Source organism: Aquabacterium sp. T101, from assembly GCF_057219775.1.
This window is the reverse complement of the sequence record NZ_JBXVVZ010000003.1, coordinates 1-55,274: the sequence shown is the minus strand read 5'-3', so window position 1 is coordinate 55,274 and position 55,274 is coordinate 1. Positions and strand designations below refer to the sequence as shown.

47 protein-coding genes and 3 pseudogenes (1 of these 50 running past the window's edge) are annotated in these 55,274 nt (G+C 71.3%); 16 read left to right on the top strand and 34 right to left on the bottom strand.

Annotated features, from left to right (window positions below; genetic code table 11):
* Positions 1-1,451, top strand: the 3' portion of a protein-coding gene (locus AC2EAQ_RS10065; protein ID WP_484642926.1) for a TRAP transporter permease. 754 nt of this gene lie to the left of the window's left edge; the window shows 1,451 of its 2,205 coding nt (coding positions 755-2,205); its start codon lies off the left edge, out of view; the stop codon is at positions 1,449-1,451.
* Here the strand turns inward: AC2EAQ_RS10065 and AC2EAQ_RS10060 are convergent.
* Together AC2EAQ_RS10060 and proC are read right to left on the bottom strand one after the other, a co-directional pair.
* On the bottom strand, positions 1,435-2,925 hold the full coding sequence (locus AC2EAQ_RS10060) for a carbonic anhydrase (protein WP_484642920.1): 1,491 nt from the start codon (positions 2,923-2,925) through the stop codon (positions 1,435-1,437). The genes AC2EAQ_RS10065 and AC2EAQ_RS10060 overlap by 17 nt on opposite strands.
* 163 nt (positions 2,926-3,088) lie before the next feature.
* Positions 3,089-3,895: a pyrroline-5-carboxylate reductase gene (gene proC, locus AC2EAQ_RS10055; protein WP_484642917.1), complete on the bottom strand. Its 807-nt coding sequence runs from the start codon at positions 3,893-3,895 to the stop codon at positions 3,089-3,091.
* Positions 3,896-4,064: 169 nt separating this feature from the next.
* On the opposite strand from proC, the gene AC2EAQ_RS10050 reads away from it, so the two are divergent.
* Positions 4,065-5,336 carry a Glu/Leu/Phe/Val family dehydrogenase gene (locus AC2EAQ_RS10050; RefSeq protein WP_484642913.1) on the top strand — a complete coding sequence of 424 codons (1,272 nt, stop codon included), beginning with the start codon at positions 4,065-4,067 and terminating at the stop codon, positions 5,334-5,336.
* A gap of 3 nt (positions 5,337-5,339) precedes the next feature.
* Here the strand turns inward: AC2EAQ_RS10050 and AC2EAQ_RS10045 are convergent, their stop codons facing one another.
* Positions 5,340-5,759, bottom strand: coding sequence for a hypothetical protein (locus tag AC2EAQ_RS10045; protein ID WP_484642909.1), 420 nt, complete (start codon positions 5,757-5,759; stop codon positions 5,340-5,342).
* A 100-nt stretch (positions 5,760-5,859) separates the two neighbouring features.
* Here AC2EAQ_RS10045 and AC2EAQ_RS10040 point away from each other — a divergent pair, with 100 nt between their 5' ends.
* Positions 5,860-6,825, top strand: coding sequence for a Bug family tripartite tricarboxylate transporter substrate binding protein (locus AC2EAQ_RS10040; protein WP_484642905.1), 966 nt, complete (start codon positions 5,860-5,862; stop codon positions 6,823-6,825).
* On the opposite strand, the gene AC2EAQ_RS10035 is transcribed toward AC2EAQ_RS10040, so the two are convergent.
* From AC2EAQ_RS10035 to AC2EAQ_RS10025, 3 genes and pseudogenes are all read right to left on the bottom strand, one after another.
* Complete coding sequence (locus AC2EAQ_RS10035) at positions 6,812-7,603, bottom strand: PEP-CTERM sorting domain-containing protein (protein ID WP_484642902.1); 792 nt, start codon at positions 7,601-7,603, stop codon at positions 6,812-6,814. The genes AC2EAQ_RS10040 and AC2EAQ_RS10035 overlap by 14 nt on opposite strands.
* Before the next feature lie 167 nt (positions 7,604-7,770).
* Positions 7,771-8,277, bottom strand: a pseudogene (locus tag AC2EAQ_RS10030) (aldehyde dehydrogenase family protein); the annotation flags it as partial.
* A gap of 171 nt (positions 8,278-8,448) precedes the next feature.
* Positions 8,449-11,373 (bottom strand): annotated as a pseudogene (locus AC2EAQ_RS10025) (L-glutamate gamma-semialdehyde dehydrogenase); the annotation flags it as partial.
* Positions 11,374-11,467: 94 nt separating this feature from the next.
* Between AC2EAQ_RS10025 and AC2EAQ_RS10020 the strand changes: the two are divergent.
* Positions 11,468-11,947, top strand: coding sequence for an Lrp/AsnC ligand binding domain-containing protein (locus tag AC2EAQ_RS10020; RefSeq protein WP_484642900.1), 480 nt, complete (start codon positions 11,468-11,470; stop codon positions 11,945-11,947).
* 25 nt (positions 11,948-11,972) lie between these two features.
* Here the strand turns inward: AC2EAQ_RS10020 and AC2EAQ_RS10015 are convergent, their stop codons facing one another.
* Positions 11,973-12,659 carry a YggS family pyridoxal phosphate-dependent enzyme gene (locus AC2EAQ_RS10015; protein ID WP_484642898.1) on the bottom strand — a complete coding sequence of 229 codons (687 nt, stop codon included), beginning with the start codon at positions 12,657-12,659 and terminating at the stop codon, positions 11,973-11,975.
* 37 nt (positions 12,660-12,696) lie between these two features.
* Between AC2EAQ_RS10015 and AC2EAQ_RS10010 the strand changes: the two genes are divergently transcribed.
* Together AC2EAQ_RS10010 and AC2EAQ_RS10005 are read left to right on the top strand one after the other, a co-directional pair.
* Positions 12,697-13,740 carry a type IV pilus twitching motility protein PilT gene (locus tag AC2EAQ_RS10010; RefSeq protein ID WP_484642896.1) on the top strand — a complete coding sequence of 348 codons (1,044 nt, stop codon included), beginning with the start codon at positions 12,697-12,699 and terminating at the stop codon, positions 13,738-13,740.
* Positions 13,741-13,747: 7 nt separating this feature from the next.
* Positions 13,748-14,884, top strand: coding sequence for a PilT/PilU family type 4a pilus ATPase (locus tag AC2EAQ_RS10005; protein ID WP_484642894.1), 1,137 nt, complete (start codon positions 13,748-13,750; stop codon positions 14,882-14,884).
* Between the two features lie 196 nt (positions 14,885-15,080).
* Here the strand turns inward: AC2EAQ_RS10005 and AC2EAQ_RS10000 are convergent, their stop codons facing one another.
* Positions 15,081-17,222, bottom strand: a complete 2,142-nt coding sequence (locus tag AC2EAQ_RS10000; RefSeq protein ID WP_484642892.1) for a TonB-dependent receptor family protein — start codon at positions 17,220-17,222, stop codon at positions 15,081-15,083.
* A gap of 74 nt (positions 17,223-17,296) precedes the next feature.
* On the opposite strand from AC2EAQ_RS10000, the gene AC2EAQ_RS09995 reads away from it, so the two are divergent.
* Positions 17,297-18,193 carry an NAD(P)-dependent oxidoreductase gene (locus AC2EAQ_RS09995; RefSeq protein ID WP_484642890.1) on the top strand — a complete coding sequence of 299 codons (897 nt, stop codon included), beginning with the start codon at positions 17,297-17,299 and terminating at the stop codon, positions 18,191-18,193.
* Positions 18,194-18,224: 31 nt separating this feature from the next.
* Here AC2EAQ_RS09995 and AC2EAQ_RS09990 read toward each other — a convergent pair whose 3' ends face one another.
* The 3 genes from AC2EAQ_RS09990 to AC2EAQ_RS09980 are packed head-to-tail and all read right to left on the bottom strand — an operon-like array spanning position 18,225 to position 19,869.
* A complete protein-coding gene (locus tag AC2EAQ_RS09990; protein ID WP_484642888.1) occupies positions 18,225-18,839 on the bottom strand; it encodes a BON domain-containing protein in 615 nt (204 codons plus the stop codon).
* Positions 18,836-19,429 (bottom strand): SIS domain-containing protein, encoded by a 594-nt coding sequence (locus tag AC2EAQ_RS09985; protein ID WP_484643874.1) that lies wholly within the window; start codon positions 19,427-19,429, stop codon positions 18,836-18,838. The genes AC2EAQ_RS09990 and AC2EAQ_RS09985 overlap by 4 nt, the downstream gene beginning before the upstream one ends.
* Positions 19,430-19,479: 50 nt before the next feature.
* The gene (locus AC2EAQ_RS09980) at positions 19,480-19,869 is read right to left on the bottom strand and encodes a YraN family protein (protein ID WP_484642886.1); all 390 of its coding nucleotides are present in this window, start codon (positions 19,867-19,869) and stop codon (positions 19,480-19,482) included.
* On the opposite strand from AC2EAQ_RS09980, the gene rsmI reads away from it, so the two are divergent.
* Positions 19,847-20,803, top strand: a complete 957-nt coding sequence (gene rsmI, locus AC2EAQ_RS09975) for a 16S rRNA (cytidine(1402)-2'-O)-methyltransferase (RefSeq protein WP_484642884.1) — start codon at positions 19,847-19,849, stop codon at positions 20,801-20,803. The genes AC2EAQ_RS09980 and rsmI overlap by 23 nt on opposite strands.
* Positions 20,804-20,857: 54 nt before the next feature.
* Here rsmI and AC2EAQ_RS09970 read toward each other — a convergent pair whose 3' ends face one another.
* Positions 20,858-21,214 carry a hypothetical protein gene (locus tag AC2EAQ_RS09970; RefSeq protein WP_484642882.1) on the bottom strand — a complete coding sequence of 119 codons (357 nt, stop codon included), beginning with the start codon at positions 21,212-21,214 and terminating at the stop codon, positions 20,858-20,860.
* A gap of 146 nt (positions 21,215-21,360) precedes the next feature.
* Here AC2EAQ_RS09970 and tldD point away from each other — a divergent pair, with 146 nt between their 5' ends.
* Positions 21,361-22,824, top strand: a complete 1,464-nt coding sequence (gene tldD, locus AC2EAQ_RS09965; RefSeq protein WP_484642881.1) for a metalloprotease TldD — start codon at positions 21,361-21,363, stop codon at positions 22,822-22,824.
* A 156-nt stretch (positions 22,825-22,980) separates the two neighbouring features.
* Here the strand turns inward: tldD and AC2EAQ_RS09960 are convergent, their stop codons facing one another.
* A complete protein-coding gene (locus AC2EAQ_RS09960; RefSeq protein WP_484642879.1) occupies positions 22,981-24,501 on the bottom strand; it encodes a S41 family peptidase in 1,521 nt (506 codons plus the stop codon).
* 289 nt (positions 24,502-24,790) lie between these two features.
* On the opposite strand from AC2EAQ_RS09960, the gene AC2EAQ_RS09955 reads away from it, so the two are divergent.
* Positions 24,791-25,918, top strand: a complete 1,128-nt coding sequence (locus AC2EAQ_RS09955) for a 3-deoxy-7-phosphoheptulonate synthase (protein WP_484642877.1) — start codon at positions 24,791-24,793, stop codon at positions 25,916-25,918.
* 42 nt (positions 25,919-25,960) lie between these two features.
* Here AC2EAQ_RS09955 and AC2EAQ_RS09950 read toward each other — a convergent pair whose 3' ends face one another.
* On the bottom strand, positions 25,961-26,545 hold the full coding sequence (locus AC2EAQ_RS09950) for a cob(I)yrinic acid a,c-diamide adenosyltransferase (protein ID WP_484642875.1): 585 nt from the start codon (positions 26,543-26,545) through the stop codon (positions 25,961-25,963).
* A gap of 61 nt (positions 26,546-26,606) precedes the next feature.
* On the opposite strand from AC2EAQ_RS09950, the gene AC2EAQ_RS09945 reads away from it, so the two are divergent.
* Positions 26,607-28,022 (top strand): FAD-binding oxidoreductase, encoded by a 1,416-nt coding sequence (locus AC2EAQ_RS09945; RefSeq protein ID WP_484642873.1) that lies wholly within the window; start codon positions 26,607-26,609, stop codon positions 28,020-28,022.
* Between the two features lie 65 nt (positions 28,023-28,087).
* Complete coding sequence (locus tag AC2EAQ_RS09940) at positions 28,088-29,119, top strand: hypothetical protein (RefSeq protein WP_484642869.1); 1,032 nt, start codon at positions 28,088-28,090, stop codon at positions 29,117-29,119.
* Positions 29,120-29,156: 37 nt separating this feature from the next.
* On the opposite strand, the gene AC2EAQ_RS09935 is transcribed toward AC2EAQ_RS09940, so the two are convergent.
* The 9 genes from AC2EAQ_RS09935 to manD all read right to left on the bottom strand — a co-directional run bounded on the left by AC2EAQ_RS09935 (position 29,157) and on the right by manD (position 40,436).
* Complete coding sequence (locus AC2EAQ_RS09935; RefSeq protein ID WP_484642867.1) at positions 29,157-30,704, bottom strand: SpoVR family protein; 1,548 nt, start codon at positions 30,702-30,704, stop codon at positions 29,157-29,159.
* Between the two features lie 7 nt (positions 30,705-30,711).
* The gene (locus tag AC2EAQ_RS09930; RefSeq protein WP_484642864.1) at positions 30,712-32,007 is read right to left on the bottom strand and encodes a YeaH/YhbH family protein; all 1,296 of its coding nucleotides are present in this window, start codon (positions 32,005-32,007) and stop codon (positions 30,712-30,714) included.
* A 109-nt stretch (positions 32,008-32,116) separates the two neighbouring features.
* Positions 32,117-34,039 (bottom strand): PrkA family serine protein kinase, encoded by a 1,923-nt coding sequence (locus tag AC2EAQ_RS09925; RefSeq protein WP_484642862.1) that lies wholly within the window; start codon positions 34,037-34,039, stop codon positions 32,117-32,119.
* A 381-nt stretch (positions 34,040-34,420) separates the two neighbouring features.
* Positions 34,421-35,290 carry a fumarylacetoacetate hydrolase family protein gene (locus tag AC2EAQ_RS09920; protein ID WP_484642860.1) on the bottom strand — a complete coding sequence of 290 codons (870 nt, stop codon included), beginning with the start codon at positions 35,288-35,290 and terminating at the stop codon, positions 34,421-34,423.
* 25 nt (positions 35,291-35,315) lie between these two features.
* Complete coding sequence (locus AC2EAQ_RS09915) at positions 35,316-36,071, bottom strand: SDR family oxidoreductase (RefSeq protein ID WP_484642858.1); 756 nt, start codon at positions 36,069-36,071, stop codon at positions 35,316-35,318.
* Between the two features lie 12 nt (positions 36,072-36,083).
* Positions 36,084-37,184, bottom strand: a complete 1,101-nt coding sequence (locus tag AC2EAQ_RS09910) for an Ldh family oxidoreductase (protein ID WP_484642854.1) — start codon at positions 37,182-37,184, stop codon at positions 36,084-36,086.
* Positions 37,181-38,671, bottom strand: a complete 1,491-nt coding sequence (locus AC2EAQ_RS09905; protein WP_484642850.1) for a mannitol dehydrogenase family protein — start codon at positions 38,669-38,671, stop codon at positions 37,181-37,183. Before AC2EAQ_RS09905 ends, AC2EAQ_RS09910 begins: the two co-directional genes overlap by 4 nt.
* Positions 38,668-39,228: an SAM-dependent methyltransferase gene (locus AC2EAQ_RS09900; protein ID WP_484642847.1), complete on the bottom strand. Its 561-nt coding sequence runs from the start codon at positions 39,226-39,228 to the stop codon at positions 38,668-38,670. Before AC2EAQ_RS09900 ends, AC2EAQ_RS09905 begins: the two co-directional genes overlap by 4 nt.
* A complete protein-coding gene (gene manD / locus AC2EAQ_RS09895) occupies positions 39,225-40,436 on the bottom strand; it encodes a D-mannonate dehydratase ManD (protein ID WP_484642842.1) in 1,212 nt (403 codons plus the stop codon). The genes AC2EAQ_RS09900 and manD overlap by 4 nt, the downstream gene beginning before the upstream one ends.
* Positions 40,437-40,543: 107 nt before the next feature.
* Here manD and AC2EAQ_RS09890 point away from each other — a divergent pair, with 107 nt between their 5' ends.
* Complete coding sequence (locus AC2EAQ_RS09890) at positions 40,544-41,452, top strand: dienelactone hydrolase family protein (protein ID WP_484642840.1); 909 nt, start codon at positions 40,544-40,546, stop codon at positions 41,450-41,452.
* Between the two features lie 272 nt (positions 41,453-41,724).
* Here the strand turns inward: AC2EAQ_RS09890 and AC2EAQ_RS09885 are convergent, their stop codons facing one another.
* The 8 genes from AC2EAQ_RS09885 to AC2EAQ_RS09850 all read right to left on the bottom strand — a co-directional run bounded on the left by AC2EAQ_RS09885 (position 41,725) and on the right by AC2EAQ_RS09850 (position 50,222).
* Positions 41,725-43,251, bottom strand: a complete 1,527-nt coding sequence (locus AC2EAQ_RS09885) for a D-arabinonate dehydratase (protein WP_484642838.1) — start codon at positions 43,249-43,251, stop codon at positions 41,725-41,727.
* A 30-nt stretch (positions 43,252-43,281) separates the two neighbouring features.
* Complete coding sequence (locus AC2EAQ_RS09880) at positions 43,282-44,385, bottom strand: mandelate racemase/muconate lactonizing enzyme family protein (protein ID WP_484642837.1); 1,104 nt, start codon at positions 44,383-44,385, stop codon at positions 43,282-43,284.
* Positions 44,386-44,389: 4 nt separating this feature from the next.
* Positions 44,390-45,787, bottom strand: coding sequence for a TRAP transporter large permease (locus AC2EAQ_RS09875; protein WP_484642835.1), 1,398 nt, complete (start codon positions 45,785-45,787; stop codon positions 44,390-44,392).
* A 9-nt stretch (positions 45,788-45,796) separates the two neighbouring features.
* Positions 45,797-46,366 carry a TRAP transporter small permease gene (locus tag AC2EAQ_RS09870; protein WP_484642833.1) on the bottom strand — a complete coding sequence of 190 codons (570 nt, stop codon included), beginning with the start codon at positions 46,364-46,366 and terminating at the stop codon, positions 45,797-45,799.
* Positions 46,367-46,519: 153 nt separating this feature from the next.
* Positions 46,520-47,494 carry a sialic acid TRAP transporter substrate-binding protein SiaP gene (locus tag AC2EAQ_RS09865; protein WP_484642831.1) on the bottom strand — a complete coding sequence of 325 codons (975 nt, stop codon included), beginning with the start codon at positions 47,492-47,494 and terminating at the stop codon, positions 46,520-46,522.
* Positions 47,495-47,525: 31 nt separating this feature from the next.
* Positions 47,526-48,554 carry an L-idonate 5-dehydrogenase gene (locus AC2EAQ_RS09860; protein ID WP_484642829.1) on the bottom strand — a complete coding sequence of 343 codons (1,029 nt, stop codon included), beginning with the start codon at positions 48,552-48,554 and terminating at the stop codon, positions 47,526-47,528.
* Between the two features lies 1 nt (position 48,555).
* The gene (locus AC2EAQ_RS09855; protein ID WP_484642827.1) at positions 48,556-49,317 is read right to left on the bottom strand and encodes a FadR/GntR family transcriptional regulator; all 762 of its coding nucleotides are present in this window, start codon (positions 49,315-49,317) and stop codon (positions 48,556-48,558) included.
* A gap of 149 nt (positions 49,318-49,466) precedes the next feature.
* Positions 49,467-50,222, bottom strand: a complete 756-nt coding sequence (locus AC2EAQ_RS09850; RefSeq protein ID WP_484642825.1) for an SDR family oxidoreductase — start codon at positions 50,220-50,222, stop codon at positions 49,467-49,469.
* 107 nt (positions 50,223-50,329) lie between these two features.
* Between AC2EAQ_RS09850 and AC2EAQ_RS09845 the strand changes: the two genes are divergently transcribed.
* Genes AC2EAQ_RS09845 through AC2EAQ_RS09835 form a run of 3 tightly spaced genes read left to right on the top strand, consistent with a single transcriptional unit; the run spans position 50,330 to position 52,106 of the window.
* Positions 50,330-51,262, top strand: coding sequence for a 2-hydroxyacid dehydrogenase (locus AC2EAQ_RS09845; protein ID WP_484642822.1), 933 nt, complete (start codon positions 50,330-50,332; stop codon positions 51,260-51,262).
* Between the two features lie 32 nt (positions 51,263-51,294).
* Positions 51,295-51,690 (top strand): cupin domain-containing protein, encoded by a 396-nt coding sequence (locus AC2EAQ_RS09840; RefSeq protein WP_484642819.1) that lies wholly within the window; start codon positions 51,295-51,297, stop codon positions 51,688-51,690.
* 5 nt (positions 51,691-51,695) lie between these two features.
* Positions 51,696-52,106: an OsmC family protein gene (locus AC2EAQ_RS09835; RefSeq protein ID WP_484642816.1), complete on the top strand. Its 411-nt coding sequence runs from the start codon at positions 51,696-51,698 to the stop codon at positions 52,104-52,106.
* 269 nt (positions 52,107-52,375) lie between these two features.
* Here AC2EAQ_RS09835 and AC2EAQ_RS09830 read toward each other — a convergent pair whose 3' ends face one another.
* The 3 genes and pseudogenes from AC2EAQ_RS09830 to AC2EAQ_RS09820 all read right to left on the bottom strand — a co-directional run.
* Positions 52,376-54,379, bottom strand: coding sequence for a hypothetical protein (locus tag AC2EAQ_RS09830; RefSeq protein ID WP_484642811.1), 2,004 nt, complete (start codon positions 54,377-54,379; stop codon positions 52,376-52,378).
* Complete coding sequence (locus AC2EAQ_RS09825) at positions 54,376-54,936, bottom strand: hypothetical protein (RefSeq protein WP_484642809.1); 561 nt, start codon at positions 54,934-54,936, stop codon at positions 54,376-54,378. The genes AC2EAQ_RS09830 and AC2EAQ_RS09825 overlap by 4 nt, the downstream gene beginning before the upstream one ends.
* A gap of 139 nt (positions 54,937-55,075) precedes the next feature.
* Positions 55,076-55,274, bottom strand: a pseudogene (locus AC2EAQ_RS09820) (IS256 family transposase); the annotation flags it as partial.

Sequence of the window (55,274 nt, the reverse complement as noted above, 5' to 3'; positions counted from 1 at the left end):
GCTCGGCGATGTTCGGCACGCTGTCGGGCAGTTCGGTGGCCAACGCGGTCACCGTCGGCTCGCTGACCATCCCCGCGATGATCCGCGTCGGCTACAAGCGCGAGTTCGCCGGCGCGGTGGAGGCCGCGTCGTCCACCGGCGGGCAGATCACGCCGCCGGTGCTGGGCGCGGCGGCGTTCCTGATGATCGAGTTCCTGTCGGTGCCCTACCAGACGATCATCGCGGCCGCGGCCATCCCGGCCTTCATGCACTTCTTCGGCGTGTTCATGCAGGTGCACTTCGAGGCCAAGCGCTTCGGGCTGCGCGGCCTCACGCCCGACGAGATGCCGCGCCTGGGCGAGAGCTTCCGCGAGCGCTGGCCGACGCTGATCCCGCTGGTGCTGCTGATCGCGATCCTGGTGTCGGGCCGCACGCCCTACCTGGCCGCCTTCACCGGCATCACCTCGTGCGCCATCGTCGGCCTGACCACGCTGCCGCAGGGCAACACCGCGCGCCACTGGGCGCTGCTGGCCGGCCTGCATGCGGCGCTGCTGGTGCTGGTGTTCGGCGGCATCGAAAGCGAGTGGATCAAGCTCGGCCTGTTCGGCGCCACGCTGGTGGCGGCCGTGGTGCTGGCGCGCCTGCTCGGCGTGCAGGGCCGCATCGGCACCCAGGCCCTGGTGGAGGCGTTCTCCACCGGCGCCAAGTACGCGCTCGCGGTGGGCGCCGCCGCCGCCACGGTGGGCATCGTCATCGGTGTGGTCACCCTCACCGGCGTGGGCTTCAAGCTGTCCACCATCATCACCGGCGCGGCGCAGGCGGTGGCCGGCGGCGTGGGCACGCTGGTGCCGGCGTGGCTGGCCAGCCCGCAGAGCATGACGCTGTTCGTCGCGCTGTCGATGACCGGGCTGGTGTGCATCCTGCTGGGCTGCGGCATCCCGACCACGGCCAACTACATCATCATGGTGACGGTGGCCGCGCCCACGCTGGTGCAGCTCGGCGTGGAACCGCTGGTGGCGCACTTCTTCGTCTTCTACTACGGCGTGCTGGCCGACATCACGCCGCCGGTGGCGCTGGCGGCCTACGCGGCCGCGGGCATGGCCGGCAGCGACCCGTTCAAGACCGGCAACATGGCGTTCCGGCTCGGCCTGGCCAAGGCGCTGGTGCCCTTCGTGTTCGTGTTCTCGCCGTCGCTGCTGATCGTGGCCAAGGGCTTCACGATGCAGGACTTCGTCGTCACCTTCGTCGGCTGCATCCTCGGCATCACGCTGCTGGCCGCGGCACTGTCGAAGTTCTTCCTGGTGGAGATGACGCGCGCCGAGCAGCTGCTGTGCGTGGCTGCTGCGCTGCTGCTGATCGCGCCGGGCCTGGTGCCCACGCTGATCGGCGCGGCGATGGCGCTGCCGATGGTGCTGCGCCAGCTCGCGGCGTGGCGCCGCGGTGCGGCGCCGTCGGTCAGTTCGACTCCTTGATCAGCCGGCCTGCGGCCTGCTGCACCGGCCGCGCGTTCATCGGGTACAGGCGCGAGAACACGCCGATCTGGTCGGGCGACAGCTGCACCGGCTGCTTCATCACCATCCACAGCACGCCCTCGCTGCACGGCGGCGTGGTCAGCGAGCCCATGTAGGTGTAGTAGGCGCGGTCGACCGGCAGCAGCTGGTTCAGGTCGATCGTGCCCTTGGCGCGCACCTCGTCGCCCTTTTCCAGCGGCAGGTTGGCCCACACGCGCTCGAGCAGCGGCTGCGCGGCGCCGCGCTCCAGCAGCACCGCCACCACCGCGAGGCGCCCTTCCGGGCTCCGGTGCACCAGGTGCGCCACCATGTCGAACTGGCGCCCGTCGATGCGCTCCTCCGACGGCCGGTGGAAGTGGAACTGCTGCAGTTCGTAGCGCTGGCCCATGGCCTCGATCGAGCTTCCCGGCTGCACGTTCACCTGCACCGTGTGGCCGTTGTCGACGACGCGGAACGTGGTCGGCTGGTAGTCGAACTGCACCGGGTCGAGCGCCACCTTCACGCCCTCGCGGATGTCGATCGGGCTCTGCCGCTTGCCCACCGCGCAGGCGATGTACTCGGCCTTCAGGCGCCCCCATTCGCTGGGGCCGCCGGCGCCGTCGTAGCTCCAGTGCGGCGCCGCCGAGGCCGCGCTGGCGTGGCCACCGCGGGCCGCCTTGCCGGACGCGCCGGCCGGGGCCGCCGCCGTCGGCCGCGTGCTGATGCGCACCACCTCGCCCTGCTCGCCGGTCTGCGCGCCGAGCTTCTCGCCCAGGCGGCGCTTGAGCGTCTCCAGCGGATCGGCCGCCGCCGCGTGCCGGGCCGCCGCCTGCTTCACGGCCGCGGCCATGGCCGGGCTTTCGGAAGGGGGCGCGGTCTTGCCGGCGGGGCCGGCAACCGCCTGCGCAGCGGCAGTCTTCGCGGCCGGGCCGATCGCGGCTGGCGGCGCCGCGGTCTTCGCGGCCGGGCCGAAGGTCGTGGGGGACGCCGCAGGGGCGGTGCCATGCGGTGTCCCATCGGCGGCCCCGGCGGCGTCCTTCGCCACGGTGGCCGCGGCGGCCTTGGCCGGCACCGGCACGGGGTCGTCCGGTGCCGCCGTGGGTGTCGACGCGGCCGCGACCCGGGTGGCGTCGGTGGCGACCGGTGCCTTGGGAGGCTCGGCGGCGGCCGCGTCGCCGGGGCCTTCTGGCGCCGAGGCGGCTTGCGCAGCGACCTTGCCGCCCGCTGCCGCGGACGCCGGCTTCGCGGCCTTGGCCGCCTTGGCGCCCTTGGCACCGGGCTTCTTGTCCGCTGCGGCACCGTCGGCCACCGCCTCGGCCGGCTTGGCCGGCCACAGCGCGTAGGTGATGCCGCCGGCCGCGGCCGCGAGCGTGACGAACAGCCCCGCGCCGACCGCGATCAGACGGGAGCGGGGCCAGGCCGCAAGGCTGGCCGGCAGTCGAAGGGCGATGGCCATGGTGAGACGGTCCTGCCGGCGCCACGGCCGGGCATGCGCCTTTATCGGCCGCACCGCCCGCCGGTTGAGCCGCCCCGGCCCCGGGGCGGCGGCATTAGTGCCGCAGCGGCCGCATCGCCATCACGGCCCGAGGCCCACGCCGAGACCCGTGACGGGGCCGGCCTCAGCGCCCCAGTTCGCGCGCCCGGTCGCGGGCGGCCTGCAGCGCGCGCACGATCGTGGCCTTCAGGCCCGCGTCGTCCATCACGGTGATGGCGGCATGCGTGGTGCCGCCCTTGGACGTGACGCGCTCGCGCAGCGTGGCCGGCGTCTCGCTCGAGCGCATCGCCAGCTCGGCCGCGCCGGCCAGGGTCTCCTGCGCCAGGCGGCGCGCGGCGTGCGGAGCGAGGCCCATGCCGACGCCGGCATCGGTCATCGCCTCGATCAGGTAGAACGCATAGGCCGGGCCCGAGCCCGACACCGCGGTCACCGCGTCGAGGTCGCCCTCGGCGTCGAACCACAGCAGACTGCCGGTGGGCGCCAGCACCTGTTCCACCTGCGCACGCTCGGCCGCGCCGACCGCGGCGCGCGCATACAGGCCGGCGATGCCGCGGCCGATCAGCGCCGGCGTGTTGGGCATGGCGCGCACCACGCGCTCGGTGCCGGCGGCCTGCGCGATCGCGTCGCTGCGGATGCCGGCCATCACCGACAGCTGCAGCGCGCCGCCGATGAAGGGCGCGGCCTGCTGCGCCGCCTGCGCGAAGCTCTGCGGCTTGACGGCCCACACCACCACCTGCGCGTCGCGCAGCGCGGCGCCGGGCGCGGCGTGCAGCACCAGCCCCGGGTGCTGCGCCGCCAGCCGCGCACGCTGCTCGTCCCAGGGTTCCACCACCTGCACCGCGGCCGCGGGCCAGCCCTGGGCCAGCAGCCCGCCGAAGATGGCGCCGGCCATGTTGCCGCCACCGATGAAAGCGAGTCGGATTGCCTGCATGGGGCCAGTTTAGGCCCCGGCATGAGCGCGATTGCGGGCTGTCATGCAAAGCCGGCATGACGGCGGCGGCACAGCCGCGCCGGCGCCGCCTACAGTGCGGCCCACCCCGAAACGGGCACGCCGCTCACGAGGCGGCGCGCCGACAACACCTCTCGACGGAGACCGAGCCATGACCACCCTGAGCTACGTCAGCAACCATCCCGACAGCCCCTGGAACGTCTACCTGATGCAGGTCGACCGCGTGGTGCCCTACCTGGGCAAGCTGTCGCGCTGGGCCGAGACGCTCAAGCGGCCCAAGCGCACGCTGATCGTGGACATCCCCATCGAGATGGACGACGGCCGCATCGCGCACTTCGAGGGCTTCCGCTCGCAGCACAGCCTGACGCGCGGCCCCGGCAAGGGCGGCGTGCGCTACCACCCGGACGTGACGCTGGAGGAGGTGATGGCGCTGGCCGCCTGGATGACGGTGAAGAACGCCGCGGTGAACCTGCCCTACGGCGGCGCCAAGGGCGGCATCCGCGTCGACCCGAAGCAGCTGTCGACCAAGGAGCTGGAGAAGCTCACGCGCCGCTACACCAGCGAGATCGGCATCATCATCGGGCCGCAGCAGGACATCCCCGCGCCGGACGTCAACACCAACGCCCAGATCATGGCGTGGATGATGGACACCTACTCGATGAACGTCGGCGCCACCGCCACCGGCGTCGTCACCGGCAAGCCGATCCACCTGGGCGGCTCGCTCGGCCGCGTCAAGGCCACCGGCCGCGGCGTGTTCGTCACCGGCCGCGAGGCGGCGCGGCGCATCGGTCTGCCGCTCGACGGCGCACGCGTCGCGGTGCAGGGCCTGGGCAACGTGGGCGGCTCGGCCGCCGAGCTGTTCGGCCAGGCCGGCGGCAGGATCGTCGCCGCGCAGGACCACACCGGCACCATCTTCAACGACAAGGGCTTCGACCTGTCCGAGCTGATCCCGCACGTCAAGGCCACCGGCGGCGTGGCCGGCTTCAAGGGCGGCGAATCGATGGACAACGAGTCGTTCTGGGACGTGGCCTGCGACATCATGATCCCCGCCGCGCTGGAAGGGCAGATCACGCCCGCGCGCGCCAACCGCCTGAAGGCGCGCCTGGTGCTCGAGGGCGCCAACGGCCCGACCAGCCCGGCGGCCGACGACATCCTGGCCGACCGCGGCGTGCTGGTGGTGCCCGACGTGATCTGCAACGCCGGCGGCGTGACCGTGTCCTACTTCGAGTGGGTGCAGGACTTCAGCTCGTTCTTCTGGAGCGAGGACGAGATCAACGTGCGCCTGGACAAGATCATGGTCGACGCGCTGAAGAAGATCTGGGACACCGCCGACCGCCACCGGATCACGCTGCGCACCGCCACCTTCGCGGTGGCCTGCGAGCGCATCCTGATGGCGCGCGAAGAGCGCGGTCTGTACCCCTGACCGCTACGGCTTCGACGCGGCGGACGCGGGCGGCGTGGGCACCACGACGCCGGGGCCGATGGGGATCTCGCTGGTCACGGTGACGCCGGTGACGAAGTGGCGCGTCTCGCCGAAGCAGGTGGTGGGCAGGCCCACCTTCTCCTCGTAGTGCAGCGTCACGCGCTTGCCGGTGGCCGCGGCCACCTGGCGCGCCACGGCGTCGTCGCGCACGGTGAACATGAACTTCTCCACCGAGCTGCCGGGCAGCGACACCAGCGCCAGCTCGCCCTCCCAGGTCTTGCAGATCCAGCCCTTGTTGGAGAACTTCTGCACCCAGCCGGCGCGCTCGCCGGTGGAATAGCTCCACGACAGCGCGGCCCAGAAGTAGGCGGCGACGAGCAGGACCAGCACGAGCAGGGCGGCGACGAGGCGGGTGATCCACATGGGCGGCTTCACGGTCGATGGCGGGACAAGCCCGCATCGTCGCACAGGGGCCGGGGGGCTAGGATCGCGGCCGATTCCCCCACTCCGAGGCTGCCGCATCATGCTCCGTCGCTCGCTCATCGCCCTGGCCGCCGCCGCGCTGGCCGCCCCCGCCCTGGCCCAGGGCACCTGGCCGACGCGCCCGGTGAAGATCGTGGTGCCCGCGCCCGCGGGCAGCTCGCTCGATCTGATCGTGCGCGCCATGAGCGACAAGCTCGCCGGCCGCTGGGGCCAGTCGGTCGTGGTGGAGAACAAGGCCGGCGCCGGCGGCATGCTCGGCATGGACATCGTGGCCAAGGCCACCGACGGCCACACGCTGGGTATCGGCTTCCCGGGGCCGGTGGCGTTCGGGCCCTTCCTCTACCGCAAGATGCCCTACGACCCGGCACGCGACCTGCTGCCGGTGATCATGACCACGTCGCAGCCCAACGTGCTGGCGATCAACGCCGACAAGGTGCCGGCGCGCACCGTGCCCGAGTTCGTGGCCTGGGCCAAGGCGCAGGGCGGCAAGGTGAACTACTCGTCGCTGGGCAACGGCAGCTCGGCGCACCTGACGATGGAGCTGTTCCTGTCCGAGGCCGGCATCGTGGCCACGCACATCCCGTTCAACGGCTCGCCGCCGGCGGCGATGGCGGTGGCGCAGGGCGAGGCCGACGCCACCTTCATGGTGGCCCCGGCGCTGCTGCCGCACGTGCGCAACAACAAGGTGCGCATGCTGGCCGTGAGCAGCGCGCAGCGGCCGGACTCGCTGAAGGACCTGCCCACGCTGGCCGCGTCGGGCTACCCCAACGTGGAATCGCTGGCCTGGAACGGCCTGTTCGCGTCGCCGGGCACGCCCGACGCGGTGATCGCCCGCGTGAACACCGACGTGAACGACATGCTGAAGGACCCGGCCGTGAAGGCCATGCTCGACGCGCAGGGCCTCACCGCCGTGGGCGGCAGCGCGGCGGACTTCAGGCGCGTGATCGACGGCGACGTGAAGCGCTGGGGGCCGGTGATCAGCCGGCTGGGCATCAAGCTCGACTGACTGCCGCCGCCAAGCGCTGGCGGCGGCGCGCCTGCCACGCCACGAAGGCCAGGCCGGCCAGCATCAGCGCGTAGGTGCTCGGCTCGGGCACCGGCGCCACCGGTGCGGGCACGCCGCCGTCGGCGCGGCCGGCGGCCACGATGAACGCGTTGCCCAGGCGCAGGCCGTAGATGTCCGCGCTGTCGCGCGAGATGCCGCGGAACGCGAAGTGGTTGAAGCCGTCGGGCGAGGAGATCGGCGCACGCGCCGCCAGGTCCCACGACTCGAGCACCTGGCCGTCGGCGCCGAGCGCGGCGATGAAGGGCGTGACGGGCAGGCCCTCGGAGTCCTGCGTCAGGCCGCCCATGTAGTTGACCCAGGCGCCGAACTGCGAGACCGGGCCGCCGGTGAGGCGGAAGTCCATGTGGCCGGTCAGGCTGTCGAGGCCGGCATAGACCGCCGTGCCGCCGATCTGGCCGTTGCGCCCGAGGTCGTAGTCGCCCTGGCCGAGCACCGCGCCCAGGCCCGAGTTGGTGGGGCCGGCGCTGCGCGAGTACACCATGCCGGGCAGGTCGACCGGGCCGTAGGTGAAGCCGTAGTAGGCCGCGCCGGTGCCGTCGTCGGGCAGGCCGTCACCGAGGTCGATCCGGCTCGCGAGGTCGATGAACGGGCCGGTGTAGTCCTCGCCGTCCGTCCACAGGCCGGCCTGTGCCGAGGGCGCGGCCAGCAGGGCGGCGGTCGAGAACACGACCGCCAGCGCCTTGCGCGCCAGGGTCGTCGAGGTCGTTGCGAAGGTCATTTGCGAGCACCCACTCATTCTTCTGCTTGCGTCAGCCGGTGGAGGCACAAATGGTTACGCCTCCGATGGTCTGCACGATAGCGGTGCATGGGCGCGGCACACAGCCCGTGGCCGGGGGGTCGTGCCCCCCGGAGCGCGGGTGCGCTCGGGCCCGGGCGTGAACCGTGTCACGCCCCGGCGAGCAGGGCGGCGTTGCCGCCGGCGGCGGCGGTGTTGATGGTGAGGGTCTGCTCGGCCGACAGGCGCCACAACGCGGCCGACGGGTCGCCCGTGACCACCGGCACGATGGCCCCGGGCCGCTGCGCCAGCCGCCGCCGCAACTCGGCGGCGAGGTCGGCGTCGCAGGCGAAGCCCGCCACCTGCGGATCGGCGACCAGGGCCGCCAGCGCGTCGTCGAACGGCGCGTCGACGCACTGCAGCGCGCTGGCCGGCAGGCCGGCCTGTTGCCAATAGGCGCGCACGCCCTCGGCCTGGGCCCGTGCGGCGGCCGGCACCAGCACGGCCACCGTGTTGCCGCAGGCCAGCGCGGCCAGCCACTGCGCCTGCGCCGCGGGGCCGGCCGTGGCCGACACGCAGGCGATCAGGCCGCGCGCGTGCAGTCGCAGCTCGTTGCTTTCGCCGGTGGGCCCGGGCAGGGCCTGCGGCGCGAGCTGGCGCCGCGCCTGCGCGGCCAGCGCGGTGGCCTGCACCCGGTCGAGCCAGGCGCAGCGCTCGTCCAGCGGCAGCGCGCGCCAGCCGGCGTGTTCTGACAGGCTGGCGGCCACCGGCACGGCGACCGGGGGATCGGTCGTGAGTCCGGCAGGGGCCGGCGTCGGCGGCTCGGTCGACGCCGCGGCCGGCGCCGCGTCGGCCGCGAAGCGCAGCAGGTAGTGCGGGCCGCCGGCCTTGGGGCCGGTGCCCGACAGGCCCTCGCCGCCGAAGGGCTGCACGCCGACCACGGCGCCGACCATGTTGCGGTTGACGTACACGTTGCCCACGCGGGCGCGGTCCGCGATGCGCAGCGCGCGGCTGTCGATGCGCGTCTGCACGCCCAGCGTCAGGCCGTAGCCCAGCGCATTGATCCGGTCCATCAGGGCGTCGACGTCGCCGCGCCAGCGCACGATGTGCAGCACCGGGCCGAACACCTCCTCGGACAGGTCCTCCACGGCGCCGATCTCGAAGGCGATCGGCACCTGGTGCGTCGGCCCGGCGGCGCCGCGCGGCGTGGCGGCCACGAGGCGCGCGCTGCGCAGCAGCCGCTCCACATGGCGCGCGATGCCGGCGTGCGCCTGGGCGTCGATCAGCGGGCCGACGTCGGTGGCCAGCTCGGCCGCGTCGCCCACGCGCAGCTCGGCCATCGCGCCGGCCAGCATCCCGATCACCGCGTCGGCGGTGGTCTCGTGCAGGCACAGCAGGCGCAGCGCCGAGCAGCGCTGGCCGGCGGAGCGGAAGGCGCTCTGCACCACCGCGTCCACCACCTGCTCGGGCAGCGCGGTGCTGTCGACGATCATCGCGTTGAGGCCGCCGGTCTCGGCGATCAGCGGCCGCAGCGGGTCGCCCGACGCGGCCAGCGCGCGCTGGATGTGCTGCGCCACCGGCGTGCTGCCGGTGAAGGCCACGCCGGCCGCGAGCGGATGCGCCACCAGCGCGGCGCCCACGGTCTCGCCCGGGCCGTGCAGCAGCGCCAGCGCGTCGTCCGGCACGCCCGCGGCGTGCAGCAGCGCCACGAAGCGCGCCGCCACCGCCGGCGTCTGCTCGGCCGGCTTGGCGGCCACGCTGTTGCCGGTCACCAGCGCCGCGGCCACCTGGCCGGCGAAGATGGCCAGCGGGAAGTTCCACGGGCTGATGCCGACGAACACGCCGCGCCCGCCCGGCACGCCGTCATGCGCGCCCTGCTCCGCCTGCAGCGCGTAGTAGCGCAGGAAGTCCACCGCCTCGCGCACCTCGGCCACGCAGTCGCCGAGGGTCTTGTGCGCTTCCAGCACCAGCAGCGCGCAGTAGTCGGGCAGCTGCGCCTCGAGCGCGTCGGCGGCGCGACGCAGCACCGCGGCGCGCGCTGCCGCGCCGCGCGCGTTCCACGGCACGAAGCCGCGCGCCAGGCGCTGCATCGCCGCGTCCACCTCGGCCGGCGCGGCCTCGGCCACGGCCGGCACGCCGCGCTGCCGCGCAGCGGCCAGGGCCGCGTGCAGCGGCGCGAGGTCCGCCGCGCAGGCCAGGTCGGCGCCGGGCGGGTTGGCGCGCGCCGCGCCGTACAGGTCGCGCGGCGCGGGCAGGCCGGGCGCGTCGATGCCGGCGTCGACACGGAAGAGCGGCGACGCAAGCAGCACCTCCGGCGCCACCGCGTCGTCGGCGAGCTGGTGCACGAAGGACGAGTTGGCGCCGTTTTCCAGCAGGCGGCGCACCAGGTAGGCGAGCAGGTCGCGGTGCTCGCCCACCGGCGCATACACGCGCAGCGGCACGCCCGGGTGCGCGGCCAGCAGTTCGCGGTACACGCCCTCGCCCATGCCGTGCAGGCGCTGGAACTCGAAGCGCGCGCCGGCCGCGCGCGCGAGCTGGCCGATCGCCGCCAGCGTGGCCGCGTTGTGGCTGGCGAACTGCGGGTAGATCACGTCGGCATGGCCGATCAGCGCGCGCGCGCAGGCGAGGTAGGCGATGTCGGTGTGCTGCTTGTGCGTGAACACCGGGTAGCCGGCGAGCCCGCCCTCCTGCGCGCGCTTGATCTCGCCGTCCCAGTAGGCGCCCTTGACCAGGCGCACCATGAAGCGCAGGCCGCCGTCGCACGGGGCTTCGCGCGCGATGCGCGCCACCGCGTCCACCACCTCGAGGCAGCGCGTCTGGTAGGCCTGCACCGCGAGACCGAAGCCGCGCCAGCGCGGGTGCTCGCGCGCCACGCGAGCGGCAAGCCGCTCGAACAGGTCGAGCGACAGCTCGAGGCGGTCGCTTTCCTCCGCGTCGATGGTCAGGTTCATGTCGGCGCGTGCCGCGGCGTCGGCCAGCGCCCAGGCGCGCGGCACCAGCTCGGCCATCACGCGCTCGCGCTGCGCGTCCTCGTAGCGCGGGAACAGCGCCGACAGCTTGATCGAGATGCCGTCACCGGCCTCCGGCCCGGCACCGGGCGCGCGCCGCGCCGCGATGGCCGCGATGGCACCCTGGTAGGCCGCCAGGTAGCGCAGCGCGTCGCGCTCGGTGCGCGCGCCCTCGCCGAGCATGTCGTAGGAAAAGCGCAGCGCCGCCTGCGCGCGGCGCTGTGCGTCGGCCTCGTCCATCGCCTCGCCGATGTGGCGGCCGAGCACGAACTGGCGCCCGAGCAGCTGGATCGCGCGCACGGTGGCGGCCACCACGGTGCGCGCGCCCAACCGGCCGAGCAGGCCGCCGGCGGCGTCGCCGCCCTCGCCCGACTCCGGCAGGAAGTGGCGCGACATCGCGATCGCCGTCGACGACAGGCCGGCCAGCATGCGGTGCGGGCCGTCGCCCGCCATGTCGCCGAAGTCGGCGCGGCCGAGCTGGTCGGCAGTGAGCGCGATCGCGGTCTCGGCGTCGGGCACGCGCAGCAGGGCCTCGGCCAGGCGCATCAGGGCCAGGCCCTCGGCGCTGCTGATGGGGTACTCGCGCAGCAGCGACTCCATGGCCCAGAACGGCGCCGGCGACGCGCGCACCGCCTCCACCCAGGGCCGCGCCTCGGCCACCACCTCGGCCCAGTCCAGGCCGTGCAGTCGCGCCAGCGCCGCGTCCACCACGCGGGCTTCGTCGCGGTAGGGGTAGGGCAGTCGCGGCGGCGGCAGGTCGGGCATGGGCGGTCCCTCGGGTTCAGGAATGCAAAGCGTATCGGCGCTGCAACGAAATGAATCACCATCATGGGGGCGCTTGATGGTGAAATATCCGGCCATGACCGCTGCTCAGGCCCCCTACCCGCTGGACGCGATCGACCGCCGCATCCTGCGCGAACTGCAGGCCGACGGCCGCATCACCAACCTGAAGCTGGCCGAGGCGGTGCACCTGTCGCCCACCGCGGTGCTGGAGCGCGTGAAGCGCCTGACGCGCGACGGCGTGATCCTCGGCTACGAGGCGCGGCTGGACCCGGCGCGCCTGGGCGCGGGGCTGATGGTGTTCATCGAGGTGCTGCTCGACCGCACCGTGCCCGACGTGATGGACACCTTCCGCGCCGCGGTGCAGGCGCGGCCCGAGATCCTGGAGTGCCACCTCGTGGCCGGCGGCTTCGACTACCTGCTCAAGACACGCGTGGCCGACATGGCCGCCTACCGTGCGCTGCTGGGCAGCAGCATCTGGGCCCTGCCCGGCGTGCGCGAGACGCGCACCTATGCGGTGATGGAAGAGGTGAAGAACACGCAGCAGCTGGCGCTGTAGGCGATGCGCGCCGCGCCACGGCGCCCTAGCGTGCGCCGAAGATCGCCGTGCCCACGCGCACGATCGTCGCGCCCTCGAGCACCGCGGCCTCGAGGTCGGCGCTCATGCCCATCGACAGCGTGTCCAGCGCCAGGCCCTGCGCGCGCAGCGCGTCGAACAGCCCGCGCAGGCGGCGGTGCGGCTCGCGCTGCGCGGCCAGGCCCTCGGCGGGCTCGGGGATCGACATCAGGCCGCGCAGGCGCAGGTTCGGCAGCGCCGCGACGGCCCGCGCCAGCGCCGCCGCCTCGGCCGGCGCGACGCCGCTCTTGCTCGCCTCGCCGCTGACGTTGACCTGCACGCACACCGACAGCGGCGGCAGGTGCGCCGGCCGCTGCGCCGACAGGCGCTTGGCGATCTTGAGCCGGTCCACCGTGTGCACCCAGTCGAAGGCGGCCGCGACCTCGCGCGTCTTGTTGCTCTGCAGCGGCCCGATCAGGTGCCATTCGATGGCGCTGCGCAGGTCGGCCAGCGCGTCGATCTTGGCCAGCGCCTCCTGCACGTAGTTCTCGCCGAAGGCGCGCTGGCCGGCGGCGTGCGCCTCGCGCACCGCCTCGGGGCCGAAGGTCTTGGACACCGCGAGCAACGTGACGCTTTGCACGGGGCGTGCCGCCTGTGTGCACGCATCGTCGATGCGGTGCAGGACTTGTTGTAACTTGGAAGCGATGCTCGCCATAATGGTTCGAGACTAAACGAAGCGAACGCGCGCTCGCATGGACATCACCCAACTGCTGGCCTTCTCGGTCAAGAACAAGGCCTCGGACCTGCACCTGTCGTCGGGCCTGCCGCCGATGATCCGCGTGCACGGCGATGTACGCCGCATCAACGTCGACCCGCTCGAGCACAAGCACGTGCACGACATGGTGTACGACATCATGAACGATGCGCAGCGCAAGCACTACGAGGACACGCTCGAGTGCGACTTCTCGTTCGAGATCCAGGGCCTGGCGCGCTTCCGGGTCAACGCCTTCAACCAGAACCGCGGCGCCGGCGCCGTGTTCCGGACCATCCCGAGCAAGATCCTCACGCTGGAGCAGCTCAACGCTCCCAAGGTGTTCGCCGACCTGTCGCTGCGCCCGCGCGGCCTGGTGCTGGTGACCGGCCCCACCGGCTCGGGCAAGAGCACGACGCTGGCGGGCATGGTGAACCACCTCAACGAGAACCAGTACGGCCACGTGCTGACCGTCGAGGACCCGATCGAGTTCGTGCACGAGTCCAAGAAGTGCCTGGTCAACCAGCGCGAGGTGGGCCCGCACACGCTGAGCTTCAACAACGCGCTGCGCGCCGCGCTGCGCGAGGACCCGGACGCCATCCTGGTGGGCGAAATGCGCGACCTGGAGACCATCCGCCTCGCGCTGACCGCCGCCGAAACGGGCCACCTGGTGTTCGGCACGCTGCACACCAGCAGCGCGGCCAAGACCATCGACCGTATCGTCGACGTGTTCCCCGCGGCCGAGAAGGACATGGTCCGCGCGATGCTGTCCGAGTCGCTGATCGCGGTGATCTCGCAGACCCTGTGCAAGCTCAAGGACGGCAGCGGCCGCGTGGCCGCGCACGAGATCATGATCGCCACGTCGGCGATCAAGAACCTGATCCGCGAGAACAAGGTGGCGCAGATGTACTCGGCCATCCAGACCGGCCAGAGCCTGGGCATGCAGACGCTGGACCAGTGCCTGACCGAGCTCGTGCGCCGCAACATCGTCTCTCCGGCGGAAGCCCGCGCCCGCGCGCGCTTCCCCGAAAACTTCCCCGGGTGACCCCACCATGGAACGCGACCAGGCCTCGAAATTCGTCAACGACCTGCTGCGGCTGATGGTCAGCCGCAACGGGTCGGACCTGTTCCTCACCGCCGACTTCCCGCCCGCGATCAAGGTGGACGGCAAGATCACCAAGGTGAGCCCGCAGCCGTTGACCGGCCAGCACACGATCGCGCTGGCGCGATCGGTGATGAACGACAAGCAGGCCGCCGAGTTCGAGCGCACCAAGGAGTGCAACTTCGCGATCTCGCCCACCGGCGTCGGCCGCTTCCGCTGCAACGCCTTCGTGCAGCAGGGCAACGTGGGCCTGGTGATGCGGACGATCCCGCAGCAGATCCCCACCATCGACGGCCTGGGCCTGCCGCAGGTGCTCAAGGACGTGGCGATGGGCAAGCGCGGCCTGGTCATCTTCGTGGGCGCCACCGGCTCGGGCAAGAGCACGTCGCTGGCGGCGATGGTGGACTACCGCAACCAGAACTCCTACGGCCACATCATCACGATCGAGGACCCGGTGGAGTTCGTGCATCCGCACAAGAACTGCATCGTCACGCAGCGCGAGGTCGGCATCGACACCGAGGACTGGTTCGCCGCGCTGAAGAACACGCTGCGCCAGGCGCCCGACGTGATCCTGATGGGCGAGATCCGCGACCGCGAGACGATGGAGCACGCGGTGGCGTTTGCCGAGACCGGCCACCTGTGCATGGCCACGCTGCACGCCAACAGCGCCAACCAGGCGCTGGACCGGATCATCAACTTCTTCCCCGAGGAGCGCCGCGCCCAGCTGCTGATGGACCTGTCGCTCAACCTGAAGTCGATGGTGTCGCAGCGCCTGCTGCCGCGCCAGGAAGGCAAGGGTCGCATCGCCGCGGTGGAAGTGCTGCTCAACACGCCGCTGGTGGCCGACATGATCTTCAAGGGCGAGGTCGGCGACATCAAGGAGCTGATGAAGCGCTCGCGCGAGCTCGGCATGCAGACCTTCGACCAGTCGCTGTTCGACCTGTACGAGACCAACATGGTCACCTACGAGGACGCGCTGCGAAACGCCGACTCGGTGAACGACCTGCGCCTGCAGATCAAGCTCAACAGCCAGCGCGCACGGACGCAGGATCTGGCTGCGGGGACGGAGCACCTGACGATCGTTTGACCCCCGGCCGCCGGGCGGCCGCCCCCCGAGGGGGCTGCGAAGCAGGACCGGGAAACCCGGATCCTGCTTCGGGCGCATGCGGGGCGCACATAGGGGGCCCTGGTCGGCCTTGGGCCGACCTGTCCCCTGTTCGTTGTTCGCGCGGGGGCCCTGGTCGGCCTTGGCCGATCTGTCCCCTGTTTTCTGTTTTCGTTGTTTACCAGGACTGGCGCCAGGTGGCGGACAGGAGCCAGGTGCGGCCTGGGGCGGGTTCGAAGAAGCGGGCGTTGGCGTCGCCGACGACGACGCTGCCGGCGTAGCGGCGGTCGGTGAGGTTGTCGACGCGGGCGAGCAGGTCGACGGTGCCGGGGCCGACGGGCACGCGGTGGGTGGCGCGCAGGGCGCTGACCCAGGTGCCGCGGGTGGCGTCGCTGTTGACGTCGTTGACCATCATGCCGCCCTGGCCGCGCAGTTCGGCGCCGAGTTCGGTGCGGGGCGTCGCCTGCCAGGCCAGCTCGGCGAAGGCGCTCTGGCGCACGGTGCCGGCGATGCGGTTGCCGGCGGCCACCGGCAGCGTGGGCGTGGTGCAGGGGATGCCGGCGCAGGTGAGGAAGCCGTCGGTGTAGGTGGCGTCGAGCCAGGTCAGCGCCGCCTGCGCGCGCCAGGTAGGGTTGACCTGCCAGCGGCCGGCCAGTTCCACGCCCTCGCGCCGCGTGCGGCCGACGTTGGTGAAGGTGCTGCGGCCGCCGGCGTTGGTGGCGATGCCGATCTCGTCGCGGGTGTCGGCGCGGAACACCGCGGCGTCGGCCGACACGCGGCCGTCGCGCCACTTGGCGCCCAGCTCCACCTGGCGGCTGCGCTGCGGGCGCAGGGCGTCATTGAAGCCGGCGGATCCGTCGGGGCGGTAGGCCAGCTCGGTGAGCGTCGGGGTCTCGTGGCCGCGGCCGCTGCTGACGTACAGGTTCAGCCGCGGCGACGCGCGCCATTGCAGCGCGGCCACCGGCACGGTGTAGGTGTAGTGCAGCGCGCCGGAATCGTCGCCGTTGGCGAGGTAGGCGTCGACGCTGCGCACCGACAGGCGGCCGCTGCGCACGCCGACGGTGGCGGACCAGTCGCGCGCGAGATCGGCGCGCGCCTGGGCGAACACGTCGCGGGTGGCGGCGCGGTTGGCCTCGTCGCGGCGCAGCCGCCCCTGCACGCCCAGCACGCGGGCGGCGCCGCTGCCGGTGAAGTTTTCGTAGCCGCGGCGGGCCTCGTTCTGCTCGTCCACCGCCGCGCCGGCCACCAGCTCGGCCTGCCGCCCGTCTGCCAGCGCCCAGCGCCAGACGAAGCGCAGGTCGGCGCCGAGGTAGTCGCGTCCGAAGTCAACCACGCCGCCGGGGTGGCGCGGGTTGCCCTGCGTGGCCGCCGGGATGGCGAGGAACTGCGTGACCCGCCGCGCCCCCGCATAGGCGGACAGCGCGGCCTCGGCAGGCGTCCAGGCCGAACCCGCGCCGAAGGCATGGCGCCACTGCACGCCGAGCTGGTGCTGCGCCACGGTCTTGCGCGTGTCGAAGGCCAGGGCCTCGGGCGCGGTCTGGCCCGGGTCGGCGTCGAACTGGGCCCGCGTCAGGCCGAGCGGGTCGTCGGCCGGCTGCTCGTGCCAGCTCGCATGCAGCGTCACGCGGTCGGTCTCGCCCTGCCAGCCCAGCCGGGCGTTGAACAGCCGGCGGTCGGCCGCGCTCTGCGGGCGCGGGCCGTCGGTGTGGAACCCGCTGGCCGACAGGCGCAGGTCGTAGCCGCCGCCCAGCGGCGACTCGACCGTGGCGCGCCACTGGCGCAGGCCGTCGGTGCCGAGGTCGATGCCCGCGGCCGCTTCGGGCCTGGTGGGCCGCGCGCTGACCAGCGCGATCACGCCGCCCGACGAGCTGCCGTACAGCGCCGAGAACGGCCCGCGCAGCACCTCGACGCGCTGCGCATTGGCGAGGTCGAAGTGCGCCACCTGCCCCTGGCCGTCCGGCGTGCTGGCGGGTACGCCGTCGGCATACAGCCGGATGCCGCGCACGCCGAAGGTGGCGCGCGCACCGAAGCCGCGCGAGCTGATCTGCAGGTCCTGGGCGTAGTTCTGGCGCGAGTTGACCGACAGCCCCGGCACGCGCGCCAGCGACTCCGACAGGTTGACCATCGGGCCCGCGCTGCGCAGCGTGGCCGCGTCGACCACGCTCACCGCATAGGGCGTGTCGAACGCGCGCTGCTCGCTGCCGCTGCCGACGATGACGACCTGCTGCGCGGCGTCGGCGTCCTGCGCGGCAGCCCCCGGCACGATGAGCGCGGCGGCGAGCGCCAGGGCGGAATGCGGGCTCGGGCGGTGGGTGGTCACGGGACGGGCAGCATGCCACGGCCCGCGCGCTGCGATGATCGGGGGTCCGAATCAGCCTTTCCGAACCCGATCCGATGAACGCTCCCCGCACCTACGACACCGTGTCGCCCTGCACCGTCGCCTTCCTCGGCCTGGGCGTGATGGGCCACCCGATGGCCGGCCACCTGGCGCGCGCCGGGCACCGCGTCACGGTCTACAACCGCACCGCGTCCAAGGCCCAGGCCTGGGCGGCGCAGTACGGCGGCCGTGCCGCCGCCACGCCGCGCGAGGCGGCGGCCGGCGCGCAGTTCGTGTTCGCCTGCGTCGGCAACGACGACGACCTGCGCTCGGTGGTGCTGGGCGACGACGGCGCCTTCGCCGGCATGGCCAGCGGCGCCGTGTTCGTGGACCACACCACCGCGTCGGCGGCGGTGGCGCGCGAGCTTCACGCGCAGGCCCTGGCGCGCGGCCTGGCCTTCGTCGACGCGCCGGTGTCGGGCGGCCAGGCCGGCGCGGTCAACGGCGTGCTCACGGTGATGTGCGGCGGCGACGCGGCCCCGTTCGACGCGATGAAGCCGGTGGCGTCGGCCTACGCGCGCGCGGTCACCCGCATCGGCCCGGCCGGCGCCGGCCAGCTGGCCAAGATGGTCAACCAGGTGTGCATCGCCGGTCTAGTGCAGGGCCTGGCCGAGGGCATCGCCTTCGGCCACAAGGCCGGGCTGGACATGAAGCTGGTGCTCGAGGTGATCGGCAAGGGCGCCGCCCAGAGCTGGCAGCTCGACAACCGCGGCCCGACCATGGTGGAGGACCGCTTCGACTTCGGCTTCGCGGTGGACTGGATGCGCAAGGACCTCGGGCTGGTGCTCGACGAGGCGCGCGGCAACGGCGCGCAGCTGCCCGTCACCGCGCTGGTGGACCAGTTCTATGCCGAGGTGCAGGCCATGGGCGGCCGGCGCTGGGACACGTCCAGCCTGATCCGCCGCCTGCGCTAGCGGGCGAGCCGGCGCAGGCCGGCCGCATCGGCTACTTCTTCTCGGTGCCGAGCGTGGCCAGTTCGGCCTCGGTGAGGGTCTCGAACACCTTCACCACCTTCTGCACGCCGGGCACGCCGCGCGCCAGGTCGGTGGCTCGGTTGGCCTCGCGCTCGGTGACGCGGCCCATCAGGTAGACCACCGCGCGCTCGGTCACCACCTTGATCGCACCGGCCTGCAGGTCCTTGGCGTCGATCAGGCTGGCCTTGACCTTGCTCGTGAGGATGGTGTCGTTGGAGCGCGACGTGAGCGAGCTGGCGCCCATGACGCCGAGCTCGTTGACGATGCTGCGCACGTTCTCGATGCGGCCGACGGCCTGTTCCACCGCGGCCCGGTCGGCGTCGGTCTGCACCTCGCCGGTCAGCAGCACGAGGCGGTTGTAGCTGGTGGTGTTGACGTGGCCGCGCTCGCCCACCGATTCGCGCACGCGGGTCAGCGCCTTGAGCTCGATGTTCTGGTCCTCGAGCTGCGTGCCGGCGGTGCGGCGGTCGGTGACCACCAGGGCCGTGCCCACGGCACCGCCCACCACCACGGCGGCACAGCCGCCGAGCGTGGCGGCCACGAGGAGGCCGGCACACAGGCCGGCGAGTCGGAAATTGCGTTTCATGCGGAGTCCTGTTCACCCATCAGTTGCAAGTCCACCGCGTCGGCCAGGCAGTGCAGCACCAGCGCGTGGGACTCGAAGACACGTGCGGCGCGCTCGTGCGGCACCGCGATGTGGACGTCGGTTTCGCCCATCAGTTCGATCACGCCGGTGTCCACGCCCGTGAGCGCGACCACCGTCATCTCCTTGGCCAGCGCGGCCTGCAGCGCCGCGATCAGCACCGTGCTGGCACGTCCGGCGGCCATCGCCACGAGCACGTCGCCGGGCGCGCCGATCGCATGCACCTCCTTGGCCAGCGCCTGCGTCGGCTCGCCGATGTCGGCCAGCAGCGAGGCCAGCGGCGCGTTGGTGCCGAGCGCGATCGCCGTCAGCGCGGGGCGCTTGCGCTCGAAGCGGCCGGCCCACAGCGCCGCCGCGTAGGGCGCCAGCGCCGCGGCGCTGCCCGCACCGGCCACCAGCACCTTGCCACCGCCGGTGATGCAGGCCACCAGGGCATTGGCCGCCTGCGCGATCGGACGCGACAGCGCGTCGGCGCTTTGCGTGACGAGGTCGGCGGCTTCGAAGTACTGCTGCTGGATGCGCTGTTCGAGCATGTTCACGGCATGATATGACACGCTCCGCGCGGCCGCGGTTCCGGTCGGTGTCACGATGCGTCGAACGCGCCGCGCAGCCACTGCAGCTCGGTGCCGTCGACGGCCACCACGTCGAAGCGGCACGGCGGCTCGGCGCGCAGGCGCGCCAGGAAGTGCCGCGCCGCCAGCACGAGGCTGGCCCGCTTGGCCGCGCCCACGCTGGCCGCCGCCCCGCCATGCCCGCGGTCGGCGCGCGCACGCACCTCCACGAACACCAGCGTGCCGTCGCGGTCGCGCAGGATCAGGTCGATCTCGCCGCCGCGCGCGCGCGGGCCGCGGGCCACCCGATAATTGCGCGCCACCAGCTCCAGGCCCGCGCGCCGCAGGTGCGCCAGCGCCGCGTCCTCGGCCGCGCGCCCGAGCGCCTGCCGTGCCGTCATGCCGCCCGAGGAACCCACCATCGCCGACGCCCCCGCCTCCTCCCCGGCTTCGATCATCCTGCAGGCGGCGCAGGCCGCGGCCGCCGGGCAGCAATGGCCGGCCGGCGCGCTCTACGTGGTCGCCACGCCGATCGGAAACCGCGCCGACCTCACGCTGCGCGCGGTGCAGGCGCTGGCGCTGGCCGACGCCGTGGCCTGCGAGGACACGCGGGTCAGCGGCGCGCTGCTGGCACATCTGGGGCTGTCGCGGCCGCTGATCGCGCTGCACGAGCACAACGAGCGCGAGGCCGCGGCGCAGGTGGTGGCGCGGCTGGCGCGCGGCGAGCGCGTGGCCTATGTCAGCGACGCCGGCACGCCCGCGGTGTCCGACCCCGGCGCGGCGCTGGTGGCCGCGGTGCGCGCGGCCGGGCACGCCTGCATCCCGCTGCCGGGCGCGAGCAGCGTGGTGGCCGCGCTGTCGGTGGCCGGCGACGACCGCGCCGGCGGCTTCGCCTTCGTGGGTTTCGCGCCGCCCAAGGCGGCGCAGCGGCAGGCCTGGCTCGACGCGCTGGCGGCGCGGCGCGGCGAGGCCCTGGTGATGTTCGAGACGCCGCACCGGATCGCGGCGCTGGCCGACGCGCTGGCGCGCGCGATGCCCGCGCGCACGCTCACCGTGGCGCGCGAGCTGACCAAGCAGTTCGAGACCGTCCACACTTTGGAAGCCGGCGCGCTGCCGGCCTGGCTGGCGGCCGATGCGAACCGGCTGCGCGGCGAGTTCGTGCTGGTGCTGCATGCCCTGCCCGAGGACGACGCGGCCGGCGCGCTGGACGCCGCGGCACAGCGCACGCTCGCACTGCTGCTGGCGGAGCTGCCGCTGAAGCAGGCCGTGTCGCTGGCCGCCGCGATCAGCGGCGCGCCGCGCAACCTGCTGTACGAGCAGGCGCTGGCGCTGCGCGGCGAGGCCGACCCGGGCTGATCCGGGCCGGCGCCCGCCGGGTGGGGCCGGCGCGGCGTCGATCGCGCCCGCCGGTCAGGGCTTGGCGGCGGCCGGGCGGTCCTGCGCGTCGTGCTTCTGGCGGCGGATGTCGCGGCTGGCGTGGTTCTGCGCCTTGTGCAGGCGGGCACGCTCCTTGGCGGTGACGGTGCCGTCGGCCTTGGCCTTGTCCTCGGCGGCGTTGATGGCCGCCTGCTCGCGGTTGAGCTTGCGCGCCTCGCGGCGGGTCAGCTCGCCCGAGGCAACGCCCTGGTCGATGCGCTTTTCCTGGTTGGCCTGGCGCTGGTCGATGCGCGGCGTATTGGTGCCGGGGGCCGAGGCAGCGGTCTGGGCCGAGGCGGCAAAGGCGGTCAGCGCCAGCACGGCGGCGGCGACGAGGGGCATCTTCTTCATGGGGCTCTCTCCTTGAGGGTTGATCTTCCTGCGCGAGGCGCCCCGTCACAACGGCCCCGCGGGCGGCGCAAGCGACGTCCATGCGTTGCGGGCGGGTAAAGAAGCGTGAAGGCGGCCACGGTGCCCGCGCTCCTACAATGAAACGCATGATCGCTCGCGAACCCACCCTCGAGCGCCTGGCGCTCGCCGAATCGCTGCTGCTGGCGCCCTGCGGGCTGACCGAGCGCCATCTGGCCGCGGCCCTGGCGCTGATCGCCGAGCACCGCATCGACGACGCCGACCTGTACTTCCAGAGCACCCGCCACGAAGGCTGGAGCCTGGAGGAAGGCATCGTCAAGAGCGGCAGCTTCTCCATCGACCAGGGCGTGGGCGTGCGCGCGGTGGCCGGCGAGCGCACCGCGTTCGCCTACAGCGACGACATCTCCGAGGCCGCGCTGCAGGACGCGGCGCGCACCGTGCGCACCATCGCCGCGGCGGGCCAGAGCCGCCGGGTGAAGGTGGGCACGAAGCCGCAGGTCGCGGGCAGCCGCACGCTGTACGCCGCCACCGACCCGATCGGCACGCTCGACAGCACGCAGAAGGTGGCCCTGCTGGAGAAGGTGGAACGCCTGGCCCGCGCCAAGGACCCGCGCATCGTGCAGGTGATGGCCGGCCTGGCCGCCGAGCACGACGTGGTGCTGGTGGCGCGCGCCGACGGCACGCGCGCGGCCGACGTGCGGCCGCTGGTGCGGCTGTCGGTCACCGTGATCGCCGAGCAGAACGGCCGCCGCGAGGTGGGCACCGGCGGCGGCGGCGGTCGCTTCGGCCTGGGCTACTTCCAGGACGCGGTGATCGAAGGCTACGTCGAGCAGGCCGTCAACGCGGCGCTGGTCAACCTGGAAAGCCGCCCCGCGCCGGCCGGCGAGATGACCGTGGTGCTCGGCCCGGGCTGGCCCGGCGTGCTGCTGCACGAGGCCATCGGCCACGGCCTGGAAGGCGACTTCAACCGCAAGGGCTCGAGCGCGTTCTCCGGCCGCATCGGCCAGCGCGTCGCCGCCAAGGGCGTGACCGTGCTCGACGACGGCACGCTGCCCGACCGCCGCGGCAGCCTCAACGTCGACGACGAGGGCTGCGCCACGCAGCGCACCGTGCTGATCGAGGACGGCATCCTGCGCGGCTACATCCAGGACTCGCTCAACGCCCGCCTGATGAAGGTGCGCCCCACCGGCAACGGCCGGCGCGAGAGCTACGCTCACCTGCCGATGCCGCGCATGACCAACACCTACATGCTGGCCGGCGACCGCACGCGCGACGAGATCGTGGCCAGCATCGGCCGCGGCCTGTATGCCACCAACTTCGGCGGCGGCCAGGTCGACATCACCAGCGGCAAGTTCGTGTTCTCGGCCAGCGAGGCCTTCTGGGTCGAGAACGGCAAGATCCAGTACCCGGTGAAGGGCGCCACGCTGATCGGCAGCGGCCCCGAGTCGCTGACGCGGGTGTCGATGATCGGCAACGATCTCGAGCTCGACACCGGCGTGGGCACCTGCGGCAAGGAAGGCCAGAGCGTGCCGGTGGGCGTGGGCCAGCCGACGCTGCGCATTGACGGGCTCACGGTCGGCGGCACCGCATGAGTTAGTCCCACCCCCGTTGCGCCTTCGGCGCTCCGGAAGGTCTCCCACCCCCGTTGCGCCTTCGGCGCTCCCCCTCGAGGGGGCCAAGCTGGCGGACCGGCGGAGCCGGGTCCGCGGCTTGTGCTGGGCCTGGGCCTGTGTCGGTCGGGCCTTGGGTCAGCGCAGCTTGGCTTCGCGGGCGGGGGAGCGGATCACCTTGGCCGGGGGTGCGGCGAGGGACTGCGCGGTTTCGCGGGCGGCCACGGGCGGGCAGACCCCGTTGGCGCGGCGCGACAGGGCCGTGGCGAGCAGGTTCTCGGACGGGTCGCCCAGGTCGCGGCCGAGGTCGTCGCTGGCGCTGCAGGTGGCCGAGAAGCCGTCGGCATAGTCGCCGAAGCCGGCGGCGTTGGTGCCGCTGAACTCGATCGGGAAGTACGAGATGCCGCAGTTGTCCTTGGCGGTGAAGCCGTAGGGCTTGCCGCAGGTCGTGCCGCCGATCAGCACCACGTCGACGCCGATGCCGCGCAGGCCGTTGACGATGGACTCGCTGGCCGAGCAGGTGCCCGGGCCGGCGAGCACGAACACACGGCCCAGGCCCAGCTGCGGCAGCGACTGGTTGCCCGTGGTGCCGCTGCCCGAGAAGCCGCTGGTGGTGTCGTAGAACGGCGCCGTGTTGTCGGGTTTGTTGTTGTCGGCCGTGCGCTTGTCGTTGTACTGCAGGCGCTCGAAGGTGCGCCCCGCGGTGCGCGTGCGCCCGGCCACCATGTAGCCCACCTGGCTGGCGATGTAGAGGTAGCCGCCGCCGTTGTAGCGCAGGTCCAGCACGAGGTCGGACACGCCGGCCTGCACCAGGGACTGGAAGGCCGTCACCAGCTGGCCCTCGGCCGGCCGCATGTGGTCGTGGAACGTGATGTAGCCGACCCGGCCGCTGGCGGTGTCGATGACCCGGGTGGTGGGCACGGGCGTGCGCGTGACCTGCGTGGCCGTCATCGCGACGACCCGCTCGACCTGGTTGCGGTCGCGCAGCACGAAGGTGTAGCTGCGGCCGGCCACCGGCGCGAAGAGGGCCTGGTTCAGCCGGTCGACGCCGGTGCTGGTGCTGTCGTCGGCCGAGACGCCGTCGACCGAGACCAGGGTCATGCCCCGGCCGAGGCCGGCACTGGCGGCCGGCGTGGACGGGTCGACGAAGGCCACCCGGATGTTGCGCGGGGGCGTGGGCGACCCGAGCAGCCATTCGGCGCCGAAGCCCGCCGAAACGCCCGACTGCGACAGCGCGTTCCATTCGGCGGTGGGGTAGGTGAAGCTGAACTGGTCGCGCCGCCGGCCGCTGGCCGTGAGCGCCGGCGAGCGCAGCGCGTCGAAGTAGTTGTCCAGGGCCTGCGGCACGTTGGCCCCGTTGTAGGCGGCCAGCGAGGTGTCGACCACGGGCACCTCGCGGTACCAGAGGTAGGCCTCGTCGAAGTACGACCGCACCCAGCGCCGCTCGGTGTCGAGGCTGGCGGTGCGGTTGGCGGCCGGCGCCAGCGGATTGGCCGGCGCGCACTGCTGCGCCAGGGTGCTCGACGGCGCCAGCCCGGCCGGCGGCGGCGCCACGGGGTCGTCGCCACCACCACCACCACCGCCGCAGGCGGCGGCGAGCAGGCCGCTGGCCAGCAGGGCCACCAGCGTGGAGGGTCGGACAAGGCGGGGCAAGGGCATGAGGCGCTCCTGGGGGTGTTGACCGGTGCATTCTGGGGAGCGCACGAGGCCTGCCGCGGCGCCGCTCCCCGAACCATCGCTGTGGGGAACGAAGGCCGGGGGCATGCTACATTCCCTGCCATGCTGCTGCAGCGCGCTTACTTTTTTGCCTACTTTTGGTTCTCGCCCCACCCGGCGGCTGGAGAGGCAAACGCGTAAGCGCCACACGCGAAGCAACCCAGACAAACCGCCGGAAGCCCCGGCGGTTTTTTTTTGCACCCACGACTTTCCCGAACGAAGGAGCCCGCGCATGAGCCCCAAGTCACCGACTTCCGAACAGGTGCCGTATGGCTATGCACTGTCGGAGAAGACCAGCCGCACCGACGACCAGCGGATCCGCGACGTGACGCCGCTGCCGCCGCCGGAGCACCTGATCCGCTTCTTCCCGATCGCGGGCACGCCGGTCGAGACGCTGATCGGCAGCACGCGCGAGTCGGTGCGTCGCATCCTGCACGGCGACGACGACCGCCTGCTGGTGATCATCGGCCCGTGCTCGATCCACGACCCGGCCGCGGCGATCGAGTACGCCCGGCGCCTGAAGGCCGAGCGCGAGAAGCACGCCGGCACGCTGGAAGTGGTGATGCGGGTGTACTTCGAGAAGCCGCGCACCACCGTGGGCTGGAAGGGCCTGATCAACGACCCCTACCTCGACGAGAGCTACCGCATCCACGAGGGCCTGCGCATCGCACGCCAGCTGCTGCTGGACATCAACCGCCTGGGCGTGCCGGCAGCCAGCGAGTTCCTCGACGTGATCAGCCCGCAGTACATCGGCGACCTGATCGCCTGGGGCGCGATCGGCGCGCGCACCACCGAAAGCCAGGTGCACCGCGAGCTGGCCTCGGGCCTGTCGGCGCCGGTGGGCTTCAAGAACGGCACCGACGGCAACCTCAAGATCGCCATCGACGCGATCCAGGCCGCGGGCAAGCCGCACCACTTCCTGTCGGTGCACAAGAACGGCCAGGTGGCCATCGTGGAGACGCGCGGCAACCGCGACTGCCACGTCATCCTGCGCGGCGGCCGGCAGCCCAACTACGACGCCGCCAGCGTGGCCGCGGCGTGCAAGGAGATCGAGGCCGCCAAGCTGCCGTGCCGCCTGATGGTGGACACCAGCCATGCCAACAGCGCCAAGCAGTACGAGCGCCAGGTGGACGTGGCACGCGACATCGCGGCGCAGATGGCCGACGGCAACCGCTGCATCTTCGGCGTGATGGTGGAAAGCCACCTCGAGGCCGGCGCGCAGAAGTTCTCCCCCGGCAAGGACGACCCGGCGAAGCTGGCCTACGGCCAGAGCATCACCGACGCCTGCCTGGGCTGGGACGACTCGCTGAAGGTGCTCGATGTGCTGAGCGACGCGGTGCGGCGCCGGCGCGCGCGCTGATCGCGGGCCCCCTCCGCCCGCTTCGGGCGGCCAGGGCGAACGTCAGCCGCCCTCGGGCCCCTGCTGGGCCAGGCGCTGGCTCTTCCAGTAGACGTCGTCGCCGCCCAGGCCGTCGAGGTTGGCGCGGTTGAGCACGCGCGCCAGCACGAACAGCAGGTCCGACAGGCGGTTGAGGTACTGGCGCGGCTCGGCGCGCACCGCCTCGGCCGCCGCCAGCGCCACCACGGCGCGCTCGGCACGCCGGGCGATGGTGCGGCTCACGTGCGCCAGCGCCGCGCTGCGCGTGCCCGCGGGCAGGATGAACTCCGCCAGCCGCGGCAGCGTGGCGTTGTAGTGTTCGAGCGCCTCGTCCAGCCGCGCCACGGCCTCGGCCTTGAGCAGCTCGAAGCCGGGGATCGACAGCTCGCCGCCCAGGTTGAACAGCTCGTGCTGGATCACCACCAGCAGCTCGCGCACGTCGTCGGGCAGCGGCTCGGCCAGCAGCACGCCGAGGCTGGAATTCAGCTCGTCGACGTCGCCCATGGCGTGCACGCGCAGCGCGTCCTTGCGCGTGCGCGTGCCGTCGCCCAGGCCGGTGCTGCCGTCGTCGCCGGTGCGGGTGCTGATCTGGGTAAGCCGGTTCGCCACGAGGCCATGCTAGCAGCAGGCCCGCGGGGCCACTACCATCGACGCCTGCCCGGGAGCCGCCATGAACGCACCGCACGACCTCCATCCCCGCATCGAGCGCCGCGCCGTGCCGCCGGCCATGCTGGACGCATTGCGCGCACGCTTCGGCGAGCGCTGCTCCACGTCGGCCGCGGTGCGCGAGCAGCACGGCCGCGGCGAGTCGGTGTACGACGCAGCGCCGCCCGAGGCGGTGGTGTTCTGCGAGACCACCGACGAGGTGGCCTTCGTGGTGAAGCAGGCGGCGGCGCACGGCGTGCCGGTGATCCCCTTCGGCGTGGGCTCGTCGCTCGAAGGCCACCTGCTCGCGGTGCAGGGCGGCGTCAGCATCGACCTGTCGCGCATGAACCGCGTGCTGCGCGTCAACGCCGAAGACCTCACCGCCACGGTGGAAGCCGGCGTCACCCGCGAGCAGCTCAACCGCGAGATCCGCGACAGCGGCCTGTTCTTCCCGATCGACCCCGGCGCCAACGCCACGCTCGGCGGCATGGCCGCCACGCGCGCGTCGGGCACGAACGCGGTGCGCTACGGCACGATGAAGGAGAACGTGCTGGCGCTGTCGGTCGTCACCGCCGACGGCACGGTGATGCGCACCGGCACGCGGGCCAAGAAGTCCTCCGCCGGCTACGACCTGACGCGGCTGTTCGTCGGCAGCGAGGGCACGCTGGGCGTGATGACCGAGATCACGCTGCGGCTGTATCCGCTGCCCGAGGCGGTGAGCGCGGCGGTGTGCTTCTTCCCGAGCATCGACGCCGCGGTGCGCACCACGATCGAGACGATCCAGATGGGCGTGCCGATCGCGCGCTGCGAGCTGCTCGACGCCAACGCGATCCGTGCCGTCAACCGGCACTCGCAGCTCGGCCTGCGCGAGGCGCCGATGCTGCTGATGGAATTCCACGGCAGCGAGGCCGGCGTGGCCGAGCAGTCGGACACGGTGCAGGAGATCGCGCGCGGCCATGGCGGCGCCGACTTCGAGTGGGCGCGCACGCCCGAGGAGCGCACGCGGCTGTGGAAGGCGCGCCACGAGGCCTACTTCGCCGCGCTGCAGATGCGACCGGGCTGCCGCTGCCAGAGCACCGACACCTGCGTGCCGATCTCGCGCCTGGCCGAGAGCATCAACGAGTCGATCGCCGAGGCCGAGGCCTCGGGCGTCCCGTACTGGATCGTCGGCCATGTCGGCGACGGCAACTTCCACCTGTCCTACCTGATGGACCCGGACGACGCCGAGGAATGCGCCAAGGTCGAGGACCTGAACGTGAAGATGGTGCAGCGCGCGCTGCGGCTGGAAGGCACCTGCACCGGCGAGCACGGCATCGGCCTGCACAAGATGCCCTACCTGCTCGACGAGGCCGGGCCGGCGGCGGTGGATGCCATGCGCCAGATCAAGCGCGCGCTCGATCCGGGGAACATCATGAACCCGGGCAAGATCTTCGCGGCCTGAGCCCGGGCGGCGCCGGCTGCGCCGATGGCATCATCGGCGGCCTCCAAGCGTGCAAGGGAGCGCACATGAACCTCTTCGACCGGAATCTCCTTCGCGGTGCCAGCCTCGTCGGCGCTGCGCTGCTGGCCGCCGCCTGCGGCGGTGGCGGTGGCGACAGCGGCTCGTCGGCCGTGGCGGTGCCCACCACCACCCGCAGCGGCACGGCGTCGGCTTCGTCCGACCTGACCCAGGCCAATGCCGGCGCCTTCGTCGGCGTGCTGGCCCGCACCGTGATGGGCGCGGCCGACGGCAGCGTGCCAGTGCTGGCGTCGCAGCGCGAGTCCCCGATGGCAAGGGTGTCCGGCACCACCGAGGGTGCGCTGCGGCAAGCCGTGCGCAGTGCGGCGCGCCTGGCGGCCGGCACGGGACGCGAGTCGGCGCAGGCCATCACGGTGGAGACGCTGGCCTGCGGCGTGAGCGGCAGCTTCGTGGCCACGGTCAACGACGCCGACGACAACCAGCGCCTGTCGCGCGGCGACAGTGCCAGCTTCGTGTTCACCAACTGCACCTTCGACGCCCTCACGCCGGCCATCAACGGCACCCTGAGCTTCGTCGTCAACGCGGTGGAGCTGGACTCGCAGCAGGAACCCACGGCGCTGGACGCCACGATCACGCTGAGCGGCTTCGCCGAGGCCGGATTCGGCACGCTGTCCGGCAGCTTCCGCATCTGGTATCGCGAGGAATCGGCCACCAGCACGCGCCAGCGCATCAGCTACATCGACGCCGTCGTGAACGAGCAGGGCCAGGCGCTGGTCTACAACTTCGACGTCTACGGCGTGCTGGGCACCACCGGCGCCAGCTTCGACCTCAACGGCGCCGTCACCGTGGCGGGCACCACCTACGCCATGGTCACCAGCACCGTGTTCAGCCAGACCGGCAACACGATGCCGGGCAGCGGCGCGGTGGAACTGCGCGACGCGGCAGGCGACCGGGTGATCGTGCGCGCGCGCAGCGGCACCACGTTCGACCTGGAGTTCCAGGCGGCCGGGGCCGCCACGCCGACCGTGCTGCAGGCCGGCCTGCTGTGGTCGAGCTACCGGCTGGGCGCCAACAACTGAACCCGCGCGGGGCCGTGCGGCGCGCCCGCCGCGCGGCCTAGTCCTGCGGCCTGGGCTCCACCGCCCAGCGCTGCGTCACGTCGCCGGCGGCGTCCACGCTTTCCAGGTGGACCGGGAAGCCCCACAGCCGGGCCACGTGGCGCAGTACCTCGTGCGCGGAATCGTCCAGCGGCCGGTTGTTGTGCTGGGTGTGGCGCAGCGTCAGTGCGCGGTCGCCGCGCACATTGACGTTCCAGACCTGTATGTTGGGCTCGCGCGAGCCCAGGTCGTACTGCCTCGACAGCGCCTCGCGCACGCGGCGGTAGCCGGCGTCGTCGTGGATGGCGCTGACTTCCAGCTCGCTGTCGTCCTCGTCGTCGCGGATCGCGAACAGGCGCAGCTCGCGCATCAGACGCGGGCTCAGGAACTGGCCGACGAAGCTCTCGTCCTTGAAGTTGCGCATCGCATGGTCCAGCACCGGCAGCCAGGGCCTGCCGGCGATGTCCGGGAACCACTCGCGGTCCTCGGCGGTGGGCTGCTCGCAGATGCGCTTGAGGTCGGTGTACATCGCGAAGCCCAGCGCATAGGGGTTCAGGCCCGAGTAGCCGCGCTCGCCCACGCGCGGCTGGTAGATCACGTTGGTGTGCGACTTCAGCCACTCGATCATCACGCCGTCGGTCAGCCAGCCGTCGTCGTACATGGTGTTGAGCAGGCGGTGGTGCCAGAACGTGGCCCAGCCCTCGTTCATCACCTGGGTCTGCCGCTGCGGATAGAAGTACTGCGCCACCTTGCGCACGATGCGCACGATCTCGCGCTGCCAGGGCTCGAGCAGCGGCGCGTTCTTCTCCATGAAGTACAGCAGGTTCTCCTGCGGCTCCTCGGGGAAGCGCTTGGCCGCCGCGGCGGCGTCGGCCTTGTCGGCGCGGCGCGGCAGCGTGCGCCACAGGTCGTTGACCTGCTGCTGCGCGTAGGCCTCGCGCTCCTTGCGCTCGGCCAGCTCCTGCGCCAGGGTCTTGCGGCTGGGGCGGCGGTAGCGGTCCACGCCGTGGTTCATCAGCGCGTGGCAGCTGTCGAGCAGCTCCTCCACCGCGTCGATGCCGTGCTTTTCCTCGGCGGCGGCGACGTAGTTCCGGGCATAGACGAGGTAATCGATGATCGACGACGCGTCGGTCCACATGCGGAACAGGTAGTTGCCCTTGAAGAAGCTGTTGTGGCCGTAGGCGGCATGCGCGATCACCAGCGCCTGCATCGCCATCGTGTTCTCCTCCATCAGGTAGCTGATGCAGGGGTTGGAGTTGATGACGATCTCGTAGGCCAGGCCCATCGCGCCGCGCTTGTAGTTCTTCTCGGTGGCGATGAACTCCTTGCCGTAGCTCCAGTGGCGGTAGTTCACCGGCATGCCCACGCTGGCGTAGGCGTCCATCATCTGCTCGGCGGTGATGATCTCGAGCTGGTTCGGGTAGGTGTCCAGCCCGTGGCGGCGCGCGGTGTCGCGGATCACCTCGTGGTAGCGCTCGATCAGCTCGAAGCTCCAGTCGCTCGGGCCGGGCAGCGGCTCGGCCGGGCGCGGGCCCGGCGGCAGGGGATGGGTCAGCGGCTCGGCCATGGAAGGGTCATGCGGCCTGGGACTGCGCGCCTTCCTTGCGGAACAGGTCGCGGAACACGGGATAGATCTGGCTCGCCTCGGTGGCCTTGCGCATCGCGAACTGGGGCCGGGTCTCGAGCAGCTGGGTGTACTCCTGCCACAGGTTCTGCTCCTCCTCGGCCACCTGCACGTAGGCGTAGTAGCGGCACAGCGGCAGGATCTTCTGGTCCAGCAGCTCGCGGCAGCGGCCGCTGTCGTGGTGCCAGTTGTCGCCGTCGCTGGCCTGCGCGCCGTAGATGTTCCACTCGCTCGGGTTGTAGCGCGCGCGGATCACCTCTTCCATCAGGACCAGGGCCGACGACACCACCGTGCCGCCGGTCTCGGTGGCGTGAAAGAAGTTCTGCTCGTCCACCTCGGCGGCCTGCGTGTGGTGGCGGATGAAGACGATGTCGATCTTCTCGTAGTGGCGCGTCAGGAACAGGTACAGCAGGATGAAGAAGCGCTTGGCGAGGTCCTTGCGGCCCTCGTCCATCGAGCCGGACACGTCCATCAGGCAGAACATCACCGCCTTGGACGTGGGCATCGGCACCCGCACCCGGTTGCGAAAGCGCAGGTCGATCGGGTCCAGGTAGGGGATGCGGCCCAGGCGCGTGCGCAGCTCGTCGATGCGCTGCTGCAGCGCCGTGATGCGCAGCCCCGACGCGGCGTCGCCCACCGGCGCGTCGCGCAGCAGGGCCTGCAGCTCGTCCTCCAGCTCGCGCAGCTCGCGGCGCGACTCGGCGCCGATGGCGATGCGCCGGCCGATCGCACCGCGCATCGAGCGCACCACGTGCAGGTTGTTCGGCGTGCCGTCGCTGGTGAAGCCGGCGCGGTGGCTCTTCCACTCGGGCACCTCGGCGAGCTGGGTGCGCACCAGGTCCGGCAGGGCGAGGTCCTCGAAGAAGACCTGCATGAACTCCTCCTTGCTGAGCGAGAAGACGAAGTCGTCCTCGCCCTCGCCGGAGTCGCTGGCCTGGCCCTTGCCGCTGCCGCCGCCCTGGCCGCCCTTGGGCCGCTCGATGCGGTCGCCCTGGATGTACTCGCGGTTGCCCGGATGCACCACCTCGCGCACGCCGCCCTGGCCGTGGTGGAACACCGGCTCGGAGATGTCGCGCTTCGGGATCGTGATGTCCTCGCCGCGCTCGATGTCGCGGATGCCCCGGCCGTCGATCGCGCGCTTGACCGCGTCCTTGACCTGGTCGCGGTAGCGGCGCAGGAAGCGCTCGCGGTTGCCGACGGACTTGTTCTTGCCCGCCAGCCGCCGGTCGATGATCTGCTGGAGCATCTACCCCCCCCGTTGCGCCTTCGGCGCTCCCCCCCAGGGGGGCGTCGCCTGCGGACCGGCCAAGCCGGATCCGCGGCGCCTGCTGGACAGGACCCTTGAACTCATGGTCTCAACTGCTCTTGCGCACGCGCAGGTACCACTCGCACAGCAGGCGCACCTGCTTGTGGGTGTAGCCCTTGGCCACCATGCGGGTGACGAAGTCCTCGTGCTTCTTGGCCTCGTCGGCGCTGGCCTTGGCGTTGAAGCTGATCACCGGCAGCAGCTCCTCGGTGTTCGAGAACATCTTCTTCTCGATCACCGTGCGCAGCTTCTCGTAGCTGGTCCAGTTCGGGTTCTTGCCCTGGTTGCCGGCGCGCGCGCGCAGCACGAAGTTGACGATCTCGTTGCGGAAGTCCTTCGGGTTGGCGATGCCGGCGGGCTTCTCGATCTTCTCCAGCTCGGCGTTCAGGGCCTGGCGGTCGAACACCTCGCCGGTGTCGGTGTCGCGGTATTCGTGGTCCTGGATCCAGTAGTCGGCGTAGGTGACGTAGCGGTCGAAGATGTTCTGGCCGTACTCGGAATAGCTCTCCAGGTAGGCGGTCTGGATCTCCTTGCCGATGAACTCCGCGTAGCGCGGCGCCAGCAGCTCCTTGATGAAGGCGACGTACTTGTCCTCGGTCTCCTTCGGGAACTGCTCGCGCTCGATCTGCTGCTCCAGCACGTACATCAGGTGCACCGGGTTGGCGGCCACCTCGGTGGAGTCGAAGTTGAACACCTTGGAGATGATCTTGAACGCGAAGCGGGTGGAGATGCCGCTCATGCCCTCGTCCACGCCGGCGTAGTCGCGGTACTCCTGGTAGCTCTTGGCGCGCGGGTCGGTGTCCTTGAGGTTCTCGCCGTCGTAGATCTGCATCTTGGAATACAGCGACGAGTTCTCGGGCTCCTTCAGGCGCGTGAGCACCGCGAACTGGCTCATCATCTTCAGCGTGCCCGGCGCGCACTTGGCCTGCGACAGCGACGAGTTGCGGATCAGCTTCTCGTAGATCTTCACCTCCTCGCTGACGCGCAGGCAGTACGGCACCTTGACGATGTAGATGCGGTCGAGGAAGGCCTCGTTGTTCTTGTTGTTGCGGAAAGCCTTCCACTCGCTCTCGTTGCTGTGCGCCAGCACGATGCCGTCGAAGGGGATCGCGCCGAAGCCCTCGGTGCCCTTGTAGTTGTTCTCCTGCGTGGCGGTCAGCAGCGGATGCAGCACCTTGATCGGCGCCTTGAACATCTCCACGAACTCGAGCAGGCCCTGGTTGGCCAGGCACAGGCCGCCGCTGTAGCTGTAGGCGTCCGGGTCGTCCTGGGCATAGGTCTCGAGCTTGCGGATGTCCACCTTGCCCACCAGCGAGCTGATGTCCTGGTTGTTCTCGTCGCCCGGCTCGGTCTTGGCCACGCCCACCTGCTTGAGGATCGACGGGAAGCGCTTGACCACCTTGAACTTGCGGATGTCCCCGCCGTACTCCTCCAGGCGCTTGACGGCCCAGGGGCTGAGCACGCGCTGCAGGTAGCGCTGCGGGATGCCGTATTCCTTCTCGAGGATCGGGCCGTCCTCGGCGGCGCTGAACAGGCCCAGCGGCGACTCGTTCACCGGCGAGCCCTTGATCGCGTAGAAGGGCACGTCCTGCATCAGCTGCTTCAGGCGCTCGGCGATGCTGCTCTTGCCGCCGCCCACCGGGCCCAGCAGATACAGGATCTGCTTCTTCTCCTCCAGGCCCTGCGCGGCATGGCGGAAGTAGGACACCACCTGCTCGATGGCCTCTTCCATGCCGTAGAACTCGGCGAAGGCCGGGTACAGCTTGATGACCTTGTTGGCGAAGATCCGCGACATGCGCGGGTCGTTGCGCGTGTCCACCATCTGGGGTTCGCCGATGGCCTTGAGCATGCGCTCGGCGGCCGTGGCGTAGGCCAGCGGGTTCCTCTTGCACTCGGCGAGGTAGTCCTCGAGCGAGAGCTCTTCTTCGCGGGTGCGCTCGTAGCGTTGGGCGAAGCTGGCGATGACGTCCATTGCAGGACCTCCTTGACGGTTCGACCGGGCGACGGACCGGCAAGCAAGACGCTTGCCGACCCCCGCGGGGCCGGGAAGTTCTGATGCAGTCCCGGCTGTACGGGCCCAGGCGGCATCAGAGCTTTCCGGTCGGAGGCTCTACGGACTTCGGATCTCGTTCTTCGGTGACGAGTCTGCGCCAGCATGGCGCCGCGGTGCGGCGCCGAAGGCGAGAAATGCGGCCGCAAGGGCCAGCTTTTCACGCCGTTCGACAACGCGTGGCACCACGTGCCGGCTGACAGCTTCTTTGTAGCACGAGTCGGCTTCCGCCAGCCTGACGGCGGGCGGACAGCCCTCGGCGGCGCGCGTCGACATGCGCGCCCGATGTCGATCAGCTGTCGATCAGTTGTCGATCAGCGCCGGGTCCCAGGCGTGCACCACCTGGCGCTGCGAGCCCAGGCCGTCGATGCCCAGGGTCATCACGTCGCCGGGCTTCAGGTACACCGGGTTCGGCTTGATGCCCATGCCCACGCCCGGGGGCGTGCCGGTGGTGATCAGGTCGCCGGGGTAGAGCGTCATGAAGCGGCTGACGTAGCTGACCAGGAACGCGGCGCCGAAGATCATCGTCTTGGTGTTGCCGGTCTGGAAGCGCTTGCCGTTCACGTCGAGCCACATGCCCAGGTTCTGGATGTCCGGGATCTCGTCGCGCGTCACCATCCACGGGCCGATCGGGCCGAAGGTGTCGCAGCCCTTGCCCTTGTCCCACTGCGAGCCGCCGCGGTCGACCTGGTACTCGCGCTCGGACACGTCATTCACCACGCAGTAGCCGGCCACGTGCGACAGCGCGTCGGCCTCGCTCACGTAGCGCGTCTTGCTGCCGATGACGATGCCGAGTTCCACCTCCCAGTCGCCCTTGACCGAGCCCTGCGGCAGCACCACCGCGTCATTGCAGCCGACGATGCAGCTGGTGGCCTTGGTGAACACCACCGGCTCCTTGGGCACCGGCAGGTTCGACTCGGCGGCATGGTCGCTGTAGTTCAGGCCGATGGCCACGAACTTGCCCACGCCCGACCACGGCGGCGCGATGCGCGTGGGGTTGTCGATCACCGGCAGCCTGCCGAGGTCGATCGCGCGCAGCGCGGCCAGGCCCTCGGGCGTGAGCTGGTGCGGCGTGATGTCGCACAGCAGGCCCGACAGGTCGCGCACCTTGCCCTGCGCGTCCAGCACGGCGGGCTTCTCGTGGCCCTTCGGGCCGACTCGCATCAGTTTCATGGTCTTCTTCCTTTCGTCGAGATGTTCAGAGCGACCAGCCGCCGTCGACCAGGGCCGCGGTGCCGGTGGTGAATCGCGATTCGTCGCTGGCGAAGTAGACCGCCATCGCGGCGATCTCCTCCGGCGTGCCCAGGCGGCCCATCGGCTGGCGGCCGATGAACATCGCCTCCACCTGCTCGTAGGTCTGCCCGCTCTTCTGCGACAGCGCCGTCATGCGGTCGCGCAGCGACGGCGACTCCACCGTGCCGGGGCAGATGGCATTGCAGCGCACGCCCTCGCGGATGAAGTCCAGCGCCACGCTCTTGGTCAGGCCGATCACTGCCGCCTTGGTGGCGCCGTAGACGAAGCGGTTGGCCGCCGCCTTCACGCTGCTGGCGCCGGAGGCGATGTTGACGATGCTGCCGTTGCCCTTGGCGCGCATGCCGGGCAGGAAGGCCTTGATCGTGCGGTACATGCTGCGCACGTTGAGGTCGAACGCGAACTGCCACTCGTCCTCGGTGCAGTCGAGCACGGTGCCGTGGTGCACGAAGCCCGCGGCGTTGAACAGCACGTCCACGCCGGGGTGGCGGCGCGCGGCGTCGGCGATGGCGGCGGCGTCGAGCGCGTCGAGCTTTTCCACCGTGATGCCGGGCCGGCCCTTCAGGCCGGCCAGCAGCTCCACGTTGAGGTCGGTGGCGATCACCTGCGCGCCTTCGCGCGCGAAGGCTTCGGCGGTGGCGCGGCCGATGCCTTGGCCGGCAGCGGTGACGAAGGCGGTCTTTCCGGACAGTCGTTGACTCATGGCTTTCTCTTTCTACAAGGGTGCGGGAACGCCCAGGCGGGCGCCCCACGATCGGAATTGTTCGGCCAGGCCGGGCTCGATGGGAACACCCACGCTCGCGCGCGTGGCGGCCACGGCGATCTCGGGGTCGCCCGGCATCAGCGGCGCGCCGGGCTCGGCGGCCAGGTCGCGCGCCATCGCCTCCACCTGCAACGCGAAGAACGCGCCGCCGGCGAAGCGCTCGGGGTCCAGCGCAATGAAGAACGCGCCCAGCCGGCGCGGCGCGTCGAGCGCGCCGAACATCGACGGGATGTGCGGCCCGTAGGGGTTGCCCATCAGCGGGCCGCAGAGCAGGTCCACCACCAGCGCCAGCGCGTAGCCCTTGTGGCCGTAGCCCGCACCGCCCAGCGGCACCACGGCGGCGGCGGCCTCGGCGTCGGTGGTGGGTTCGCCGCGCGAATCCACCGCCACGTCCGGCGGCAGCGGGTGGCCCTCGCGGCGCGCGTTGCGCACGCGGTTCCAGGGGATCGAGGTGGTGGCCATGTCCAGGCACACCGGCTCGCCCCACTGCCCGGTGGGCACGCCGGCTGCAGCGCCGCCGGGCGCCGTGCGCGGGAACGCGAACGAGATCGGGTTGGTGCCGAGGAACGCGCGGCGCCCGCCGTGCGGCACCGCCACGCTGTCGGCATGGGTGAAGGCCACGCCGACGCAGCCCTGCCGCGCCGCGGCGCGGGTGTACAGGCCGATCGCGCCGCAGTGCGACGCGTTGCGCACGCCCACCGCGCCGATGCCCTGCTCGCGCGCCAGCGCCACCGCCTCGGCCATCGCGCGGTGCGCCACCACGATGCCCTGGCCCTGGTCGGCCTCCAGCAGCGCGGTGGCCGGGCCGGTGCGGTGCAGCACGAGGGCGGGCCGCGCGCGGATCGAACCGTTGTCGAGCCGGGTCAGGTAGTGCGGCAGCAGCGCCACGCCGTGCGAGTCGATGCCCCACAGGCTGGTCTGCACCAGGCTCGCGGCCAGCAGCGCGGCGTCGGTGTCGATCATGCCGGCGGCGGCAAAGCAGCGTGTGCACCAGTCGCGCAGCGTGTCGGCGGGCAGCGGCGTGGCGTCGTCGCGGGTCGGCTGGCTGCTCATCGGGTGCGTTGCTCCAGCGTGGCGGCCGCGCCGTGCGCGGCCAGGTCGTCCAGGGCGCGTGCCAGCGCCTGCACCAGGCGCGGCTGCCCGGCGAGGTCGCCGAACACCGGCGCGAAGCGCGTGAACGCGTCGGCGCGCGCAGCGGCCGTGGGCAGCGCCTGGGCCCGCGCCGCCAGCGCGGCCAGGTCCGGCGCCAGCGGGTCGTCCAGCGCGTAGGGGCGGCCGGCCTCGTCGCGGCCGCGCAGGTGCGTGCACCACGCCGCCAGCGCCAGCGCCAGGTGCTCGATCGGCGCGCCGTCGTCCAGCCGGTCGCGCAGCGTGCCGAGCAGGCGCTGCGGCAGCTTCTGCGAGCCGTCCATCGCGATCTGCTGGCAGCGGTGCGCCAGCGCCGGGTTGGCAAACCGCTGCAGCAGCTGCGCGCGGTAGCCGTCGAGGTCGAAGCCCGGCAGCTCGGCGGCCACCGTGGGCGCCACCTCGTCGCGCAGCATCGCGTCGACGAAGCGCGCCAGCGCCGGCTGCGCCATCGCCGAGTCCACCGTGGCCCAGCCGGCCTGCACGCCGAGGTAGGCGATGGCCGAGTGCGCGCCGTTGAGCAGGCGCAGCTTGAGCTTCTCGAACGGCTCGGCGCGCGCCACGAACTGCGCACCGCCGTGCGACCAGTCCGGCCGGCCGGCGGCGAAGCGGTCCTCCACCGCCCACGCGAGGAAGGGCTCGGCCGCCACCGCCGCCGCGTCGTGCACGCCGCCGAGCGCGGCCTGCGCGCGCGCGATGTCGTCCGGCGTGCTGCGCGGCACGATGCGGTCGACCATGCTGTTGGGGAAGCGGCACTCGTGCTCGATCCAGCGCGCCAGGCCCGAGCTGACGCGCTCGGCGAACGCGATCACCAGGCCGTGCAGCGTGTCGCCGTTGGAAGGCAGGTTGTCCAGCGACAGCAGCGTCACCGGGCCGGCGCCGTCGGCGCGGCGGCGCGCCAGGCCGTGCACCAGAAAGCCGATGGCGCTGCGCGGCGCGTCGGGATGGGCCAGGTCGTGCACGATGTCCGGGTGGTCCAGCCGCAGCGTGCGCGTGGCCGGGTCGTGGCAGTAGCCCTTCTCGGTGACGGTGAGGCTGACGATGCGGGTGTCGGCGCCGGCGATGCACTCGAGCACCGCGCCCGGGTCCTCCGGCGCCACCAGCACGCCGAGCACCGAGCCGACGATGCGCGTGCGCACGCCGTCCGCGTCGCGCAGGCTGAGCGAGTACAGGCCCCGCTGCGGCGCCAGCGCGTCGCGCACGTCCGCATGGCGCAGCGACACGCCGGTGATGCCCCAGTCGGGCGCGGCCCCGGCGTCGAGCGCGTCGTCGTTGACGGCGGCCAGGTGCGCGCGCGAGAACGCGCCCAGGCCCAGGTGCACGATGCCCTGGCGCAGCGACTTGCGCTCGAACGCGGGGCGGCGCACGGCCGCGGGCAGCGTGCCGAGCAGGGCCGGGTGCAGGCGCTGCGTCATCGGGCCGGCACGGTCCACAGATAGATGCGCGACAGCTTCTCGCGGCCGTAGGGCTTGTCGGGCACGTCGACGGTGATCATGCGGTCGGGCTTCCAGTCGCCCATGTCCCAGTCGTGCGACACGATGCGCGTGCCGGGCTTGAGCGCCAGCAGGCGCGGGCGCAGCTGCAGGTTCACTTCCGGCAGCAGGTACATCGTGATCACCGTGGCGGGCGACAGGTCGGTGGCGAACAGGTCCTGCACGCGGAACTCGGCGCGGTCGGCCACGCCGGCGATGCGCGCGGCAGCGCGGCTGCGGTCCACCAGGTCGGGCACGATCTCCACGCCCAGGCCGCGCGCGCCGTAGTGGCGCGCCGCGGTGATGACGATGCGGCCGTCGCCCGAGCCGAGGTCGATGACGAAGTCGCCGGGCTTCACGCCGGCCAGGTCGAGCATCGCGCGCGTGACATGGTCGGGCGTGACGACGAAGGGCACGTCGATGTCGAGCTGGGCCGCGGCGCGGCCGCCCGCCGCGGCGAGCAGCCCGGCGGCCAGCGTGCGACGGCGCAGGCGGTTCACCAGTGCCACAGCGTGCCGTCATGCTGGAGCCGGTTCACCGGCAGGTAGGCCCGCTCGTAGGGGTACTTCGCCGCCAGCGCCTCGTCGATCTCCACGCCGTGGCCGGGCACGTTGCCCGGGTGCATGTAGCCGTCCTTGAAGGTGTAGGCGTGCGGGAACACGGCGTCGGTCTCGTCGGTGTGGCGCATGTACTCCTGGATGCCGAAGTTGGGCACCCACAGGTCGAAGTGCAGCGCCGCGCCCATGCACACCGGCGACAGGTCGGTGGCGCCGTGGCTGCCGGTGCGCACCTGGTACAGCGAGGCCAGATCGGCGATGCGGCGCAGGTGCGTGATGCCGCCCGCATGGACCACCGTCGTGCGGATGTAGTCGATGAGCTGGTTTTCGATCAGGTCCTTGCAGTCCCAGATGGTGTTGAACACCTCGCCGACCGCCAGCGGCGTGGTGGTGTGCTGGCGGATCAGGCGGAAGGCCTCCTGGTTCTCGGCCGGCGTGGCGTCCTCGATCCAGAACAGGCGGTAGGGCTCGAGGTCCTTGCCCAGGCGCCCGGCCTCGATCGGCGTCAGCCGGTGGTGCACGTCGTGCAGCAGGTGGACGTCGTCGCCCACCGCGCTGCGCACGGCGTCGAACAGCTTGGGCGTGTGGCGCAGGTACTTGGACGTGTCCCAGTCGTGCTCAGGCGGCAGGCCGGTTTCCGCCGGCTCGTACTGCATGCGGCCGCGGCCCACGCCGTACACCTTCTCCAGGCCCGGCACGCCGCTCTGCGCACGGATGGCCTGGTAGCCCATGGCCTTGTAGCGCAGCACCTCCTCCACGGTGGACTCGATGTCGCGGCCGTTGGCGTGGCCGTACACCAGCACGCGCTCGCGGCTGGCGCCGCCCAGCAGCTGGTACAGCGGCAGCCCGGCGGCCTTGGCCTTCAGGTCCCACAGCGCGGTGTCCACCGCGGCGATGGCGCTCATGGTCACCGGGCCGCGCCGCCAGTAAGCGCCGCGGTACAGGTATTGCCAGATGTCCTCGATCTGGTGCGCGTCGCGGCCGATCAGGCACGGGATGACGTGGTCGGTGAGGTAGCTGGCCACCGACAGCTCGCGGCCGTTGAGCGAGCCGTCGCCCAGGCCGGTGAGGCCCTCGTCGGTCTCGATCTTGAGGGTGACGAAGTTGCGGCCGGGGCTGCAGACGATGACCTTGGCGCTGGTGATCTTCATGTGACTGAACGTTGGATGACCTAAACCCCAGGAAACAGTCCGGAATGGGGGGCGCAGTACAACCCGCCACTCCGGCCCACCCCGACCCCCCGCAAGGAGCCCCGACGATGAACGACCCGCGCCCCGCCCGCCTGACCGCCGCCGACTTCCATCCGGAAGTGCTGAAGCTGTTCGACCAGTACGTGCATGGCGGCATCGACCGCCGCGCGTTCCTCGACCGCAGCTCGCGCTTCGCGGCGGCCAGCGGCACCACGGCCGCCGGCCTGCTGGCCGCGCTGAGCCCGGACTTCGCCTACGGCCAGAAGGTGCCGCCCACCGACGCGCGCATCCGCACCGAGCGGGTGGAGATCGCGTCGCCCGCGGGCCACGGCAAGATCAACGCGCTGGTGGCGCGCCCGGCGCAGGCTGCCGGCGCCCTGCCGGTGGTGCTGGTGATCCACGAGAACCGCGGCCTGAACCCGCACATCGAGGACATCGCGCGCCGCCTGGCGGTGGACAACTTCATCGCCGTCGCGCCGGACCTGCTCACCACCGCGGGCGGCTACCCCGGCGACGAGGACAAGGCGCGCGAGGCGTTCTCCAAGATCGACCAGGCCAAGGCGCGCGAGGACTGGCTGGCCGCCGCGGCGTACACGCGCGGCGTGTCCGGCGGCAACGGCAAGCTCGGCGCCACGGGCTTCTGCTACGGCGGCGGCATCGTGAACTTCCTGGCCACGCGCCTGCCCGAGCTGGTGTCCGGCGCGCCCTTCTACGGCGCCGCGGCTCCCACGGCCGACGTGCCCAAGATCAAGGCCGAGCTGTTCATCGTGTACGCCGAGAACGACGAGCGCATCAATTCCATGTGGCCGGCCTACGAGGCCGCCCTCAAGGCCGCGGGCACCAAGTACACCGCGCAGGTGTTCCCCGGCACCCAGCACGGCTTCAACAACGACACCACGCCGCGCTACGACGAGAAGCAGGCGCAGCAGGCCTGGGCAAAGACGCTGGCGCTGTTCAATCGCACGTTGCGCGGCTGATCCGCTGTCGGCGGGTCGCGACTGTCGCGGTTGCGGGCCGCTGTCGGCGCGGGCCGAGGGCCAGGCGAGCCGTCGGAGGCGCTTCGATGCGGCACCCCCCCGCCGGCCCGCCTGCCCCTCGGCAGGCATCGCCGGTGGTGTGCCACGCCGGTTCACCGACCCCCACGCGGCCAGCGAGCCCAAACCCCAGCTTCCCGCCACGGGCCGGCTCCGCCGGCCCGTCGGCGGACGGCCCCCTCGGGGGGCAGCGAGCGAAAGCGAGCGTGGGGGCACTACATCACCGCCCCGAGTTGCCAAGGCACGAACTCGTTCTGGCCATAGCCGTGCAGCTCGCTCTTGGTGCGGCGGCCCGACGCGGTGTCCAGCATCAGGCGGAAGATGCGCTCGCCGCAGGCGTCCACCGTGTCGGTGCCTTCGACGATGGCGCCGCAGTCGAGGTCGATGTCGTCCTCCTGCCGCTTCCACAGCGCGGTGTTGGTGGAGAACTTCAGCGACGGGCTCGGCGCACAGCCGTAGGCCGAGCCGCGGCCGGTGGTGAAGCAGATCAGGTTGGCGCCGCCGGCCACCTGCCCGGTGGCCGACACCGGGTCGTAGCCCGGCGTGTCCATGAACACCAGGCCGCGCGTGGTGACCGGCTGCGCGAACTCGAACACGTCGGTCAGGTTGGTGGTGCCGCTCTTGGCGATCGCGCCCAGGCTCTTTTCCAGGATGGTGGTCAGCCCGCCCGCCTTGTTGCCGGCCGAGGGGTTGTTGTCCATCTTCATGCCGTTGCGCGCGGTGTAGGCCTCCCACCACGCGATGCGGCGCAGCAGCTTGTCGGCCACCTCGGCGCTGACCGCGCGGCGCGTGAGCAGGTGCTCGCCGCCGTACACCTCGGGCGTCTCGCTCAGGATCGCGGTGCCGCCGTGGCGCACGAGGCGGTCCACTGCGGCGCCGAGCGCGGGGTTGGCGCTGATGCCGGAGTAGCCGTCGCTGCCGCCGCACTGCAGGCCCACGGTGATGTGGCTGGCCGGCACCGGCTGGCGCCGCACCTGGTTCACCTCGGGCAGCAGCTGTTTCACCAGCTCCACGCCGCGCGCCACGGTCTTGGCGGTGCCGCCGGTGTCCTGGATGTTGAACGTGAGCAGGCGCGCGCCTTCCTGCAGGCCCTCCTGCGCCACGAGGCCCTGGATCTGGTTCGTCTCGCAGCCCAGGCCCACCACCAGCACGGCGGCGAAGTTGGCGTGGCGCGCGTAGCCGCCGAGCGTGCGGCGCAGCACCTGCAGCTCCTCGCCGTCGCTCGCGGTGGCGCAGCCCATGCCGTGCGTCAGCGCGACCACGCCGTCCACGTTGGGAAACGGCGCCAGCATCTCGGGGTGGATGTCGCGCCGGAACGCGTCGGCGATCGCGCGCGCGGCGGTGGCCGAGCAGTTCACGCTGGTCAGCACGCCGATGTAGTTGCGCGTGGCCACGCGGCCGTCGGCGCGCACGATGCCGTCGAACGTGGCCGGCGGGTTGGCGTACGCCGTGGGCAGGGCGCCGGCGCCCACCTCGTGCGTGCGCGCGAAGTCGGCATAGGCGAGGTTGTGCGTGTGCACATGCTGCCCCGGCGCGATGGCCTGCGTGGCGTGGCCGATGATCTGGTCGTAGCGGCGCACCGCCTCGCCGGCGGCGATGGCGGCGGTGGCCACCTTGTGGCCCGGCGGCACGAGGCCGGCCACGGTGACGCCCTCGTCGGCCAGCACGGTGCCGCCCAGGAGCTGCGTGCGCGCGATGACGACGTTGTCGCGCGGATGGATGCGGATGACGGGTGGGCTCATGGCGAGGCGATGCAGGCGGGGCGATGAAGGTCAGGCGATGCGGCGCAGGTCGCGCGTGCGGCGGGCGATCTCGTCGGGGATCCACTCGATGCCCAGGCCGGGCGTGTCGGGGGCCACGGCGTGGCCGTCCTCGATGACGAGCCGGCTCGAGGCCACCGCGTCGAGCTGCGGGATGTATTCCACCCACGCGGCGGCGGGTGCGGCGGCGGTGAGGCTGGCGTGCAGTTCCATCAGGAAGTGCGGCGCCACGGCGAGGTTGTGGCACTCGGCCATGTGCGCCACCTTCAGCCACGGCGTGATGCCGCCCACGCGCGCCACGTCCACCTGCACGATCGAGCAGGCGCCCTGCTGCACGTAGGCGGCGAACTGGCTCGGCGAGTACAGCGACTCGCCGACCGCGATGGGCACGCGGCTGGCGGCGGCCAGGCGCACGTGGCCGGTGATGTCGTCGGCCGGCAGCGGCTCCTCGAACCAGGCGATGCCCAGGTCGGCATAGGCCGGCGCGCGGCGCAGCGCCTCGGACAGCGTGAAGCACTGGTTGGCGTCGACCATGATCTCGAACGCGTCGCCCACGGCGCGCCGCACGGCCGACAGGCGCGCCACGTCGTCGGCCACCCGCGGCAGGCCCACCTTGACCTTGGCGCCCTGGAACCCGGCCGCCTGCGCGGCCAGCGTCTCGCGCACGATGGTGTCGGTGTCCAGGTGCAGCCAGCCGCCCTCGGTGGTGTAGACGGGCGTGCGCTGCTTCGCGCCGCCGGCGGCCTTCCACAGCGGCTGGCCGTCGCGGCGGCAGCGCCAGTCCCACAGCGCGGTGTCCACCGCGGCCAGCGCCAGGCTGGTGATCGCGCCCACGCTGGTGGCGTGCGTGGCGAACAGCAGGTCGCGCCAGATCGCCTCGATGCACCGCGCGTCGCGCCCGATCAGGCGCGGCGCCAGGTGGTCGGCCAGCAGCGCGGTGACCGACGAGCCGCCGGTGCCGATGGTGTAGCTGTAGCCGGTGCCCTGCGAGCCGTCGTCGCAGGTGACGCGCACCATCGGCGTTTCCTGCACCACGAAGCTCTGGATCGCGTCGCTGCGCGGCACCGGTGGCGGCAGGTCGACGCGCCAGACGTCGACGGCAACGATCTTCGTCATGGCGCTACAACCCCATCGTGCGCGGCAGCCACAACACGATCGACGGCACGTAGGTCAGGATGACCAGGCTGGCCAGCAGCGGGAATAGCCACGGCAGGATCGCCATCGTGGTTCGCTCCACGCTCAGCTTGGCCACCCGCGCCAGCACGAACAGCACCATGCCCATCGGTGGGTGCAGCAGGCCGATCATCAGGTTGAGCACCATCACCAGGCCGAAGTGCACCGGGTCCACGCCGAGCTGGGTGGCAATGGGCAGCAGCAGCGGCACCAGGATCGTGATCGCCGCGGTGGGCTCGAGGAAGCAGCCCACGAACAGCATCAGCAGGTTGGCCAGCAGCAGGAAGACCCAGGCCTCCTTGGTGAAGGCCAGCACCCACTGCGCGATGGCGGCGGTGACGCCGGTGGCGGTGAGCATCCAGCCGAAGATCGACGCCGCGGCCACGATGAACATCACGGTGGCGGTGGTCTCCACCGTGTCCAGGCTCACCTTGACGAACATCTTCCAGCTCATGGTGCGGTACCACACCAGGCCGAGGAAGAGCGCCCAGGCGCTGGCGGCGATGGCGCCTTCGGTGGGCGTGAACAGGCCGGTGGTCATGCCGCCGATCAGCAGCACCGGCGTCATGATGGGCAGCACCGCCTGCCACTTGAAGAAGCGGTCGCAGGCGAACAGCGTCACCACGGCGACCAGCATCACCGGCTGCGCCGGCAGGCCGGCCTTGGCCACCGCGGCCCAGGTGGCCAGCGGCCAGGCGATCACCACCGCCAGCTCGATGAGGGCGCGGCCCACGCGCGAGGCGGAGAACTTGATGTCGCCGCCCCACTTGTTCTTGTGCGCGAAGTAGGCCACCGTGACCATCATCAGCAGCGCCATCAGCACGCCGGGCAGGATGCCGGCGAGGAACAGCGCGCCCACCGACACGTTGGCCATCATCGCGTAGATGACGAAGGGCAGGCTGGGCGGGATGATCGGCCCGAGCGTGGCGCTGGCCGCGGTGACGCCGACCGCGAACTCGGTGTCGTAGCCATGATCCTTCATGGCCTTGATCTCCACCGTGCCCAGGCCCGCGGCGTCGGCGATGGCGGTGCCGCTCATGCCGGCGAAGATCACCGAGCCGACCACGTTGACGTGGCCGAGGCCACCCTTGAGCCAGCCCACCAGCGCGAGCGCGAAGTTGTAGATGCGGTTGGTGATGCCGGCGTTGTTCATCAGGTTGCCGGCCAGGATGAAGAACGGCACCGCCAGCAGCGGGAAGCTGTCGATGCCGCCGATCATGCGGTGCACCACCGCAAACGGCGGCAGGTTGCCGCTGAGCAGGATGTAGACGAGCGCCGAGCCCGCCATCGCGATGGCCACCGGCACGCCGCCGGCCATCAGGAACAGGAAGATGAACTTGAGCATCGGTGCGCCTCAGCGGTCGGCCATGGTGGATTCGGGGCGCTCGAGCACCGAGTAGCCGCGCTGCCAGTGCACGCGCGCCACCCACAGCGAGCGCACCGTCATCGCCGCGAAGCCGAACAGCACCACGCCGTAGACGATGTTCATCGGCAGATCCACGATGGTCATCTGGTAGTTGCCCATCTTCTGCATCATCTGCACGGTGTAGACGGTCATCGAGCCGAAGAAGGCGATGCGCAGCACGTCCACCACCGTGGCCAGCACCCGCGCCACGCCCGCGGGCAGGTAGCGGAACAGCAGGTCCACCTGGATGTGGTTGTTCTTGGCCACGCCGATCGACGCGCCCACGAACACCACGCCGATGAGCAGGTAGCGCGCGATCTCCTCGGTCCACGAGGCCGAGTCGTTGAGGAAGTAGCGGGTGAAGAACTGCGTGAACACCACGCCCGCCAGCGCCCAGAACAGCAGCACCGACGCCCAGGCCTCCATCGGCGTGCCCGACAGGTCCACCGCCTCGTCGACGGCATGGAACTCGCCGTCGTCGCCCATCACCTTGGGCCCCGAATCAATGTCGATGGTCATAAAAGAAGGCGTCAGAAACGCAAAACAACCCGCTGCGGGCCAGAGCCGCCGCGAAGCCGGCGGCAAACCCAGCAGGCGCCGAGGGTCCGGCTCCGCCGGCCCTCAGGCGCCGCCCCACCGGGGGGGAGCGGCGTAGCCGCAACGGGGGGGGCTCTACTTGATCGCCACGATCCGGTCGTAGTCCTTCCGGTCGAAGCCCATCGACTCCACCGGCTTGGCCTTCAGCACCGCGTCGACGAAGCTCTGGCGGTTCACGGTCACCACCTGCAGGCCCTTCTTCTTGAACTCGTCCACCAGCTCGGCCTCGCGCTTCTTGATCTGCGCGCTGGCGCGGGCGGCCGCTTCCTGGGCCACGTCACCGAAGATCTTCTTCTCGGCGTCGGTCAGCTTGTTCCACACGTGCGGCGCCACCTGCGTGGTCAGGCCGTCGACGATGTGGCCGGTGAGCATGATGGCCTTCTGCACCTCGAAGAACTTCTTGGCCTCGATGGTGGTCAGCGGGTTCTCCTGCGCCTCGACGGTGCCGTTCTGCAGCGCGAGGTACACCTCGGCGAACGCGATCGGCGTCGGGTTGGCGCCGCAGGATTCCGGCGTGGCGCGGTAGGCCGGCACGTCGGGCACGCGGATCTTCAGGCCCTTCATGCCGGCGCAGTCGGAGAACGGCTTCTGCGACGTGGTGTGGCGCGCGCCGTAGTACGTGTAGGCCAGGATCTGGATGCCGGTCTTGGCGCGGAAGCCGTCGACCATCTCCTTGAACACGGGGCTCTTGCTGTAGGCCAGCAGGTGGTCGCCGTCGCGGAAGATGAACGGGTAGTAGGCGATGCCCAGGCGCGGGTAGCTGCGCGCCGCGAACGACGGGCCGCTGATGATCATGTCCACCGTGCCGAGCTGCATGCCCTGGTTGATGTCGGTTTCCTTGCCAAGCGAGCTGGCGGGGAAGACCTGGATCTCGAACTTGCCGTTGGTGCGCTTCTTGATCTCCTCGGCGGCCCACACGCTTTCGGTGTGGTACGGCTCGCTGGTCTCGTAGACGTGGGCCCACTTGAGCTTGGTCTGTGCAACGGCGGGACCGGCGATCGCCACGGCGGCGGCAGCCAGCAGGGTCTTGAGAAGGGTGCGTTTGCTCATGGTCGGTCTGTCTCCTGTGGGTTGGTTCACTTCACTCGTACACCAGCTGCACCTTCGTGCTGCGCGACCGGTCGGCCGCCAGCTCGAAAGCCTCCTGCGCACGTGCCAGGGGCACCTGCGCGCTGATCAGCGGCCGCACGTCGGCGCGGCGCGTGCGGATGGCCTGCACCGCGAGGTCGAACTCGCCGTTGGCGCGGAAGGCGCCCACGTAGTCGAGCTCGCGCACCATCACGCGGTTGGCCGGAAACGGCAGTTCCTCGGGCAGCGTGCCCACCTGCACCACGCGGCCGCCGCGTTCCACCGCGGCCAGGCACAGCGCCAGCGCCGCGGGCGCGCCGGCGGCCTCGATCGCCACGTGGAAACGGTCCACCAGCGCGGCGCTGTCCTGGTCGCTGCGCACGGTGGCGTCGGCGCCCACCTGGCGCGCCATCGCCAGCGGCCGCTCGGCGATGTCGGCCACCACCACCTCGGCGGCGCCGGCCAGGCGCGCCGCGATCACGCACATGCAGCCGATGGTGCCGCCGCCGGTGACGAGCACGCGGCGGCCGAGCAGCGTGCCGGCGCGCTGCACCGCGTGCAGGCCCACCGACAGCGGCTCGGCGCAGGCGATCTCGCCCAACGACACCTCGGGCTCGGCCACGGCCGTGAGCTGGCGCTCGTGCATGACGAAGGCCTGCGCGAACAGGCCCTGCGCATGCGGGTACACGCTGGCGCTGCCCACGAAGTACATGCGCCGGCACAGGTTCATGCGGCCCTCGCGGCAGCGGTCGCACACGCCGCAGGGGTGCGACGGGTCGATCGCCACGCGGTCGCCGGGGCGCACGCGGGTGACCTCGGCGCCCACCGTGTCCACCACGCCCGAGGCCTCGTGCCCCGGCACCAGCGGCTCGCGGATCACGAACGCGCCGGCGCGGCCGTGCTGCCAGTAGTGCAGGTCCGACCCGCAGATGCCGCCGGCGCCCAGGCGCAGGCGCACGTCGTGCGGGCCCAGCGCGCGCGGCGCGCGCGGCTGCACGCGCAGGTCCAGCGCGCCGTGCAGGGTGCAGGCCAGGTCGGACATGTCAGGACACCTCCGCGGCGCGCAGGCCGGCCGTGCGCGCGGGGGCGGCGGGCGCGGTTTCCACCAGCGCGGCGGCAAAGCGGTCGTGCGAGTTCTGCAGGTGCGTCTGCATGGCGCGGCGCGCCGCGGCCACCTCGCGCCCGGCCACCGCGCGCACCACGGCGCGGTGCTCGGCCACGGCGTGGCGCCAGCTCTTCACGTTCTCGAAGTGGCGGCCGAGCTGCTCGAACAGCGGGTTGTTGCGCTCGTCGAACAGCTCGGTGACCACGCGCACCAGGGCCGCGTTGCCGCTGGCCTCGGCCAGCGCCAGATGGAACTCGCGGTCGCCGCGGATGGGCATCACGCCGCGGGCGATGTCGTCTTCCATCGTGCGGATGGCGCCGCGCAGGCGCTTCACCAGCGCGGGCGTGCCCTCGCGCGCGGCCACTGCGGCCAGCTCGGCCTCGACCAGCGCGCGGGCGCGGATGATGTCGAACGGCCCCAGCGCCTCGGTGATGGCCTGGGCCGCCGGACGCGCCGCCGCGGCCGGCTCGAGCGCGGTGACGTAGATGCCCGAGCCCATGCGCACCTCGACGATGCCTTCCACTTCCAGGGCGATCAGCGCCTCGCGCACCGAGGGGCGCGACACGCCCAGCTGCGCGGCCAGGTCGCGCTCGGGCGGCAGGCGGCTGCCCACGGGCAGCTCGCCGCGGCCGATGAGCGCGCGCAGCTGGTCGGCGATCTGCCGGTACAGGCGCTTGGACTCGACGGCTTGGAGCTGCATCGGGAGCGGGGGGGCTGCGGGGTCGGTACCGGCAAGGAGGCCAAGTGGCCTGACCAATTCGGCGAGGGCCGCAGTTTGGCCGGGCTGCCCTGCAGATGACTCATGGTTTTCCCGCCCGAAGGCAGGAGACAACCGCCCCGCGCCGGGGCCTAGCCGCGCCCGACGAAGGGCATGGCGGTGGCCATCACCGTGACGTTGAGGATGTTCGCTTCCGGCGGCAGGCGGGCCATGGTCATGAAGGTGGCCACCACGTTGTCCATGCCCATGCGCGGCTCGGGCTTCACGCTGCCGTCGGCCTGCGGCACGCCGGCCACCATGCGCGCGGTCATGTCCGACGCCACGTTGCCGATGTCGATCTGGCCCACCGCGATGTTGTACTTGCGGCCGTCCAGCGAGGCGGTTTTCGTGATGCCGGTGACGGCGTGCTTGGTGGCGGTGTAGGCCACCGAGTTGGGCCGCGGCGCGTAGGCCGAGATCGAGCCGTTGTTGATGATGCGGCCGCCCTGCGGCTGCTGCGCCTTCATCAGCCGGAAGGCCTGCTGCGTGCACAGGAAGGTGCCGGTGAGGTTGGCCGCCACGCTGGCCTGCCATTGCTCGAAGGGCAGGTCCTCCAGCAGCGCGCTCATGCTGGACACGCCCGCGTTGTTGAACAGCAGGTCGAGCCGGCCGAAGCGCGCCTGCACGGTGGCAAACAGCGCGGCCACGCTGGCGGGGTCGCCCACGTCGGTGGGCACGGCCAGGCCGCGCGCGGGCGCGGCGCTGCCGGCCACGGACTCTTCCAGCGCGTCGCGGCGGCGGCCCACGAAGGCCACCTGCCAGCCGTCGGCCACCAGGGCCTGGGCGCAGGCGCGGCCGATGCCGCTGCCCGCGCCGGTGACGATGGCGCTGCGAAGGGGGGTGCTCATGACGGTGGTCCTCTGTGGGGCGGTGGGTGGTCGGGTGCGATATCGTACGGTCATCACACAACTTGCGCCGGCTCGCCGGCGCGAACACCAGGACTGCCAGGACCGCCATGACCGCCAAGCCCGACCTGCTCGCCGTGGCCAAGCTGCCGCCCTTTCTGATGGAGCCGCTGCAAGCCGCCTTTACCGTACACACCGCGCTGGACAGCGCCCCGCGCGAGCGCGTGCGCGGCATCGTGGGCAGCGGCGAGAGCAAGGTGCCCGCCGAGCTGATGGCGCAGCTGCCCGCGCTGGAGATCGTGTCGATCATGGGCGTGGGCTACGACGGCGTGGACGTGGCCGCGGCCAAGGCGCGCGGCGCCGTGGTGACGCACACGCCCGACGTGCTCAACGACGACGTGGCCGACCTGGCGCTGGCGCTGGCGCTGAGCATCGCGCGGCGCCTGCCGCAGGCCGACCGCTACGTGCGCGCCGGCCGCTGGGCCAGCGACGGCCCCATGCCGCTGGCCACCAAGCTGAGCGGCGCGCGCATGGGCATCGTGGGCATGGGCCGCATCGGCCAGGCCATTGCGCACCGCGCGCAGGCCTTCGGCATGAGCATCGCCTACACCGCGCGCTCGGCCAAGCCGGCGCTGCCCTTTGCCTACCACCCCAGCCCGCGCGAGCTGGCCGCGGCGAGCGACTTCCTCGTGGTCATCACGCCCGGCGGCGCGGGCACGCGCAAGCTGATCGACGCCGCCGTGCTGGACGCGCTGGGGCCCAACGGCTACCTGATCAATGTGGCGCGCGGCTCGGTGGTGGACGAGCAGGCGCTGATCGCCGCGCTGCAGCAGGGCCGCATTGCCGGCGCCGCGCTGGACGTGTTCGAGAACGAGCCCCACGTGCCCGAAGCGCTGCGCGCGCTGGACAACGTGGTGCTGGTGCCGCACATCGGCAGCGCCACCCGAGCCACGCGCCAGGCCATGGCCGACCTGGCGCGCGACAACCTGGTGCTGCACTTTGCCGGCCAGGCACCGAAGACGCCGGTGCCCGAGTGCCGATGAACTGCCGCTGACCCCGCCCCCAGGAGCAAGCCATGCCCGACGCCACCCCCGTGTTCACCCAGGTCATCCTGGAAACCGGCCCCGACGGCCGCGCGCGCTGGCGCGACGCGGCGATCCCCCTGCCCGAAGGCAAGCCCGCCGCGCGCCTGAGCGCGCTGATGCCCAGCGGCGGCCTGCAGCTGCGCGAAAGCCCGGTGGGGTTTCGCAGCGAGTTCCACTGCACCGGCGCGCCGCAGTGGGTGTTCATCCTGCGCGGCGGCATGGAGATCGGCCTGCAGGACGGCACCAGCCGCGTGTTCCTGCCCGGGCAGCACTTCTATTCCGCCGACACGCTGCCCGACGGCGCCACCTTCGACCCCCAGGTGCACGGCCACTGGAGCCGCCAGGTGGGCAGCGAGCCGCTGCAGACGCTGTTCGTGAGGGGCTGACCGCCATGGCCGCACAGACCATCCAAGTGGTGCGCGACCGCGCGCACAAGATGCGCCACACCGTGCACGTGCGCCAGCACGAACTGAGCGCCGACGAGCCGCCCGAGGTGGGCGGCGAAGACCTGGGCGTGACCCCGCACGACCTGTACGACAGCGCGCTGGGCGCGTGCAAGGCGATGACGGTGCTGTGGTACGCCAACCGCAAGGGCATCCCCGTGGAAGACATCCGCGCCACCGTGGAGCGCGACGACAGCCAGGAGCGGCAGGGGGTCTATCGGCTGAAGGTGGTGTTGGCGGTGACCGGGCCGATCACCGACGCGCAGCGTGCGGAGTTGCTGGCGGTGGCGGACAAGTGTCCGGTGCACAAGTTGATGACGAAGGCGGTGACGGAGGTGGTGACCGAGATGGGTGGTTAGGGCTGCTGTGCAGCGGTTGCGGTCAATGGCCCCTGAGGCCGCTACTTAGTGTCTCGGCCACATTGCGGTCACTGAGCCGCGCTGCCAGAAACCGATTGCATGATTCCATAGACGTGCGGGCATGGACATCGTTTGCCCTGAGCCAGCGGACGCAGCTTGGCAGCGCGTTCATCTGAGACTCTGAAGCGTCCGTCCTGTTGTCTTGCCTAGCGATATGCGGCCCTGGCAGTAGCTCAAGTCCATCCGATGGCCCGCTCAATGCGTTCGCGTCAGTCCTCGGAGTCTTCGCCATGACTTGGAGGCTCTGCGGCAACTGCCTCGCTCTCCGGAGGAACGTCGTAGTAGGGAATGAGCGGCGGGTCCTCGCGACTGCCCGGCGCCATATGCCGGCTCCGTACATCCAGGTCCAACCCCTCTGGGACGGGAAAGAACTCCTTGTCAATCAAGACAAACTGAGTGCCTTTAAGCTCGCTCGCCCCCAGCTCGTAGACCATGCTGTAGAAATCTCGAAAGAGCTCTCGGTTCTCCCTCTCACTGACGTTCTTCATCGCGGAATCAAGGATGAGAATCCGCGGCAGTGAGGCGCCCTTCTTCGCAGCCAACCGATGGAGAGCGATTGCGTAGCAGGCCTTGAAGATGGTCTTCATGCCGCCGCTGCCCATGTTCGCGAACGACGTAACCGCAAAGTCGGCCGCCTCCGTCGGCGCGACTTCCGGGACAAGCGTCTTCGGGTCAATGGTGACCTTGTACGTTGCGGTCACTCCCGGGAAGCTTGACCGGACCAGGCAGTCCAGCAGCAAGGCCTCGAGCTCCTCGAGGTTGGTGCGGTCTTTGAACGCCTTGTCACGCTCACGGTTCAGCTTAGCGCGAAGCGCTGCCTCACTGCCTTGGAGCGACTCTGCCTTCGACAGCAGGTCGTCCAAACGCTCAGGAATCTTTCGATAGTTGAGAAGCGAGCTCACCTGCTGCTCAAGCGAGGTAGCTTCGCGCTCGAACTCGAGGGCCTGCGAGAGAAAGGCGGAGTCGTAGTCACGCAACCGTTGGTCCAGCGTCTGGTCAACGAGAGCCTTCTCTGTGACTGTGCTGTCTAGCTGGCGCGCTATGGTCCGCTCTTGCTTTCGAAGCCCCTGCAGCGACTCCTGTAGTTCGCCAAGGCGAGCCTTGAGGTCCGCCTCCACGACCTCGTTACTCAGGTGTTCGTGAGGTTCGTCTGAGTCTGGCTGCCCGCACACCGGGCACAGAGTCTCTAGCCGTGAGGGCAGCTTCTGCGTGCACCGAGGGCAATCGACGAAATCCACGGATGCAAGCAGTGCGCGGGCCGACTTCGTTCGACTGAAGCGGACGGACAACATTCTGAGTTCGTTCAGATGCCGCTCGGTGTCGCCCGCGCGGGTTCTCACCGCCTCAGCCATCTCCTCCAGGCTCTGGACGTCCGCAGACAGCGCACGACCTTTGGCCCGGAGGACGTCAACGGCGTGCCCACCGTCGCCTCTTTGAAGCCGCGCGGCAGCAGAAGCCTCACGAACGCGGTCTCGCTGGGCGCGCAACGCCTCTACCCGCACATCAATTTCGACCGGGCTCCCAAGCCCCGACTCCTCAAGTACCTTGGCGAGCGCCTCGGCCGCGGCCTTCGCTGCCTGCCTCTGCTCAGCGAGCCCTTGGAGTTGCGCCTCCAGAGAGGCCACCTGGTCTTGGTGGTAGCCAAGTACAAAGCGCATGGCATCGACGCTCTTCGCACGACGGATATAGTCTGCGTCGCCATCCAAACGGAAGAAGTCGCTGTCAATGTTCTCTTGGTCGAGGTAGCAAAAGCGGAAGAGGTCGCGAAGACTCAGGCGCTCCAAGTGCTCGTCGGCAGTCCGGCGCCCCTTGCGCACTTTCGGGACAGGCAAGCCAGCAAGGTGAAAGAACAGGTCTGACAAGACCTCAATGGTCGTACCGATAACAACCACCTCGCCTGCCTTGCGTGCAGGCATCAGGACCTCCATCGCTTGGTCGCCCTCGTTCCACGCGGCGATGACGTTCGACGACTCACGCTCGCGATAGATGGTGAGCCTTCGGCCCTCAACTTCCAAGCTCAAGTCGGCAGAGTTGAACTCCAACTGCAATGCCGGCGTCAGTTGGATATCGGCCCCAAGGCAGTAGTCGATGAGGCGCGCGATGCTCGACTTTCCCGCACCGATCTTGCCCCAGAAGAAGCTGATGTGGCCGAACTCAATCGTTTCGACCGAGCGCCTGAAGTGCAGGCGAAGTGTCTTGAGTTCAACTTTCATATCGTGATGGGGTCGCCCCACCGCATGTTCGAGATTTCAGGGAAAGTTGCGTAGACAAAGTCCTTCAGGGCCGTGCCTGACATGCTCCCAAAGGTCTTGTCCACCAACTTCGCTCTTGCGGCCAGGTCTCGCAGTTCCTCGTCTTCGGAGAGCTGTACCGCAGCTCTTTGCCCAGCATTCGTCAACTGAATCTTTACCGTCCGCCCCTCGACCCAGGCATGCAGCAGTCCCCTGCCGGCGAGAAGAGCAATCCATCGCCGATACCGATGGTCCCAAGGTCCATAGCGAAAGCGAACCATCTTGGACTCGATCGTCGTCTTCTCGAACTCTTGGATGCGCGCTGGCTCGGTGGACTTGTTCTTCGCCGTGAGAGCCCGCTCGAGGCAGTTGGGATAGCGCAGCAAGAAGTCCAACTTGGCCAACTTGGTCACTCCGTCGACGGCCTTCACACTGCCGTCCCGCCCAGAGTGCGCCTCCATCAGCATCAACAGGCGAGCCATGTGAAGGTTGTCGTCGAGCTCTGTCCTCGCCAGCGCTTGTACGAGTTCAAGTGCCATCGTCTGCCCCGTCGATCGGTGCGCCCCAGGCGAACTTGCAGCTTCCCGAGAGAAGCCCGGCAACCCCCTTCAGGGTCTCAGCGGGCGATGTCCCGCTCGCTGTTGAACCGTGACCGGTGACGGCTCCTCGGTGGACATGCTACGCGGCCTTCAAGACGGCGCCGTTGTCGCTTTCGGGGCGACGGCCATCCAGGGCCTTGAGGAGGGTGCGCATCTGGCCGCAGCCACGCAGCTTGCGCATTCGCGTGGCCGCGTCGCTGAGCGCGCTGGCCACCCAGCGCAGCACCATCTGCCCGTCGCCCCAGCGCTTGACGTTGCGGCTGTAGTGCGCCACCGAG

Bases quoted from the DNA above. Each gene is read 5' to 3' on its own strand.
- AC2EAQ_RS10060 (WP_484642920.1), bottom strand. From the start codon at position 2,925: ATGGCCATCGCCCTTCGACTGCCGGCCAGCCTTGCGGCCTGGCCCCGC.
- proC (WP_484642917.1), bottom strand. From the start codon at position 3,895: ATGCAGGCAATCCGACTCGCTTTCATCGGTGGCGGCAACATGGCCGGC.
- AC2EAQ_RS10050 (WP_484642913.1), top strand. From the start codon at position 4,065: ATGACCACCCTGAGCTACGTCAGCAACCATCCCGACAGCCCCTGGAAC.
- AC2EAQ_RS10045 (WP_484642909.1), bottom strand. From the start codon at position 5,759: ATGTGGATCACCCGCCTCGTCGCCGCCCTGCTCGTGCTGGTCCTGCTC.
- AC2EAQ_RS10040 (WP_484642905.1), top strand. From the start codon at position 5,860: ATGCTCCGTCGCTCGCTCATCGCCCTGGCCGCCGCCGCGCTGGCCGCC.
- AC2EAQ_RS10035 (WP_484642902.1), bottom strand. From the start codon at position 7,603: ATGACCTTCGCAACGACCTCGACGACCCTGGCGCGCAAGGCGCTGGCG.
- AC2EAQ_RS10020 (WP_484642900.1), top strand. From the start codon at position 11,468: ATGACCGCTGCTCAGGCCCCCTACCCGCTGGACGCGATCGACCGCCGC.
- AC2EAQ_RS10015 (WP_484642898.1), bottom strand. From the start codon at position 12,659: ATGGCGAGCATCGCTTCCAAGTTACAACAAGTCCTGCACCGCATCGAC.
- AC2EAQ_RS10010 (WP_484642896.1), top strand. From the start codon at position 12,697: ATGGACATCACCCAACTGCTGGCCTTCTCGGTCAAGAACAAGGCCTCG.
- AC2EAQ_RS10005 (WP_484642894.1), top strand. From the start codon at position 13,748: ATGGAACGCGACCAGGCCTCGAAATTCGTCAACGACCTGCTGCGGCTG.
- AC2EAQ_RS09995 (WP_484642890.1), top strand. From the start codon at position 17,297: ATGAACGCTCCCCGCACCTACGACACCGTGTCGCCCTGCACCGTCGCC.
- AC2EAQ_RS09990 (WP_484642888.1), bottom strand. From the start codon at position 18,839: ATGAAACGCAATTTCCGACTCGCCGGCCTGTGTGCCGGCCTCCTCGTG.
- AC2EAQ_RS09985 (WP_484643874.1), bottom strand. From the start codon at position 19,429: ATGCTCGAACAGCGCATCCAGCAGCAGTACTTCGAAGCCGCCGACCTC.
- rsmI (WP_484642884.1), top strand. From the start codon at position 19,847: ATGCCGCCCGAGGAACCCACCATCGCCGACGCCCCCGCCTCCTCCCCG.
- AC2EAQ_RS09980 (WP_484642886.1), bottom strand. From the start codon at position 19,869: ATGGTGGGTTCCTCGGGCGGCATGACGGCACGGCAGGCGCTCGGGCGC.
- AC2EAQ_RS09970 (WP_484642882.1), bottom strand. From the start codon at position 21,214: ATGAAGAAGATGCCCCTCGTCGCCGCCGCCGTGCTGGCGCTGACCGCC.
- tldD (WP_484642881.1), top strand. From the start codon at position 21,361: ATGATCGCTCGCGAACCCACCCTCGAGCGCCTGGCGCTCGCCGAATCG.
- AC2EAQ_RS09960 (WP_484642879.1), bottom strand. From the start codon at position 24,501: ATGCCCTTGCCCCGCCTTGTCCGACCCTCCACGCTGGTGGCCCTGCTG.
- AC2EAQ_RS09955 (WP_484642877.1), top strand. From the start codon at position 24,791: ATGAGCCCCAAGTCACCGACTTCCGAACAGGTGCCGTATGGCTATGCA.
- AC2EAQ_RS09945 (WP_484642873.1), top strand. From the start codon at position 26,607: ATGAACGCACCGCACGACCTCCATCCCCGCATCGAGCGCCGCGCCGTG.
- AC2EAQ_RS09940 (WP_484642869.1), top strand. From the start codon at position 28,088: ATGAACCTCTTCGACCGGAATCTCCTTCGCGGTGCCAGCCTCGTCGGC.
- AC2EAQ_RS09935 (WP_484642867.1), bottom strand. From the start codon at position 30,704: ATGGCCGAGCCGCTGACCCATCCCCTGCCGCCGGGCCCGCGCCCGGCC.
- AC2EAQ_RS09930 (WP_484642864.1), bottom strand. From the start codon at position 32,007: ATGCTCCAGCAGATCATCGACCGGCGGCTGGCGGGCAAGAACAAGTCC.
- AC2EAQ_RS09925 (WP_484642862.1), bottom strand. From the start codon at position 34,039: ATGGACGTCATCGCCAGCTTCGCCCAACGCTACGAGCGCACCCGCGAA.
- AC2EAQ_RS09920 (WP_484642860.1), bottom strand. From the start codon at position 35,290: ATGAAACTGATGCGAGTCGGCCCGAAGGGCCACGAGAAGCCCGCCGTG.
- AC2EAQ_RS09915 (WP_484642858.1), bottom strand. From the start codon at position 36,071: ATGAGTCAACGACTGTCCGGAAAGACCGCCTTCGTCACCGCTGCCGGC.
- AC2EAQ_RS09910 (WP_484642854.1), bottom strand. From the start codon at position 37,184: ATGAGCAGCCAGCCGACCCGCGACGACGCCACGCCGCTGCCCGCCGAC.
- AC2EAQ_RS09905 (WP_484642850.1), bottom strand. From the start codon at position 38,671: ATGACGCAGCGCCTGCACCCGGCCCTGCTCGGCACGCTGCCCGCGGCC.
- manD (WP_484642842.1), bottom strand. From the start codon at position 40,436: ATGAAGATCACCAGCGCCAAGGTCATCGTCTGCAGCCCCGGCCGCAAC.
- AC2EAQ_RS09890 (WP_484642840.1), top strand. From the start codon at position 40,544: ATGAACGACCCGCGCCCCGCCCGCCTGACCGCCGCCGACTTCCATCCG.
- AC2EAQ_RS09885 (WP_484642838.1), bottom strand. From the start codon at position 43,251: ATGAGCCCACCCGTCATCCGCATCCATCCGCGCGACAACGTCGTCATC.
- AC2EAQ_RS09880 (WP_484642837.1), bottom strand. From the start codon at position 44,385: ATGACGAAGATCGTTGCCGTCGACGTCTGGCGCGTCGACCTGCCGCCA.
- AC2EAQ_RS09875 (WP_484642835.1), bottom strand. From the start codon at position 45,787: ATGCTCAAGTTCATCTTCCTGTTCCTGATGGCCGGCGGCGTGCCGGTG.
- AC2EAQ_RS09870 (WP_484642833.1), bottom strand. From the start codon at position 46,366: ATGACCATCGACATTGATTCGGGGCCCAAGGTGATGGGCGACGACGGC.
- AC2EAQ_RS09865 (WP_484642831.1), bottom strand. From the start codon at position 47,494: ATGAGCAAACGCACCCTTCTCAAGACCCTGCTGGCTGCCGCCGCCGTG.
- AC2EAQ_RS09860 (WP_484642829.1), bottom strand. From the start codon at position 48,554: ATGTCCGACCTGGCCTGCACCCTGCACGGCGCGCTGGACCTGCGCGTG.
- AC2EAQ_RS09855 (WP_484642827.1), bottom strand. From the start codon at position 49,317: ATGCAGCTCCAAGCCGTCGAGTCCAAGCGCCTGTACCGGCAGATCGCC.
- AC2EAQ_RS09850 (WP_484642825.1), bottom strand. From the start codon at position 50,222: ATGAGCACCCCCCTTCGCAGCGCCATCGTCACCGGCGCGGGCAGCGGC.
- AC2EAQ_RS09845 (WP_484642822.1), top strand. From the start codon at position 50,330: ATGACCGCCAAGCCCGACCTGCTCGCCGTGGCCAAGCTGCCGCCCTTT.
- AC2EAQ_RS09840 (WP_484642819.1), top strand. From the start codon at position 51,295: ATGCCCGACGCCACCCCCGTGTTCACCCAGGTCATCCTGGAAACCGGC.
- AC2EAQ_RS09835 (WP_484642816.1), top strand. From the start codon at position 51,696: ATGGCCGCACAGACCATCCAAGTGGTGCGCGACCGCGCGCACAAGATG.
- AC2EAQ_RS09830 (WP_484642811.1), bottom strand. From the start codon at position 54,379: ATGAAAGTTGAACTCAAGACACTTCGCCTGCACTTCAGGCGCTCGGTC.
- AC2EAQ_RS09825 (WP_484642809.1), bottom strand. From the start codon at position 54,936: ATGGCACTTGAACTCGTACAAGCGCTGGCGAGGACAGAGCTCGACGAC.